The organism is Undibacterium sp. TJN19 (assembly GCF_049339485.1).
Lineage (GTDB): Bacteria > Pseudomonadota > Gammaproteobacteria > Burkholderiales > Burkholderiaceae_D > Undibacterium.
On record NZ_JBMPPL010000002.1, the window covers coordinates 573,341 to 631,011 of the forward strand.

50 protein-coding genes (2 of these 50 running past the window's edge) are annotated in these 57,671 nt (G+C 52.9%); 16 read left to right on the plus strand and 34 right to left on the minus strand.

What is annotated here, in order from left to right:
• A protein-coding gene (locus ACO0LH_RS10845) for an MBL fold metallo-hydrolase (protein ID WP_422941084.1) crosses the window boundary here: on the plus strand, positions 1-680 show its 3' portion. The gene continues 394 nt to the left of window position 1, outside the view; only the last 680 of its 1,074 coding nucleotides appear in the window; the start codon falls outside the window, past its left edge; the stop codon is at positions 678-680.
• Positions 681-774: 94 nt separating this feature from the next.
• On the opposite strand, the gene panB is transcribed toward ACO0LH_RS10845, so the two are convergent.
• The 7 genes from panB to ACO0LH_RS10880 form a co-directional block, all read right to left on the minus strand.
• Complete coding sequence (gene panB, locus ACO0LH_RS10850; protein WP_422941085.1) at positions 775-1,587, minus strand: 3-methyl-2-oxobutanoate hydroxymethyltransferase; 813 nt, start codon at positions 1,585-1,587, stop codon at positions 775-777.
• A gap of 243 nt (positions 1,588-1,830) precedes the next feature.
• Positions 1,831-2,178 carry a DMT family protein gene (locus ACO0LH_RS10855; RefSeq protein ID WP_422941086.1) on the minus strand — a complete coding sequence of 116 codons (348 nt, stop codon included), beginning with the start codon at positions 2,176-2,178 and terminating at the stop codon, positions 1,831-1,833.
• A 52-nt stretch (positions 2,179-2,230) separates the two neighbouring features.
• A complete protein-coding gene (folK, locus tag ACO0LH_RS10860) occupies positions 2,231-2,716 on the minus strand; it encodes a 2-amino-4-hydroxy-6-hydroxymethyldihydropteridine diphosphokinase (protein ID WP_422941087.1) in 486 nt (161 codons plus the stop codon).
• Complete coding sequence (gene pcnB, locus ACO0LH_RS10865) at positions 2,713-4,071, minus strand: polynucleotide adenylyltransferase PcnB (protein ID WP_422941088.1); 1,359 nt, start codon at positions 4,069-4,071, stop codon at positions 2,713-2,715. Before pcnB ends, folK begins: the two co-directional genes overlap by 4 nt.
• Complete coding sequence (locus tag ACO0LH_RS10870) at positions 4,068-4,745, minus strand: HAD family hydrolase (protein WP_422941175.1); 678 nt, start codon at positions 4,743-4,745, stop codon at positions 4,068-4,070. The genes pcnB and ACO0LH_RS10870 overlap by 4 nt, the downstream gene beginning before the upstream one ends.
• Positions 4,746-4,764: 19 nt before the next feature.
• Positions 4,765-5,439 (minus strand): DnaA regulatory inactivator Hda, encoded by a 675-nt coding sequence (hda, locus tag ACO0LH_RS10875; RefSeq protein WP_422941089.1) that lies wholly within the window; start codon positions 5,437-5,439, stop codon positions 4,765-4,767.
• Positions 5,436-6,521 carry an AI-2E family transporter gene (locus ACO0LH_RS10880; RefSeq protein WP_422941090.1) on the minus strand — a complete coding sequence of 362 codons (1,086 nt, stop codon included), beginning with the start codon at positions 6,519-6,521 and terminating at the stop codon, positions 5,436-5,438. The genes hda and ACO0LH_RS10880 overlap by 4 nt, the downstream gene beginning before the upstream one ends.
• A gap of 221 nt (positions 6,522-6,742) precedes the next feature.
• Between ACO0LH_RS10880 and purM the strand changes: the two genes are divergently transcribed.
• Entirely contained in the window at positions 6,743-7,786 is a 1,044-nt protein-coding gene (gene purM / locus ACO0LH_RS10885) for a phosphoribosylformylglycinamidine cyclo-ligase (protein WP_422941091.1), read from the plus strand.
• 631 nt (positions 7,787-8,417) lie between these two features.
• On the plus strand, positions 8,418-9,527 hold the full coding sequence (locus ACO0LH_RS10890) for an HAF repeat-containing protein (protein ID WP_422941092.1): 1,110 nt from the start codon (positions 8,418-8,420) through the stop codon (positions 9,525-9,527).
• 125 nt (positions 9,528-9,652) lie between these two features.
• Here ACO0LH_RS10890 and ACO0LH_RS10895 read toward each other — a convergent pair whose 3' ends face one another.
• Positions 9,653-11,845, minus strand: a complete 2,193-nt coding sequence (locus tag ACO0LH_RS10895; protein ID WP_422941093.1) for a DUF4214 domain-containing protein — start codon at positions 11,843-11,845, stop codon at positions 9,653-9,655.
• A 127-nt stretch (positions 11,846-11,972) separates the two neighbouring features.
• Between ACO0LH_RS10895 and ACO0LH_RS10900 the strand changes: the two genes are divergently transcribed.
• On the plus strand, positions 11,973-12,569 hold the full coding sequence (locus ACO0LH_RS10900) for a DNA-3-methyladenine glycosylase I (protein WP_422941094.1): 597 nt from the start codon (positions 11,973-11,975) through the stop codon (positions 12,567-12,569).
• Between the two features lie 107 nt (positions 12,570-12,676).
• Here the strand turns inward: ACO0LH_RS10900 and ACO0LH_RS10905 are convergent, their stop codons facing one another.
• The 10 genes from ACO0LH_RS10905 to ACO0LH_RS10950 all read right to left on the minus strand — a co-directional run bounded on the left by ACO0LH_RS10905 (position 12,677) and on the right by ACO0LH_RS10950 (position 26,462).
• Positions 12,677-14,464 (minus strand): DUF4214 domain-containing protein, encoded by a 1,788-nt coding sequence (locus ACO0LH_RS10905; RefSeq protein WP_422941095.1) that lies wholly within the window; start codon positions 14,462-14,464, stop codon positions 12,677-12,679.
• Between the two features lie 246 nt (positions 14,465-14,710).
• Positions 14,711-15,589 (minus strand): peptidase, encoded by an 879-nt coding sequence (locus ACO0LH_RS10910; protein ID WP_422941096.1) that lies wholly within the window; start codon positions 15,587-15,589, stop codon positions 14,711-14,713.
• Positions 15,590-15,648: 59 nt separating this feature from the next.
• Positions 15,649-16,455: a transglutaminase family protein gene (locus ACO0LH_RS10915; RefSeq protein WP_422941097.1), complete on the minus strand. Its 807-nt coding sequence runs from the start codon at positions 16,453-16,455 to the stop codon at positions 15,649-15,651.
• A 17-nt stretch (positions 16,456-16,472) separates the two neighbouring features.
• Positions 16,473-17,423 carry an alpha-E domain-containing protein gene (locus ACO0LH_RS10920; RefSeq protein ID WP_422941098.1) on the minus strand — a complete coding sequence of 317 codons (951 nt, stop codon included), beginning with the start codon at positions 17,421-17,423 and terminating at the stop codon, positions 16,473-16,475.
• Positions 17,424-17,541: 118 nt separating this feature from the next.
• Positions 17,542-18,975, minus strand: a complete 1,434-nt coding sequence (locus ACO0LH_RS10925) for a circularly permuted type 2 ATP-grasp protein (RefSeq protein WP_422941099.1) — start codon at positions 18,973-18,975, stop codon at positions 17,542-17,544.
• A 191-nt stretch (positions 18,976-19,166) separates the two neighbouring features.
• The gene (locus ACO0LH_RS10930) at positions 19,167-21,206 is read right to left on the minus strand and encodes a sodium:solute symporter family protein (RefSeq protein ID WP_422941100.1); all 2,040 of its coding nucleotides are present in this window, start codon (positions 21,204-21,206) and stop codon (positions 19,167-19,169) included.
• 4 nt (positions 21,207-21,210) lie between these two features.
• Positions 21,211-21,456 carry a DUF4212 domain-containing protein gene (locus ACO0LH_RS10935; RefSeq protein ID WP_422941101.1) on the minus strand — a complete coding sequence of 82 codons (246 nt, stop codon included), beginning with the start codon at positions 21,454-21,456 and terminating at the stop codon, positions 21,211-21,213.
• A gap of 37 nt (positions 21,457-21,493) precedes the next feature.
• A complete protein-coding gene (locus ACO0LH_RS10940; RefSeq protein WP_422941102.1) occupies positions 21,494-23,029 on the minus strand; it encodes a sensor histidine kinase N-terminal domain-containing protein in 1,536 nt (511 codons plus the stop codon).
• Positions 23,030-23,042: 13 nt separating this feature from the next.
• Complete coding sequence (locus tag ACO0LH_RS10945) at positions 23,043-23,789, minus strand: response regulator (protein WP_422941103.1); 747 nt, start codon at positions 23,787-23,789, stop codon at positions 23,043-23,045.
• Positions 23,790-24,098: 309 nt separating this feature from the next.
• Positions 24,099-26,462, minus strand: a complete 2,364-nt coding sequence (locus ACO0LH_RS10950) for a TonB-dependent receptor domain-containing protein (protein WP_422941104.1) — start codon at positions 26,460-26,462, stop codon at positions 24,099-24,101.
• Between the two features lie 452 nt (positions 26,463-26,914).
• Here ACO0LH_RS10950 and ACO0LH_RS10955 point away from each other — a divergent pair, with 452 nt between their 5' ends.
• The 5 genes from ACO0LH_RS10955 (at position 26,915) to ACO0LH_RS10975 (ending at position 33,333) form a co-directional block, all read left to right on the plus strand.
• Entirely contained in the window at positions 26,915-29,887 is a 2,973-nt protein-coding gene (locus ACO0LH_RS10955; protein WP_422941105.1) for a TonB-dependent receptor plug domain-containing protein, read from the plus strand.
• Between the two features lie 277 nt (positions 29,888-30,164).
• Entirely contained in the window at positions 30,165-30,791 is a 627-nt protein-coding gene (locus tag ACO0LH_RS10960; protein WP_422941106.1) for a 2-dehydro-3-deoxy-6-phosphogalactonate aldolase, read from the plus strand.
• A 132-nt stretch (positions 30,792-30,923) separates the two neighbouring features.
• Entirely contained in the window at positions 30,924-31,301 is a 378-nt protein-coding gene (locus tag ACO0LH_RS10965; RefSeq protein WP_422941107.1) for a BlaI/MecI/CopY family transcriptional regulator, read from the plus strand.
• Positions 31,291-32,565 carry a M56 family metallopeptidase gene (locus ACO0LH_RS10970; RefSeq protein ID WP_422941108.1) on the plus strand — a complete coding sequence of 425 codons (1,275 nt, stop codon included), beginning with the start codon at positions 31,291-31,293 and terminating at the stop codon, positions 32,563-32,565. The genes ACO0LH_RS10965 and ACO0LH_RS10970 overlap by 11 nt, the downstream gene beginning before the upstream one ends.
• A 78-nt stretch (positions 32,566-32,643) precedes the next feature.
• Complete coding sequence (locus ACO0LH_RS10975) at positions 32,644-33,333, plus strand: hypothetical protein (RefSeq protein WP_422941109.1); 690 nt, start codon at positions 32,644-32,646, stop codon at positions 33,331-33,333.
• 19 nt (positions 33,334-33,352) lie between these two features.
• On the opposite strand, the gene ACO0LH_RS10980 is transcribed toward ACO0LH_RS10975, so the two are convergent.
• The 12 genes from ACO0LH_RS10980 to ACO0LH_RS11035 all read right to left on the minus strand — a co-directional run bounded on the left by ACO0LH_RS10980 (position 33,353) and on the right by ACO0LH_RS11035 (position 45,175).
• Entirely contained in the window at positions 33,353-33,808 is a 456-nt protein-coding gene (locus ACO0LH_RS10980) for an NIF family HAD-type phosphatase (RefSeq protein WP_422941110.1), read from the minus strand.
• A gap of 234 nt (positions 33,809-34,042) precedes the next feature.
• Positions 34,043-34,399, minus strand: coding sequence for a hypothetical protein (locus ACO0LH_RS10985; RefSeq protein ID WP_422941111.1), 357 nt, complete (start codon positions 34,397-34,399; stop codon positions 34,043-34,045).
• Positions 34,400-34,657: 258 nt separating this feature from the next.
• Positions 34,658-36,124 carry an N-acyl-D-amino-acid deacylase family protein gene (locus ACO0LH_RS10990; RefSeq protein WP_422941112.1) on the minus strand — a complete coding sequence of 489 codons (1,467 nt, stop codon included), beginning with the start codon at positions 36,122-36,124 and terminating at the stop codon, positions 34,658-34,660.
• Between the two features lie 2 nt (positions 36,125-36,126).
• Positions 36,127-37,431, minus strand: a complete 1,305-nt coding sequence (locus ACO0LH_RS10995; RefSeq protein WP_422941113.1) for an amino acid deaminase — start codon at positions 37,429-37,431, stop codon at positions 36,127-36,129.
• Between the two features lie 11 nt (positions 37,432-37,442).
• Positions 37,443-38,528 (minus strand): ABC transporter ATP-binding protein, encoded by a 1,086-nt coding sequence (locus tag ACO0LH_RS11000; protein ID WP_422941114.1) that lies wholly within the window; start codon positions 38,526-38,528, stop codon positions 37,443-37,445.
• Positions 38,529-38,716: 188 nt separating this feature from the next.
• Positions 38,717-39,487, minus strand: coding sequence for an SDR family oxidoreductase (locus ACO0LH_RS11005; protein ID WP_422941115.1), 771 nt, complete (start codon positions 39,485-39,487; stop codon positions 38,717-38,719).
• Positions 39,484-40,701 (minus strand): hypothetical protein, encoded by a 1,218-nt coding sequence (locus ACO0LH_RS11010; protein WP_422941116.1) that lies wholly within the window; start codon positions 40,699-40,701, stop codon positions 39,484-39,486. Before ACO0LH_RS11010 ends, ACO0LH_RS11005 begins: the two co-directional genes overlap by 4 nt.
• Positions 40,702-40,718: 17 nt before the next feature.
• Complete coding sequence (locus ACO0LH_RS11015; protein WP_422941117.1) at positions 40,719-41,111, minus strand: RidA family protein; 393 nt, start codon at positions 41,109-41,111, stop codon at positions 40,719-40,721.
• 75 nt (positions 41,112-41,186) lie between these two features.
• Positions 41,187-42,041, minus strand: coding sequence for a carbohydrate ABC transporter permease (locus ACO0LH_RS11020; RefSeq protein WP_422941118.1), 855 nt, complete (start codon positions 42,039-42,041; stop codon positions 41,187-41,189).
• Positions 42,028-42,903 carry a carbohydrate ABC transporter permease gene (locus ACO0LH_RS11025; protein ID WP_422941119.1) on the minus strand — a complete coding sequence of 292 codons (876 nt, stop codon included), beginning with the start codon at positions 42,901-42,903 and terminating at the stop codon, positions 42,028-42,030. Before ACO0LH_RS11025 ends, ACO0LH_RS11020 begins: the two co-directional genes overlap by 14 nt.
• A 2-nt stretch (positions 42,904-42,905) precedes the next feature.
• Complete coding sequence (locus ACO0LH_RS11030; RefSeq protein ID WP_422941120.1) at positions 42,906-44,123, minus strand: ABC transporter substrate-binding protein; 1,218 nt, start codon at positions 44,121-44,123, stop codon at positions 42,906-42,908.
• 50 nt (positions 44,124-44,173) lie between these two features.
• On the minus strand, positions 44,174-45,175 hold the full coding sequence (locus ACO0LH_RS11035; protein WP_422941121.1) for a 2-dehydro-3-deoxygalactonokinase: 1,002 nt from the start codon (positions 45,173-45,175) through the stop codon (positions 44,174-44,176).
• Between the two features lie 538 nt (positions 45,176-45,713).
• Between ACO0LH_RS11035 and gcvA the strand changes: the two genes are divergently transcribed.
• From gcvA to ACO0LH_RS11050, 3 genes are all read left to right on the plus strand, one after another.
• Positions 45,714-46,598: a transcriptional regulator GcvA gene (gene gcvA / locus ACO0LH_RS11040; protein WP_422941122.1), complete on the plus strand. Its 885-nt coding sequence runs from the start codon at positions 45,714-45,716 to the stop codon at positions 46,596-46,598.
• Between the two features lie 80 nt (positions 46,599-46,678).
• Positions 46,679-47,107, plus strand: a complete 429-nt coding sequence (locus ACO0LH_RS11045; RefSeq protein WP_422941123.1) for a hypothetical protein — start codon at positions 46,679-46,681, stop codon at positions 47,105-47,107.
• 160 nt (positions 47,108-47,267) lie between these two features.
• A complete protein-coding gene (locus ACO0LH_RS11050) occupies positions 47,268-50,660 on the plus strand; it encodes a TIM-barrel domain-containing protein (RefSeq protein WP_422941124.1) in 3,393 nt (1,130 codons plus the stop codon).
• A 254-nt stretch (positions 50,661-50,914) separates the two neighbouring features.
• Here ACO0LH_RS11050 and ACO0LH_RS11055 read toward each other — a convergent pair whose 3' ends face one another.
• The 4 genes from ACO0LH_RS11055 to ACO0LH_RS11070 all read right to left on the minus strand — a co-directional run bounded on the left by ACO0LH_RS11055 (position 50,915) and on the right by ACO0LH_RS11070 (position 53,536).
• Positions 50,915-51,727, minus strand: a complete 813-nt coding sequence (locus ACO0LH_RS11055; RefSeq protein WP_422941125.1) for a hypothetical protein — start codon at positions 51,725-51,727, stop codon at positions 50,915-50,917.
• 197 nt (positions 51,728-51,924) lie between these two features.
• Positions 51,925-52,296 (minus strand): helix-turn-helix domain-containing protein, encoded by a 372-nt coding sequence (locus tag ACO0LH_RS11060; protein WP_422941126.1) that lies wholly within the window; start codon positions 52,294-52,296, stop codon positions 51,925-51,927.
• Positions 52,297-52,319: 23 nt separating this feature from the next.
• On the minus strand, positions 52,320-52,631 hold the full coding sequence (locus ACO0LH_RS11065; RefSeq protein ID WP_422941176.1) for a type II toxin-antitoxin system RelE/ParE family toxin: 312 nt from the start codon (positions 52,629-52,631) through the stop codon (positions 52,320-52,322).
• 113 nt (positions 52,632-52,744) lie between these two features.
• On the minus strand, positions 52,745-53,536 hold the full coding sequence (locus ACO0LH_RS11070) for an ion transporter (RefSeq protein ID WP_422941127.1): 792 nt from the start codon (positions 53,534-53,536) through the stop codon (positions 52,745-52,747).
• Positions 53,537-53,750: 214 nt separating this feature from the next.
• On the opposite strand from ACO0LH_RS11070, the gene ACO0LH_RS11075 reads away from it, so the two are divergent.
• From ACO0LH_RS11075 to ACO0LH_RS11090, 4 genes are all read left to right on the plus strand, one after another.
• Positions 53,751-54,584: a substrate-binding periplasmic protein gene (locus ACO0LH_RS11075; RefSeq protein ID WP_422941128.1), complete on the plus strand. Its 834-nt coding sequence runs from the start codon at positions 53,751-53,753 to the stop codon at positions 54,582-54,584.
• A gap of 228 nt (positions 54,585-54,812) precedes the next feature.
• Positions 54,813-55,295 carry a MarR family winged helix-turn-helix transcriptional regulator gene (locus ACO0LH_RS11080; RefSeq protein ID WP_422941129.1) on the plus strand — a complete coding sequence of 161 codons (483 nt, stop codon included), beginning with the start codon at positions 54,813-54,815 and terminating at the stop codon, positions 55,293-55,295.
• Between the two features lie 44 nt (positions 55,296-55,339).
• Positions 55,340-56,860 carry an efflux transporter outer membrane subunit gene (locus tag ACO0LH_RS11085; RefSeq protein WP_422941130.1) on the plus strand — a complete coding sequence of 507 codons (1,521 nt, stop codon included), beginning with the start codon at positions 55,340-55,342 and terminating at the stop codon, positions 56,858-56,860.
• Positions 56,860-57,671, plus strand: partial view of an HlyD family efflux transporter periplasmic adaptor subunit gene (locus tag ACO0LH_RS11090; protein WP_422941131.1) — the 5' portion only. It continues 508 nt past the right edge of the window; only the first 812 of its 1,320 coding nucleotides appear in the window; the start codon lies at positions 56,860-56,862; the stop codon falls past the right edge of the window. Before ACO0LH_RS11085 ends, ACO0LH_RS11090 begins: the two co-directional genes overlap by 1 nt.

Sequence of the window (57,671 nt, forward strand, 5' to 3'; positions counted from 1 at the left end):
TGATCTTGTCGCATGACCATTATGATCATCTCGACTATGCCGCGATCAAGCAGTTGGCTAAAAAAACCGAGCATTTCCTGACGCCACTGGGTGTGGGGGACAGGTTGATAGAATGGGGCATCGCCGCAGAAAAAGTGCAGCAACTGGCCTGGTGGCAAAGTACCTGGCTACATGGCATACAGTTCGTGGCAACGCCTGCCCAGCATTTTTCTGGCCGCGGCCTGCATGACCGCGACAAAACCTTGTGGGCATCATGGACCATGATTGCGCCTGACCTGAAAGTGTTCTTCAGTGGTGATACAGGTTACTTCAAGGGTTTTAAAGAGATCGGCGACAAATATGGCCCCTTTGATCTGACGCTGATAGAAACCGGTGCCTATAACAAGATGTGGCCTGATGTACACATGCAGCCAGAACAGTCTTTGCAGGCGCACCTGGATTTGCGTGGCAAATATATGCTGCCTATCCACAATGGTACGTTTGACCTGGCCATGCATGCCTGGTATGAACCGTTTGAACGCATCGTCGAACTGGCCGCAAAACATGGGGTAAAAATCAGCACGCCGCAAATGGGTGAAGAAGTGGATATCACTGAGCCGCAAAAGGGCAAGCGCTGGTGGTTGTTCCCGAATACGCAGGCAAGCAAGCCGGTGTCTTTGCAGTCTGCACTGGCAGAATAGTCACCGCAGTCATTGCAGTTATTTGGCAAACAGGCCGCATGCTGGTTCAGCATGCGGCCTGTTTGACTTTCAAAAGCGGAACAATTTCAGTAATCTAGAAACAATGCTCAGGTGCAGGGAAAGACTTGTCCTTCACAGCCGCCACATAGGCTGATACCGCTGCATCAATACTGGTTTGTCCATCCATGAAATTTTTCACGAAGCGGGCTTTGCGGCCAGGGAAAACACCCAGCAAATCATGCATGACCAGTACCTGGCCAGCACAGTCAGGCCCGGCACCTATGCCTATGGTGGGGATGTGCAATGACTCCGTCACTTCCTTGCCCAGCGTAGCCGGTATGGCTTCCAGCACCAGTAGGCTGGCACCAGCTTCCTGCACCGCCAGAGCCTCAGCTTTCAGCAGATCAGCGGCGGCGCTGGTTTTACCCTGCACCTTATATCCACCGAGCTGATGCACGGACTGCGGCGTCAACCCAAGATGCGCACATACCGGGATAGCACGTTCTGTCAGGAACTTGATGGTAGGCAGCAGCCAGGTACCACCTTCGAGCTTGACCATTTGCGCACCGGCCTGTATCAGTTGCACGGCATTGTGGAAGGCAGATTCTGGCGTGCCATAGGTACCAAATGGCATGTCGGTGACGACCAGTGCTTTCTCGTTGCCACGCGCCACAGCCGCCGTGTGATATGCCACATCATTCAGTGTCACCGGCAAGGTGGAGTCATGGCCCTGGCAGACCATGCCCAGGGAATCACCGATCAACAAAATTTCAACGCCGCATCTGTCCATGAGGGCAGCAAAGCTGGCGTCATAGCAGGTCAGCATGGTGATTTTCTCGCCTTTTTCACGCATGGCGATCAAGCCAGGAATGTTTACTGCTTTACGGTCTTGCAAATATTCAGCCATTCTTTTTCTCCAAAGGTGATGCCATCATCTGGTTTTTGTTTGACAGCGCTTATGTCTCCACCTACATCCTCAACTTTTATTCTTTGGTATTCTTAATCTGTGTTTTCTATGAATGCAAGGAAGCGTTGTTCAAGCGTAGCGAGCGGTGCAATTTGAGTTAAGAAGCGCAGCCGTAAACAGTTACAGGTACGGTGAGCATCGCAGGCTCAAAGTTGCGTCGCGCAGTAGCTTGCACAGTGCTTCCTAGTTCCTGAAAATAAAATAAACTGCACCCACGAGACACAATCCTGCCCACACATAATCAAGCTTGAACGGTTGCCCCATGTACAGCATGGCAAAAGGTACGAAGACGATGAGGGTCAAGGCCTCCTGCAAGATCTTTAATTGCGCCAGACTGTAGGTAGTGTAGCCTATCCGGTTGGCGGGCACTTGGAGCAGGTATTCGAACAGGGCAATGCCCCAACTGATGATGGCGGCAACCCACCAGGCTTTGTTGGACAGGCTTTTCAGATGACCGTACCAGGCAAAGGTCATGAAGACGTTCGAGAGTATCAGTAAGCCAGTGGTTTGCAGGATAATGGGTATTTGCATAAGACCTCGCTGGTAGCCATGTGCGTTGATTTCAAGGGATGCAATACGATCTTCAGTCCGTAGATAATTCCTGTATGCGCTGATCCGCCACGGCAGCAACAAAATCCTGTGCCTGCCCTTTGCCCGGGATGTGAATGTCTTTCGCCAGTTGCAATAAGGGCAGCAGCACAAAGGCGCGCTCTGTCATGCGTGGATGAGGCACTTGCAGGTCGTCGTTGACGATGACATGAGAACCGTACAGCAGCAGATCCAGGTCCAGGGTGCGTGGGGCATTGCGGTAAGGGCGCTCGCGGCCATGCGCCAGCTCCACAGCTTGCAGGTGTTGCAGCAAGGCCGTGGCACTCAATGTCGTTTCCAGTTCTGCGACGGCATTCACATAGTCATCGCCAGATGAATCTACCGGCGCGCTGCCAAACAGCGACGATTGTGCTACCAGATGGGTGTCAGGTAATTGTCCGAGAGCGGCGATGGCCTGTGCCACCGTCGCGCTGGCATCGCCCAGATTGGCACCGATACCGATAAAAACTTGCGTGCTCATTCAGCAGCGGCAGCTTTACGTGGGGCACGGCGGCGTGGGCGGCGTTTCTTGACGCTGGCTTCGGCAACGGTGGCCTTGGGTTTGGTATTGATCAGGCGGTCACGTTCTTCGCCATCGCCATTGATGAAGCCTGTCCACCATTCGCCGAGATCGGCATCGATTTCACCAGACGCGCAACGCAATAACAGGAAATCATAACCAGCGCGCAGGCGTGGATGTTCAAGCAATTTATACGGTGTCTTGCCTATGCGTTTTTCAAAGCGTGGCTGCATGGCCCAGATGTCACGCATGTCAGAACCGATCTTGCGCTGTATCGACAAGGCATCGGTCTGCGTATTCAAGACATCATCAGCAGCCAGGTGCAGGGCAGGGATGGGGAATTCACCGGCGGCTTTATAGGCTTCCCATTTTTCTACCACCTGGTGCCACAGCAGTGATGCAAACAAAAAGCCTGGTGAGACGGGCTTGCCTTGCTGTACGCGTTCATCGGTATTGGCCAAGGCCAGGGTGACGAATTTTTCGCCCAGCGGTTGTTCCAGCACCACGTCGAGTAAAGGCATCAGGCCGTGATGCAGGCCTTCTTTGCGCAACTGTTGCAGACAGGCCAGCGCATGGCCGCTGGTCAGCAGCTTGAGCATTTCATCGAATACCCTGGCAGCCGGTACATTATTGATCAGCGGTGCCATGACGGCGATCGGTGCACGGGTTGCGGCATCGATGGTAAATTGCAATTTGGCGGCAAAACGTACGACGCGCAGCATGCGTACCGGGTCTTCGCGGTAACGTGCTTCCGGCACACCGATGATGCGCAGGGTTTTTTTCTTGATGTCTTTCATGCCACCGTGATAATCAAGCACGGTTTGTGTGGCCGGGTCGTAATACATGGCGTTGACGGTAAAGTCACGACGGACAGCATCTTCATGTTGTTCACCAAAGGTGTTGTCGCGCAATACGCGGCCATGTTCATCCTTGGGCGCACCATCCGTGGCAGAACCGCGGAAAGTCGTGACTTCCAGCAAATCTTGCCCAAACATCACATGCACGATCTGGAAACGCTTGCCAATGATGAAGGCACGGCGGAACAGGCGCTTGACCTGTTCAGGCGTGGCATTGGTGGCAATGTCGAAATCTTTTGGCTTCACGCCTGTGAGCAGGTCACGCACGGCACCACCCACCAGAAAGGCTTTGAAGCCATTATCTTGCAGGGTCTGGGTGACGCGTATTGCATTTGCCGATACCAGCGCAGGATCTATGTTGTGGTCTTTTGGACCCAATACATCAGGCTTGCGGTTGGCTGTGCCAGATTCAGTAGCGTTTTTGACGCCCAGTATTTTGCGGATAAATTTCTTAATCATTGCTTGTCGAACAGGTAAAGTTGAGGCCATCCGCGCGCCAGCGCATGTGCACTGAGCTTGGCGTTGGGATTGGTAGCGACCGGGTGAGTAACGTGTTCCAGTAAAGGAATATCGTTTTGGGAATCGCTATAAAAATGACTGCTTCCGAAATGGCTTAGTTGCAGTTCTTGTTGGTCTAGCCAGTTTTGCAAATGGATGACCTTGCCCGCGCCCGAACTGGGCACGCCCAGCAGTTTGCCGGTGATATTGCCATGTTGATCCAGCTCAGGTTCTGCCGCCATCAGGTGTGGTACACCCAGCGCCTTCGCGATGGGGGCAGTCACAAAACGGTTGGTCGCGGTGATGATGGCGACCAGGTCGTCCTGGTCCTGATGCTTCTTGAGTAGCTCATGCGCTGCTGGCATCAGCACAGGCTGTATGACTTCGTGCATGAATTGCGCATGCATGTCATCCAGCTTTGCCCTGGGAAACTGCGCCAGCGTGCCGAGCGCAAATTCCAGGTATTCGACCGGGTCCAGCGTACCGGCCTGGTACTGGGCAAAAAAATCGGCATTGCGACGGGCAAATTCATCGGCATCGACTGCACCAATGCGACACAGAAACTGTCCCCATTCATAATCAGAATCAATGGGGATCAGGGTATGATCAAGATCAAATAAGGCGATATTACGCATGCGGGTCGTTGTCATATAGTCAGGCTTGCTGTTGCAGCATCAGTTCGCGCAGCAAGGGCAAGGTAATGGGCCGCTTGGTTTCCAGTGAATAATGGTCAAGCTGGTCTAGCATATCGGATAATGAACTCATGTCGCGGCGGCAATGGGTAATCAGATAGGGTAACACGCCCGCCGACAATTGAATCCCCCTGGCGTGCGCGGCCCTTTCCAGTGCATCAATTTTATCTTCATCTGTCAGGCCATGTACCTGATAAATCAGGCCCCAGCCAAAGCGGGTGCGTAAATCGTCTCGTACGTTCAGGATCATGGGTGGGTGGTTGCCTGCGGCCACCAGAAAGCCGCCATGCGCGCGTGCTTCATTGAATAAATTGAACGCAGCAATCTGGTTCAATGGCGGCAGGCGGTCACAATCATCAAGCAAGTACAGGCTGACGCCCTCATTAAAATCAAAGCTGCTTTCCGGCGCATCTGCGGGGATATAACGTGCCGAATCATTATCGGCCAACGCATGCAGCAGATGGGTTTTGCCCGCACCGGTTTCACCCCATAGATAGACAGAACGTTCGCCATACTGGCTGGTCACGCGCTGTGAAAACAGGGATAGCAATTGCGCCAGTTCGGCATTCTGGCCGACCACAAAGGTATCAAGGGACGGCAGTTTTTGCCCATCCAGATCCAGTAATAATTGCCTCATGACTGACGATAAAAAGGGCTGTTGAGATAAGACGCGCGCAAATGCTTGACCGCGACCGAAACGATGGCCGACGCCGGTAACGCGATCAGGATGCCAATAAAACCAAACAATTGCCCGAAAGCCATCAGGGCGAAAATGACAGTCAATGGGTGCAGGCCTATGCGTTCACCCACCAAGCGCGGTGTCAGGTAAAACGATTCCAGCAGCTGGCCTATGCCATAAATGATGGCAACTGACAGCAAGCCGCTGAAGCCATCAAATTGCAGTATCGCACCAATCAGCGCCAATACAAGGCCCAGGCCATAACCAAGATAAGGGATAAATACCAGAAAACCAGTGATGATGCCGACCGGCAGGGCAAGTTCGAAACGGGCAATGCTGAGCGCAACGGAGTAATACACCGCCAGCACGATCATCACCAGTATTTGCCCGCGCAGGTATTGCGCCAGGATGTCATCGACTTCTGCGACACCGCTGGCAGTACCGCGCACCCAGCGACGCGGGATGAAATTGCCCAGGCGATGGATCAGCGAATGCCAGTCTAGCAACAAATAAAACAGTACGATGGGAATCAGTAGTAAATTGGCAACCATGCCCAGCAAGGCAGTGCCACCTACACGTATCGAAGACAGGACAGCCTTGCCGATGACATCACCACTGCTGGCCATTTGTTCAGACAATAAGGTCTTGATGCCGGCACTGTCCAGTCTTACCTTGATGCCAAATTCTGACAGCATTGGTGCCAGTGTGGTATCCAGTTTGTCAAAAAAACGCGGGATCTGGTCTTGCAGTTGCGGGATTTCTTTTTGCAAAATCGGTGTCATGATCAGTATCATCGCCAATACCGCAGCGATTAAAACCACAATAACCAGCGTTGCCGCAACCGAGCGCGGGATATAAAACCTGCGCACACGCAAGGCACACAGTTTATCTACCCAGGGGTTGAGCACATAGGCCAGAATACTGGCAACGATGAAGGGCATCAGGACCGGCCCCAGCAGTGACAACAAGAGCAGCAGGGCAAATGCCAGGGCCAGCCACAACATGGATTGTTTTTGCTCCGACGTAAAAGAAAATGGCATTTTTATCGCTGATTAAAATTGAGTTAAAGTTAAGTTAACGTTCAGTTGGTGTTCAATTAATGTTCAATTAGTGGTCAAAGAGCTATCAAATTTTCAGCCTGACCCAAAAAACAGCGTTTTTGCGGTTAATTTGCGCGGTCAATTTGTTAAAATAGCGGTTTTGCCGGACTTTTCTGGCAATTTCCCTATTTTACCGCCTCCTGCCCCTATTGCCGAATATCATGAGCACTTCTACCCCTGTTTCACTCTCTTACGCCGACGCTGGTGTCGATATGGTCGCTGGCGATGCGCTGGTTGATGCCATCAAACCTTTTGCAAAAAGGACCATGCGCGAAGGCGTCATGGCAGGCATAGGCGGTTTTGGCGCCATGTTTGAAGTCAGCAAAAAGTACAAAGAACCTGTTCTGGTATCCGGTACTGACGGTGTTGGCACCAAGCTGAAATTGGCTTTCCACCTCAACAAGCATGACACGGTTGGCATTGATCTGGTCGCCATGAGCGTCAATGACATTTTGGTACAGGGGGCAGAGCCATTGTTCTTCCTCGACTATTTTGCCTGCGGCAAGCTCGATGTGGCAACGGCCACCGACGTCATCAAAGGCGTGGCCTTTGGTTGCGAACAGGCGGGTTGCGCCCTGATCGGTGGCGAAACGGCTGAAATGCCTTCCATGTACCCTGAAGGCGAATATGACCTGGCCGGCTTTGCCGTTGGCGCGGTAGAAAAATCCAAAATCATTGATGGCAGCAAGATCAAGCCGGGCGATGTCATTCTTGGCCTGGCGTCTTCGGGCATCCATTCCAACGGGTTTTCACTGGTGCGCAAGATTATCGAAGTGGCCCAGCCAGACCTGAGTGCTGATTTCCATGGCCGCAGCCTGGGCGACACACTAATGGCACCGACCCGTATCTACGTCAAACCCTTGCTGGCACTGATGGAATCGCTGGAAGTCAAAGGCATGGCCCACATCACCGGTGGTGGCCTGGTCGAAAACGTCCCACGTGTATTGGGCGACAAGCTGACTGCCATCCTGCATAAAGATGCCTGGACCATGCCACCGCTGTTCACGTGGCTGCAACAGCATGGTGGCGTGGCTGACGCAGAAATGCACCGCGTATTCAACTGCGGCATAGGCATGGTCGTTATTGTGGCTGCTGAGCTGGCGGATGCTGCCATTGCCCAACTGACTGCTGCTGGCGAAACCGTTTCCCGCATTGGCGAAATCCGTGCGCGTGAAGGTGATGAGCATCAGACGATTGTTGTGTGATCGTTGCATATTGCTGATATCAAAAACGGAACCGTCAAGGTTCCGTTTTTGTTTCAACCGTCGAACTGAGTACTTTCGTGTCGTTGCCATCAATCGAATTTGCCTGGATATCTGAAAGGGCGGATTGGGCGCCCTGAAAGCCCTTGTCCGGGCAATGCATCCCGCTGTATCAGCAAGTCAAATCTCCCTGCCTCAACATCAGCACGTCTGAAGCAGTCATAGTCGCATCACTTATATCCTTGCTAGTTAAAACAGCTTCGTGCGAGTAGTGACGACTGTTAGAATTTGCTGGCAGCCCAGACATGCTTTAGCGATGCGTTACCGGCAAATTAATGCGCTTTGCTGTCCGGGCTTGCACCTCCTTATTCCTTGGTCATTTGCTTATGCATTGCTTTAGCATGCGCCAGACGATGTGGGGTACAAGTAAGCCATTTTTTTAAATGCGTTTCTAGCTGCTGGCGTTCATGTCTATGGTGAGGTTTTTCCAGAGCTTGGTGATGCTGCCTGATGTCTCGTCCGACCATCAGGCAGTGGTGATAAAAACAATCATTTATCTTTATTGCCAAATAATAATCCTGTATATTCGTTAGCAAAATTCCCCGTACGACCTCCCTCCAGAAAGGATACCTGTATGCACCCTGCATTGCGTAGTTCTTTGTTTCTGCTGGCTTTGATCGGTGGCCATGCTGCTGCCACCACACATTCTCTGGGCATAGAACGCAAGCAATATGGCGAGTCGATTGCCTATGACATGAATGCAGCGGGGCAGGTTGCAGCGGTGATCAAGGAAAAAGATGGCACCCCCCATGCCGTCTTTTTTGAAAAAGGCAAACTGGTCAAGCTGGAAATGCCAGGCGAAACCGAGAGTGAAGCCAAGCGCATCAATGACAAGGGTGAGGTGGTCGGCTCTTCAAAGAAAGGTGATGCCTGGAGAGCCTTCATCCGTAATCGTGAGCATGGTGTGCAGGACCTGGGCACCCTCGGTGGCCCCAGCAGTTACGGTGCAGCGCTCAACAATGCCGGTCTGGCGGTAGGGTTTGCCGATACGCCCAACCGTGACTGGCATGCTTTCCTTTACACACCTGGCGAAGCACTGAAAGATCTGGGCACGCTCGGTGGTAAAGTCAGCTATGCCAGCGGCATCAATAATCTGGGGCAAGTGGTTGGCACCGCAACGACGGAAGACGGTTATCGTCATGCCTTTTTATACAATGACGCGACTGGCATGAGCGATCTGGGCACGCTCGGTGGTCGCTATAGTTCGGCAACCGCAATCAATGGCAAAGGGGCCGTCGTTGGTACATCGGAAATGAAAGATCGGCGCTGGCATGCTTTCGTTCATGATGGGGCGAAGATGATAGACCTGGGCGACAAAATCGGTTTTGGCGACAGCTTTGCTACCGGTATCAATAATGAAGGCCATGTGGTCGGTGTAGTGGATACGCTCGATATGCGCCTGTCCTTTGTCTGGCGCGATAACAAGATGGTACTGCACCCCAGTGGTAAAAGCCTGTACCTGACCAATGCCATCAACAACGCCGGGCAAGTGATTGGTGCCAGTTATGATCGTGGCTTGAATGCAGCCACCATGCCTTCCAACTCTCTCCCTTTTGTTGACCTTGGGGGCACCAAGATCCTGGGTTTCAATATACTTGTCGTCTTGCTGGCGTTGACACTTGCCATTTTCCGCAAGCGTCTCAAGGGCCTGTTTTTCGAGAGCAGATTACACTTCAGGCCATGAGCTTGCCGGGAAGCCAGTAAGCCTATTCATGAATGAGGCTGGCAAAATACAAAGCCAGCACGAAGAAAAAGCGAGCATCATGATGCTCGCTTTTTCTTTGCCTGTTACCTTAAACCGGGCTTAACTTACCTTGACTGTGCATTCACAGATCTCAGCAATTTGATGCTCTGCCACGGACGCATGTCCTTGTCGCGTATCGGGTTGCTGAGTGCAGGCGGTGGCGCCGGGCTGAATGAACTTGCCGGGCAGGCACCTGTGCGCGCATAGGTCAATGCTGCAGACAGGCGTGATTCAGCAGTGTTGCCCAGATCATGGTTAAGATCATCTGACACCGTACAGGCTGGTGTAAAGCCGTTCGTGTAGTCGCCTTTGCCTACGGCATTCACACCGGCAAACTGAATGGCAAAATATGCCGTATTGCAGTTATTGGTTTGTCTGAAACCATACGGTTTGCCGCAACTGGTGTTGCCGATCAGGATGACTTGCATGAACGGTGTCAGGCCGTTGATGATGGATTCGCTGGCTGAACAGGTGCCGCTACCGGTCAGCACGAATACGCGTGGCAGATTCAGTTTGGGCAAGGGCCGGTAATAATTATCCGTGTCTGAAAAAGTCGATGTGTTATCGGCTGTTTCATCTGCATGCTTGTCATTGAACTGCAATTGCTCAAAGACCTGGTTGGAGACCTTGCTGCCACCTATCATCGACGCCAGCTCATTGGCGATGTACAGATATCCACCGCCGTTGTAACGCAAATCCAGTACCAGTTCATCTATCCCCGCTTGCTGGAAACTGCGCATGCTGCTGACCAGCGGTGCTTCAGCCGTGCGGATATGGTCGGTGAACACCATGTAGCCGATTTTCTTGCCGTTGACGTTCAGCACCTGGTTTTGCAGCACGGGCGCGGTGGTGACGGTTTTCGCCGTCATGGTGACGACACGGCTGGCGATGGCACCGGTATCCTGCACTTCGAAGCTATGCGTTTCTGATTTTAACGGGTACAGCGCATAGTATTGCGGGTCTTCGATATACGATCCCAGACCGACACCATCGACGCTGATGATCGTGGTGCCTCGCTTGAGCTGTGCGATATCTGCGGGTGAACCCGGCTGCACATAACGTATGCGTATCTTGCTGCCTTCACGCACCAGGTTATAACCATAATTGACGTCTTCACCAGACTGGAAGTAATCGTCGATACTGCCTTGTTCTGACGTAAAGCTGAAACGATCCTTGGATTTGACGATCAGTGCCTGGAAATAATCCTGTGGCGTGCTGTACTGTGTCGGTGGCACATTGATAATGTCGTGGTACCACAAATAGACATCATCCAGATGGGCGCGTACCCAGCTTTTTTCGCCAGTTGGTGTACAAATGTTTGCCAGGCTGTCAGGTGAGCCATAGGACGAAATGATCTGGTTAAACGGATTGCCGCTGACCCCGATGAGGCTCAGTGCGGCTGCCGTTGAGGTGCTGGTGACTGCGCTGTCAATCGCCATCGTTTTGGTGATATTGTCGTTCAGCGTCAGGTAACTGAGGCCTTGCTGAACGGCGAAATAATTCGCCACATCCAGCTTGTTGTTGAGCAGTTTGGTGACCCAGCCCCAGGTCGGGTCATTGGCATAATCACGCGCAGCCACCAGGATGGCCCGGACGATGCTGCCTTTGGGGGCACCATTTCTTAACTGGCTGGACCAGTATTCAATTTCCGCCGCATTGGGGGCGGTGTCGCCGCTCCTGCCCAGGACGTTTTTATAAATGATGCGGATGAAGTCATCATTACCCATGCTGGCCGAATAACCAGTCAGTGTCGGGGATTGCAAGGCGACCAGGTAAAAACTGTCAGCAATCTGTGCTTCGGTCATACCCCCTTTGAGCTGGTCTATCCAGTAAGACAGGCCGTCGGCATCGGGCACACGGTTGAAAAACGCCACATACAGGTCCAGCAAATTGTTCAGACTGGTGGTAGAGAGGGAATTGGCTTTGTCGCCAATAGCCAGATTGACCCTGAAGTCGGAAAATTGCAGAACACTGACGCTTGCCGGTACGGTGACTGTGCCCGCGGTACTGACCGTATCCGTTACGGTGTAAGATGAGCTGAGGCGTGTGATCGTATAGTTCTGGCGCTTGCCAGTGAAACTCATGACACCTGCTGAGACCGGCGCTGCCTGCGGTGGTGCAGCTTGCACGGCACCAGTGGAATTCTCAGCCTGTTTATCATTCTGGTTACTGCCACCACAAGCTACCAGTACGAGAGGTAACAGGGCGCTTGCAGTGAGGGCAAACAGATTTTTATGGCCTTGCTTAAAACTCAACATGGTGATTCCACATTCCGTGTAGGAAAGACGATTCTAGAATAAATAAGTAGAATGTCAATTTGAATTGAAAAATTTTGTTAAAACAGATTTTCCTGAATCATATCTTACTCTGCTTCACTCTCACTATATGACAACACGCTGCAATTGGGCTAATAACTCTAATCTCTTATATCTGGCCTATCACGATCATGAATGGGGTGTGCCATGCCATGACGAACGACAATTGTTTGAAATGCTGAACCTGGAAGGTGCACAAGCTGGGCTGAGCTGGGAAACCATCCTCAACAAACGTGAAAATTACCGCCTTGCCTTTGACAACTGGGATGCCCAAAAAGTTGCCGGCTATGATGCAGAAAAAGTGGCCGAACTGCTGGCCAACCCCGGCATCGTCAGAAACCGGCTGAAAGTGGCGGCGGCGATCACCAATGCCAAGGCTTACTTGAAATTGTGTGAAGAAAAGGGCAGTCTGGATGCCTACCTGTGGGCATACGTTGATGGCAAGCCGATTATCAATCATGGCGAACGCATCATCACGACAGAATTGTCCGACCGTATTTCCAAAGACTTGCTCAAGCGCGGCTTCAAATTTGTCGGCTCCACCATTATCTATGCCTACATGCAGGCGATAGGCATGGTCAATGACCATGCTGCTACCTGTGAATGGCGCCATCAGGCAAAGAAGCCAACAGGCAAGTCCGCAAAAGCCGGGGCTAAAGGCAGCTAGCCCATTCCTGTTGAGGCGATGTGCTCTCGCCAGAAACGACAGAAATGACAGACTGACAGGCATTGCGCCTCTCAACGTGCATTAACAGGTCATGCACGTTGACAGCCTTACACCTGTAAATCGCCTGCCATGACCATGCCTGTGTTGCCAGTCAGTTTGACAATGATGTCGCCAGCGTTGACGGTCGAGCCAGTCATATGTTCGTACACATACGACCCGGCGGCGGCACCGGAAGCGACGTTGACCATGAATGCCTTGTAGTCATTGTTGGTGAGCGCACCAGCGCCATTGGCGATATTGGCCGCCAGGCTGTTGAAGTCGGATGTGCTGATGTTGATGGTTCCCATCGATGATGCATTGGCGCCAGTATGTAACGTCTCCCTGCCGCTGCTGGCCTTGAAATTGTCGATGGTGATCAGTTTGCTCGTGATATTGCCCAGGGTAGAGTTCGTTACCGAGATGTTTTCCCTGGCATTGCCCAGGGCAGGCAACTGAATGGTGACCAGCCCGGCACTACCGTTAATGTTGATGTTGCCTATGCCGGTCGTGCTGACAAGAACATTGCCTGAACCTGAAAGCGTGATCGTATTGGTTCCGTATCCCAACAGGGCAAGTTCTGTGGCATGGCTTGCGCTGGTATTGAGGGTGAGCGAACGAGAATTGTTCATGTAGATGACCACGTCGCCTGCCCCTGTGGTTTCACTGATGGTAGTGTCTGCATCGCCCACACTGATCATGATGGCAGTATCCGGGCTCAATGTCAGGTTTTCTGCTGCGGACAGCGATACCCAGGAAAAATTCTTCAACATTGCCGCGCCCAGGCTGACTGACCCTGCATCAGAAATATTGAGTTTATTGCCGAAGGGGCCGGTGGTCCTGTCAACCTTGGTGCTCACTCTGGCATGATCAAGATCAAAAGTGGCGCCTGCCAGGTTGGCATGGGTGGTATTGATATCCACATAATCGCTACTTTTCGATAACTGCCTGACCACCTGATTTGGTGCACCCAGGGTCACGCCCGCACCATTGGAATTGTAGAGATTGATCGTCTGTGCAATATTTCCCAGGCGGATGGAATCCGATGCCTTATAGTCGTTGATGGTGCTGAACTGATTCAGGAACGGGTCAGTAACGCTCAACTGAAGTTCTCCACTTAACAAATTCAGGGTGGAGATACCTGTCACGATAGCCGGGTGAACCGCATTGCTGAGATGCGAGGTGATGCTCAATACGTCCGTACCGCCATTGCCCTTGATGGAAGTGCCACTCGCCAGCAGGGTCTCGTTTGTCGCGATGAAATTGTCGTTACCACTTGTTCCCAAATTTGCCACACCGGGTTTGACTACAAAGGATAAAGACGCGGGGTCGGGCATGGCTGAGAAGGTGGCATCCATTTTTGCCAGGGCGGCTGCGCCCGAGGACGTATCGATAACGCTGGCCAGCCAGGTCTTCGTCAAATCAAACGCGTTGCCATTGCTTTGGCTATACGTTGCCTGCAAAGATGTGTTCGTTGCCATTTTGCCTGTAAAACCGTTGGCAGCGGCGAGCTTGGCTGCCACGATCAGGCCATCTTTGCCGACCGCGCCACCAAGGATAGCAATGGCGACCTGACCGATAGTGAAGGTGCCATTGTCGATTTGTCCTATCCAGTAAGCCAGCCCGTCCGGGTCCGCGTCGTGGTTGAACAGGTTTTTAAACAGGGTGTTGACAGTCTGTTTCGTCGAGAAACCTGAAAAAATGCTTGCGTACTCAACTTGTTTTGAAAACGACTGGGCAATTTGCACTGATGTCAGGTTCAGCTGGGCACCAGAGGTCCAGTAAGCCAGTCCGGCGACATCGGCAGGGCGGTTGAAATAGGCGATGTAAAGATTCTGGATATCGTTGACGCTTGCCATTGGGAATTCTTGATAAAAAATACAATTAAAGTAAGGGCAACACTGATTTGCTTCAGGGGTACACGGGATGAGTTATTGCATCACAACGAAATGCATCAGGCTGGCATGCTTCAGGCATGCACATTCGCCCGTGCAGGGCTTGTAAACTCAGGACATCATTGTTTTTACAGCAAGCATGTACAGCGCCGGATTATACTGCTTCGCAGATCGTTGTCCAGTTGTGTGCATGCAGGCCGACGGGTCTGCTCAGGCCTGCTTGTTATTGCTCGGCTGTTGGGCCAGTGATTGCAGGGGGGAGGGGGCGAGTCTGGCTTCGCGCAATTGCGCCGGTACTTCCACGCGCACAGGTTTGCTATGCATATTGGTGGCAGACAGGACATTGCCATTGATTTCAGGGCTGGCGTTCCATACCGGGGCATCAATGCTCTCGAATACGGTCTTGAGCAAGCTGCCCCAGGTATTGCGTATCATCTGGAAATACTGGTTTTTCTCATCAATCGTGACGAAATGGGTGACAGCCAGCTTGCCGTCTTCATAGACCAGCAAATCCAGCGGCAAACCAACAGACACGTTCGAACGCAAGGTCGAATCCATGGAGATCAATGCGCATTTGGCGGCTTCATCCAGCGGCGTCGTCGGTGTGACAACACGGTCTATGATGGGTTTGCCATATTTGGCTTCGCCGATCTGGAAATACGTATTTTCGTTGTGTGATTCGATGAAGTTACCGGCAGAATAAATCTGGAACAGGCGGCAACGCTCGCCCTTGATTTGTCCACCAAAGATCAGGCTGACATTGAAGTCGATACCAAATTCGGCCAGGGCTTTGGCATCCCGATTATGCACAGTCCGCACTGCTTCACCGACAATACGTGCAGCTTCATACATGCTGGGAACGGTCCAGATGGTGTTGCCATTCGCATCCATATACTCTGACACCAGTTGCCGTATCGATTGCGAAATGGACAAATTGCCAGCAGTCATCAGCACCATGGTGCGGTCACCGGGGTTTTCAAATACCGACATTTTGCGGAAGGTGCCGACCTGGTCAACACCTGCATTCGTGCGTGAGTCAGAAAGAAACACAAGCCCGGCGTCAAGCCGCATGCCAACACAGTAAGTCATAGAGCGAACAATTTTGTGAAACGAAGTGAGGATTTTACCTTATTCCTGTCACGCAATTGTCATCTTGGCGTAACTTGTACATCAACACTCAGGGTTTCTGTACCGCCACCGCGCCGTACGCCTCGTACCGGTGCGGCAGAATCATAATCCCGGCCTATAGCCAATCGACAATAAGCATCCGTCATCAGGCAGGCGTGGGTGACATCAATGCTGACCCAGCCCGTGTAATCGCTGTCTTCCACCCAGACATCGACCCAGGCATGGCTTTCGGCATGGCTGGTTGATTCGGGATCAATATAGCCAGAAACATATCTTGCCGGAATGCCACGTGCATGACAGCAAGCCAGGAAGAGATGGGCATGGTCCTGGCACACTCCGCGCCCCAGTTGCAGCGCGTCACTGGCGCTGGTCGTGACGATGGTTGCACCAGTTTGGTATTCAACCGCACCACGGATGTGCGCGGCCAGATTTAACAGTGCGCTTGTGCTGGTCTTGCCCACATCGGGCAAATGGGCGTGGGCAAAGTCGAGGATTGCCCGTGTTGGTTCAGTCAGCCTGGTGGGCACGGTGAACACCAGTGGTGAAAAAGTATCCTTGTCGGTGATGCGCCCCTGGTAAGGCATGCCTGATTCAACCAGGCCTTCTGCAATGATGGCGACTTCATCATGTGGCCCGGTAATGGTCAGCATGTGCGACTGGTTGCCATAAGCATCTGTATAGGGATGGCGGATACCGGCGACCTTGATTTGCCATGAAATGGCATGCTGCAAGATCTCGGCGCGTGGTGTCAGGCGCAACTGCTGTATCGTATAGGTCAGCGGTGCAGAGTAACGGTAAATCGTCTGATGGCGTATGAAAAGTTGCATAATAGTTTATGTTTGTTTTAAGCCGCCAAAGGAACCAGAAAATCGCGGCTGACACGATTACCCAGCTCGAATATGTTTTCCAGAAACCTGGTCAGTGTATCGTGCAGGCCATCGGCCAGTATTTCTTCAATATGGGCAAATTTGAGTTCTGCATGCAGTTTGCCAGCCAGTCGTTCTGTGTCGGCAGAGACATCGTTGCGCACTTCTTTCAGGTTGGCAACCACCTCATCCATACAGGCCAGCAAGGAACGCGGCATGTCACCACGTAGCATCAATAATTCGGCCACGCGTTCTGGCGTGATGACATCACGATACACTTTGCGATAGATCTCAAAGCCAGAGACAGAACGCAACAGCGCTGCCCAGTAATAAAATTCTCTTTGCACACTATCATTGCTGCCCTGGCTTTCCTTGGCACCGTGAAACTTCACGTCAAGAATACGGGCCGTATTGTCTGCACGCTCAATAAAGGTGCCCAGGCGGATAAAGTGAACGGCTTCATCCCGCAGCATGGTGCCCAGCGTCACGCCGCGTGACAGGTGCGAACGGTATTTGACCCATTCAAAGAACTGGCTGGGGTCGTTTTCCAGCAGGCTGTGGGACAGTTTTTCTTCCATATCCAGCCAGGTGGCATTCTGGGTTTCCCATACTTCGGTGGTCAGCGTGCCGCGTACGGCACGGGCATTTTCGCGTGCTTCTTTCAGGCAGGATGCGATCGAAGACGGGTTCATCGGGTCCCTGACCATGAAGTCGAGTACATCCTTTTTGGTCAGCAAACCATATTGATGGTCAAAGGCAGATTGCAATTCTGATATGCCCAGCATGGCGCGCCAGCCTTGCTCTGCATCTTCGGCAGACTGTGGCAGCATCGTGGTCTGGATATTGACGTCCAGCATGCGGGCTGTGTTTTCGGCGCGTTCGGTGTAACGCGCCATCCAGAACAAATGATCGGCAGTACGGCTTAACATGGTCTTTCTCCTTCAATCTTCAGTGCTTTTTGTAAAAACAAACCGGTCAGGCTGGCCTTGTACTGGCATGCGATGCACGGGTGACAAGACTTGAAGCCTCAGTTTTTTCAAAAAGCGATTAATTTTCCAGTATCCAGGTGTCTTTGGTACCACCACCCTGTGATGAATTCACCACCAGCGAGCCTTCTTGCAGCGCGACACGTGTCAGGCCGCCCGGCACCATGGAAATGGTTTTGCCAGACAAGACAAAGGGGCGCAGATCAATATGCCTTGGGGCGATACCACTTTCGACAAACGTCGGGCAGGCAGACAGTGCCAGGGTAGGCTGGGCAATATATCCGTCTGGTTTTGCCAGGAGGCGCTGGCGGAAATCTTCTATCTGCTGTTTGCTTGATGCTGGGCCAACCAGCATGCCATAGCCACCTGCGCCATGTACTTCCTTGACAACCAGTTCAGACAGGTTTGCCAATGTGTATGACAGGTCTTCAGCCTTGCGGCACTGGTAAGTCGGCACATTGTTCAGGATAGGTTCTTCCGTCAGGTAGAACTTGATCATGTCAGGCACGAAAGGGTAAATTGATTTATCGTCAGCCACACCCGTGCCTATGGCGTTGGCCAGCGTGACGCGACCAGCGCGGTACACCGACAGCAAGCCAGGCACACCGAGTGAAGAATCGGGGCGGAAAGCCAGCGGGTCCATGAAGTCATCATCAATACGGCGGTAAATCACATCAACACGTTTGGGGCCGCGCGTGGTGCGCATGAATACCGCATTGTCATTGACGAATAAATCCTGCCCTTCCACCAGTTCCACACCCATTTGCTGTGCCAGGAAAGCATGTTCGAAATAGGCCGAGTTGTACATGCCCGGCGTCATCACGACGACAGTCGGGTCATCCACACCCATGGGTGCGACGGAGCGCAGGTTATCGAGCAGCATGTCGGGGTAATGGTCAACCGGGGCGATCTTGTTACGTGCAAACAGCTCGGGGAACAGCCGCATCATCATCTTGCGGTCTTCCAGCATGTAAGACACGCCGGACGGCACGCGCAAATTGTCTTCCAGTACATAAAACTCACCCTGGCCGGCGCGCACGATATCGACCCCGGCAATGTGGGCGTAGATGTCAGATGCCACCGAAATACCCTGCATTTCTGGCCGGTACTGGGCGTTTTTGTAGATTTGTTCTGCCGGGATGATGCCGGCCTTGATGATGTTCTGGTCATGATAGATATCATGGATGAACATATTCAGTGCCTGCACACGCTGTACCAGTCCTTTTTGCAGATGTGACCATTCGCTGGCTGGGATAATGCGCGGGATGATATCGAAAGGGATCAGGCGTTCTGTACCGGCATCGTCGCCATAAACAGCGAAGGTGATACCGACACGCCGGAAGCTGAGGTCAGCTTCAGCGCGTTTGCGCTGTAGTGTTTCTGCTGACTGCTGCCCCAGCCAGTTGCAAAATTCACGATAATGCTCTCGTGTATCAACAGTGTTGCCGGGCGTACCGGCATATTCGGCCGCCATTTCATTGAAAAATTTTGCCATGTTCAAGTCTCGCGGTTACGGTTCAACTTAAGCATATCAAGAAACGTGCCAGTTCAGCTTCAATGCCAACTGGCGTGTCGGCAAACAGCGACAGTCTGAAAAAAACGCTGACAGGCAGCTTATACTATTGCGCAGCAAGGCAAGAGTGCCGTTGACGTTCAGTAACGACCACCGATCGCATTTTATCGTTTTTACTCAGGTGCGCGGATGAAATCGACCAACTCCATGGTTTTTTGATCCGGCTTGGGCGTCAGATAACTGACTACCAGCATGCTGATAAACCCTGCCGGCACCCCAAATACACCCGCTGAAATAGGCGCAATATTAAACCACTGATTCCCGGCACTGCCGCCAAACAGCGGATGGGCGTACAGCATGTAAAACACGCACACCACAAAGCCCGTGATGATGCCGCAAATTGCTCCCTGGCGATTTGCCCGTTTCCAGAAAATACCCAATACCAGCGCAGGAAACAGGGTAGAGGCCGCAACAGAAAATGCCGCCCCCACCAGCGACAAGATATCAGCAGGCTTTAGTGACGCCACATAGGCCGCCACCAGTGCGACAACCAGCAAAAATAATTTCGAAATCGTCACGCGCTTCTGGGTTGACGCCTGCGGGTCGATGATCTTGTAATAGATGTCATGCGACAGGGAATTCGATATCGTCAGCAACAGGCCATCAGCCGTCGACAGTGCCGCCGCCAGGCCACCCGCAGCCACCAGGGCTGAAACCACATACGGCAAACCGGCAATTTCAGGCGTGGCCAGTACGACGATGTCGCCATCGAGCACAATTTCTGCCAGTTGCACGATGCCATCGTGATTGATATCGGTGATCGTCACCAGTGGATTGACACGGTCTATGCTGGCCCAGTAAGTGACCCAGGAAGGCAGTTTGGAAAATTCTGTGCCCACCAGTGAATTATAGATATCGTATTTCACCAGTATCGCCAGCGCCGGTATGGTCAGGTATAACAGTGTGATAAAAAACAGCGACCAGAATACCGAGTCGCGGCTTTCCTTGACCGAAGGCGTGGTGTTGTAACGCACCAGCACATGCGGCAGGGCGGCAGTACCCATCATCAGGCACAAGACCAGCGCCATGAAGTTATTGCGTTTGTTATCGGATTCTTTCTGGTCTTTGGCCGCATAGGGCGTGTATTGCGAAAAACCGGGTTGGGCCTTGGCGAGATAATTGTTTCTGGCATCGTTCCAGCGGCTTTGTGCCTCCTGTGGCGACTTGGGATAATTCGCCAGGACCCGTCCGGCTGCTTTTATTTCCAGCAAAGACGCATTGCCGGATTTGAGGTCATCAAGCTTGTTTTGCAATTCAAAGCGGCCTTCTTCCCATGATTGCGGCAACTGCTGTATTTTCTTTTGTAACTCATCTGCGCGCTGGCGGTAAATGGCCCTGACCTGCTGCTCTTTCGGGTCATTGGCAAACTGTTTTTCCTTGTCGACCAGGGCCGGCAAAACAGCGCCATAAGAAAACTGTGCTACCGGGCTATGCGTATGCTTGATCGACAACCAGGCCACCGGTATCAGAAACGCGATAATGATGATGATGTATTGCGCCACCTGCGTCCAGGTAACAGCACGCATGCCGCCCAAAAAAGAACAGACCAGGATACTGGCCAGGCCCAGGAAGATGCCGACCGAAAAATCCACCCCCGTGAAGCGCGAAGTGATCAGGCCCACGCCATAGATTTGCGCGACCACATAGATGAAAGAGATGAATACCGTGGCAAACACAGCCAATATTCTGACCACATTGTTTTCGGGGTGGCCGGCAAACCGCTCGCCCAGAAAATCCGGTATGGTGTATTGCCCGAATTTGCGTATGTAGGGCGCGATCAGCATCGCCACCAGGCAAAAGCCGCCCGTCCAGCCGATGATGTAGGCGAGGCCGTCGAAGCCCTGCAAATACAGGCCACCCGCCAGGCTTAAAAAGCTGGCCGCCGACATCCAGTCAGCGGCGGTGGCCATGCCGTTGAAAACAGCGGGTACACGACGCCCTGCAACATAATATTCAGAGATATCTGATGTGCGGCTGACGACCCCTATGCCTGCATACAGGACAATGGTTGCGAACATGAACAGATAGCCTATCCATGCGCGTGGCACACCTTCTTTTTCCAGTATCGCCAGGCTGATCAGGAACACAAAAAACAATAGCGTGTACCACAGGTAATAAATCGTCAGTCTTTTGGTAAAACTCGCTTGTGCCATAGGTTTAATGGTCCCTTTGCTGGCGGCTGATGAGATGCATGCCTATGGAATAAATGGCCAGGATAAGGACAAAACTCAGCGTCAGGCCCTGCGCCGCCATATAGAAAGAAAAAGACCAGCCAAAAAAATTGACTCCATAGAGTTCCCGGGCAAAAAACAGCACGCAAAAGCACAGTGCCGCCCAGACAAAGAGCAGGGCGGTAGTCAGTCTTCTAGTGTAACGCCAATACTGATTTTTACCTGGGGTCATTTTGTTTGCCGGTTCATGGTCCATATTTTAATGTTCCCTATTCTGCAAGCTCCGCCGGTAGTTCATCAGGGTGATTCATCGTGAACGAAATACTGAACAGGCAGCCAGGGAAAGCAGGGTCTTGCGGATGCGGGTTATCGGAGATGCTGATTTCCGCCTCATGCTGGCTGGCGATTTCCCTGACAATGGCCAGACCCAGTCCGCTACCCTGTACATTGCTGCCCAGGATGCGGTAGAAACGTTCGAATACGTGTTCTCTCTCTGCCACCGCAATGCCGGGGCCATTGTCTTCCACTTCCAGTACCGCCAGCACCATCATTGGCTGCTGCTGGTTCAGGCTGACGCGCACGGTCACGCTATGTCCCTGCGGGGTGTAGCGCAAGGCATTGTCGATCAGGTTGCTCAGCATTTCTCTGAGCATCAGCGGGTTGCCAAATATCTGCACTGGCACATCATGCTGTTCAAAACCCAGGTCAATTTTCTTTGCGAATGAAGTCTGTATCCAGTCATGGACGACATCGCGGGCGAGATTGTTCAGGTTGATCTGTTCCAGCGCCTGGGTGGCAGGCGTCTGGTTTTCTGCACGGGCCAGGGTGAGCAATTGATTTACCAGCCGCGTTGCCGCTTCAGAACTGGTGGCCAGTTGCAATAGCGAACGGTGTATCTCATCCCGGTCAGTCTGCCGAAGCGCCAGTTCAGACTGCATGCGCATGCCGGCCAGCGGTGTCTTCATCTGGTGGGCGGCATCGGCAATGAAGCGCTTCTGGATGGCGATGGTTTGTGCGAGGCGCTCCAGCATTTCATTAAGCGATTTCACCAGCGGCGTGATTTCTTCCGGCACATGGCGCGAGTCGATGGGGCTCAGGTCATCCGGGCGGCGCGCACGTATGCGTTGCTGCAATTCTGCCAGTGGTGACAGCCCACGGCTCAGCGCAAACCAGACCAGTGCCAGCGCAATCGGCAGGATGATGAATTGCGGCAGTATCACCCCCTTGATGATCTCATTGGCCAGCAAGGCCCGTTTTTCCAGGGTTTCTGCTACCTGCACCAGTGCCAGATGGGGTTCTGCCCCTTTGCGGCGACCCTGCTTGTTCAGGTCAATATAGCTGTAGGCAATGCGGATATCGATACCGCGCAGATTGGCGTTCCTGAGTTGCACCGTACCGGTCAGCGGCCTGTCGTCTTCAGCGGGGGCCGGCAGGTCGCGGTCACCATCGACAATCTCCCCTTTGGCATTCTTGATCTGGAAATAGATATTGTCGAGATCATCGGCCCGTAGGATGTCGCGCGCCGGATTGCTTAACTGCGTCAGTGTCTGGCCATCGACTTCCTTGACCTGTTGCGACAAGACCAGCACATTGTCTTCCAGCGCACGGTCAAAGGGCTGGTTGGCAATTGACTTTGCCACCAGATAGGTGATGGCGATGCTCATTGGCCATAGCAACAAGAGGGGGGCCAGCATCCAGTCGAGGATTTCTCCAAACAGTGAACGCTGTATCTTTTCTTCCAGTTGTTTGCCAGGCTTGCGTGGCACGTCCTCAGGCACATCTGCCAGCTTTGCCTTGGCTACCATGCCTGCTGTCCTGTCATTTTTGTTCAGATTCTACCGGTGGCAATGGTGTCACCAGGTTTGCCGGAGTTGCTGGAGGGGTCGGAATTGCCGGGATGAAGAATTTTTCCAGACAATAGCCCAGCCCCCGCACCGTGGCGATGCGAACACCATCAATTTCTATCTTTTTGCGCAGGCGATGTACATACACTTCTATGGCATTATTGCTGACTTCTTCGCCCCATTCGCATAAATGGTCAACGAGCTGTTCTTTCGACACCAGACGGCCTGTGCGCTGCAACAGCACTTCCAGCAAGCCCAGTTCACGCGCCGACAAATCCAGCATCTGGTCGTGGATATAGGCGATGCGGCCAACCTGGTCATAAGTTAGCGGCCCGTGTTTGATGACTGTCGGGCCACCACCGGCACCACGGCGCGTCAGGGCGCGCACACGGGCTTCCAGCTCTGACAGGGCAAAGGGCTTGGCCATATAGTCGTCTGCACCCAGATCCAGTCCCTTGACCCTTTGTTCGACCGAATCAGCAGCGGTCAGGATTAATACCGGCAGGCGCGAATTTCGCGCACGCAGGCGACGCAACACTTCCAACCCGCTCAACCTGGGCAGGCCAAGGTCGAGTATCAATAAATCAAAGTCCTGTGTGGACAGTGCCGAATCGGCTTCTTCCCCGTTGTTGACGCAATCGGTGGCATAACCGGATTGCCGCAGCGAACGGGTAAGACCGTCGGCCAGTACGCTGTCGTCTTCCGCTAATAAAATACGCATGATGGTTCGATGTCTGGGTTGTCTCGTTGTGATTGTATTGCCTTAGTAGCATTAAATGCGGATGGCATGGTACTTGAACCATCCGCTTTAACATGCCGCATGCGGGCAAACATTTATTTGATCTGCGTCAAATTCTTGCTGCGCTGTCATCCTGCAAATGCATCTGACATGGCCAGCGCAGCGTTTTACAGCCAGCGCAGCGTTTTCATCACTTTAACCCAAAACATGGTTCAGCTTTGCTTTGCGCGTGATATATCTGCAAATCAAAAAGCGTTTTTTGATTTGTCAGTTTCCCGCGACAGGCCAGCGTCAGGGCCTGCCCGGCGGTGGCGTCTGGCCAGGTGGGCGTGTGCCGCCAGATGTCGGGGAGCCACCAAAACGATATGACAGGCCGATATAGATCAGGCGGCCATCATAACGCCTGATACTTCTCTCTTTGAGTATATCCGTATCGATCTGGTTTTCGATCTTGTTGGAATTGAAAACATCGGTCACGTTCATGACGACATTCAGGTTTTTTGTGATGTTGTGGCGATAGCTGAAATTGGCGGTTGAGTTGGGCTGGCGATACCCTTCGCCGGAGGCGGTGCGCCCTTGCGTATTGAGGCTAAGTTGCAGGTTATCGTCATCCGTGAACTGGTAATTAAATCTGCCGCGCAAACTCAGGGATGTCGATGGATGATGTACTTCCTGCCCGGCGGTATTGACATAGATTTGTTCACCAAACAGGAGGTTGCCGCTGGTGTTGATCGAGAATTTAGGCGTGACCTTGCCGCTCAGGGTAAATTCCAGGCCGCTGATATGGCTGCCGCCACCATTGTCCAGTGTCGTCAGCAACACACCATCTGGTAACAGCGTGCGGCGATACAGGATGGCATCGCTTTCATTGCGGTAATAGCCGCGTATGTTCATGTCCAGCTTGCCAACCCTGGTTTCATACGCGAGTTCAAATGAATCGGTCTGGGCGGGTTTCAGTTTTGGATTGCCGCTGGAAACATTCAGTTCGTCACGGTATACCTGATAGGGATTAAGTTCACTGGCCCCGGCGCGTCGTATGCGGTGCGCATAACTCAAGCGCAGTGTCGTATCGTCGGTCATCTGGTAACTGGCAAAGAAACTCGGGATGTAATTGATGTAATGATTGGTCGCTTCGATATTGCTCGTCAGTTGTTGAAGATCGATATGCGTATATTCTGTCCTCAAACCTGCGAGCACGCCCCATTTTTCATTGAGCCGCAACTGGTAGGAGCCATAGACGGCCAGGTTGCCTTCATCGAGGCTGAAACGGTTGGTGCGGGAAGCATTGACAGTCTGTATGCTGCTTACCGGGTCGATATCAAAATAACTGGTATCAAATTCGCTTTTATGGTCGGCGATTTTATAGCCGAGCTTGATCAGGCCATCACCATCAGGACGCTCATAATCACCGGTGAAGTCAACGATCTTCACTCCCGTTTTATTGTCTTGCAGGCTGTGTCTGTCAGTGACAGAACCGGGGTTGACGGCATACACGTTGGCATAATTATTTTCACTGGCATTGTCAGATGAAGAAACCCGCAAATCCAGCTTCAGAGTTTCACCATTGATGTCACCTTTGTGATCATAGCGGCCACCCCAGCTGTAATTATTGCTGTCCCCCTTGCGCAGGCTGGTACGCACGTAGTCGCTGATCAGCGCATTGTCCGGGTTATAGGTCTGATAATGATCTTCGGATTTTTGATTATTGCTGCGCAGTGAATAGGAGAAATTCGCACCCAAAGTATCTTTGGTGCCCAGGTTATAAGTCAGCGTTGCATTGATGCCGGAAAAATCATTGAGGCCCTTTGCGGCGGATGTCTGTGTATTGTGGGTGCTGGTGCCAGTCACCGGGTCCAGGCTGTCACGGGTGGCGTCACCGACAGAATTCCGGCCATCGTGGCGGAAGTTGAAACCACCCTGTATGCCAAACGCACCTTCATGATAGCTGCCAGAAACGGCGCTGTTGTAACGACCCGCCGTACCGGCATTGGCATTGACCACGCCAAAACCGCCAGGCTGGCGCGTGCGTTTCATGACCAGGTTGATGATGGGTCCACCACCGCCTTCATTGCCGAACTGCGCCCCCGGGTTGTTGATGACCTCGACCGAGTCGATATCATGCGATGGCATGGCCAGCAGGGACGCACCGCGGTTATCGCCCTGCATCATCGCCGACGGCTTGCCATCAATCAGAATCTGCACCTTGGTGCTACCACGCAGGCTGACCGTGCCATCAGGGTCGACCGACACCGAAGGCACATTGTTCAATGCATCTGCTGCCGTACCGTTGGTGCTGTTGACATCAGATTTCACATCATAAACCTGGCGGTCAATACGGTTGACTGGCCGTTCAGCCGTTACCGTGACGGGTGGTGCTTCCACTACCGGTGGCGTGGCTGGTTTTATTTCTGTCTTGGCTTCAGGCTTGGTTTCGGCCTTGGCAGGGGCTGCGGGTTTGCCACCTGCATCAGGTGTTGCCGCTGCGCCAGGTGTTGCGACTACGGGTGGTTTTGCCGGCTCGGTACTGGTCTGTGCCAACACCTTGTGCGAACACAATATCTCAGCGAAAAACAGACTCAGCAAGAGGGCAGGGTTTTTTTGACTGGCGGCAGGTTTGATCTGCGTCGCAGGGATATTTTTTTTGTAAAGTTTCATAAATTTGCCGGAGGGAAGCCGCGCCCGGCCGCAAGACCATCAGAGTGCAGGATTTTACAGCAGTTCAAAATACATCCTTGACGCGATGAGCACGTTTGCGCATTCCGTTACAAATTACTCCGTTTCCAAAGCTATCTCCAGCGCCATCAAATTTAGCTAAACGAGGAGTTAAATATATGTCGATGGCGTGACATGCGCAGACGACTTAGACTTTTTCATGTCAGATCAATAGATGTTTTATGGAAGCGCTTCACAAGAGCCAGCCAGACACCTGAGTGATTTTGACTAGCAAAGCATATTCAGAATTCCCGTACCAGACCAGGCCAGACGAGCCGAGTTTGCCAACTTCATCATGAAGCTGTCAGGCCCCGTTACGCCTGCTGGCCGGGTGTGTCAGCCACCAAGAGATCAAAACCATGCAAAACAGAAAAATCAAAATCCGAGAGACAGTGATGACGCGTACCCTGTGGCTTGCCTTCGGCAGCATGATGTTGCCGCTGGCAGTGCAGGCGCAAGATGCCAGGCCAGACGCAAAACCCGACAACGTGAAAGAAGCAGACAAGGGCAGCCAGCGTGTAGAAATTACCGGCAGCAGCATCAAGCGCATCGACCAGGAACAGTCTTCGCCTATACAGATCGTGCGCCGTGAACAGATAGAGCAGATGGGTGCCAATACCCTGCAACAGGTGCTGGCCAACATCAGCGCCAACGTGCCTGACCTCAAAGATTCGCAAAGCCTGTTTACTGGCATGGATGGCGCTTCATCAGCCAATTTGCGCGGCCTGGGTACACAGGCCACCCTGGTTCTGCTGAATGGCCGCCGCCTGTCGAGCTATGGGGCGACTTACGGTTTCCAGTACCAGTTTGTGAATATCGATTCCATTCCCGTTGATGCGATAGAACGGGTGGAAATCCTGGCCGATGGTGCGTCCGCCATTTATGGCTCTGATGCGATTGCCGGTGTCATCAACGTCATTACCAAGACCAATTATCGTGGCCTGGATGTCCGCATGAACGGGCAGAAGTCCATGAAAACGCATAGCAACGGCGAATATGGCGCTGCCGTGACCTATGGCTTTGGCGACCTGGCGACCGACAAGTTCAATGTCTTTGGCTCGCTCAGCTATTACCAGCGTGATGCCGTGTACCTGCCTGACATCTTGTCTTCGATACCGGACAGTTACTATCAATACCATCCCAGCTTCCTGACCAATATGCGCATTGCCGAAGGCAGTGGCCCTGGCGTGCTTAACCCTGGTACTTTGTTTGCCTTCAGCAATGTCGGCACCAACCGTGCACCGGCACAAGGCTGCCCCACGCCCTTGTCCCTGAAAGCCGATGGCAGTAACACCACTTGCGCCCTCAATACCCTGAACCTGGGTAAATTCTGGGTACCCTCATCCAAGCGCACCAATGGTTTCTTGAGTGCCCACTATGACGTGAATGAGAATGTGCAGGCATTTGCCGAACTGGCACTGACCCATATCGACCTCAGCACCTCGGTGGGCCCACCTAACTTCAGCAGTGGTGATTATCCTTCCTGGTATGCGCGCAATACCGGCGTTAACCTCAACACTCTGACTTTCCCGTATTTATCAGCCAACAATCCCTACAATACCCTGCCTGCCAGATTGCAGGGCAATATGGGCGGCGTGGCCGGTTTGTCGTATCGCTTCCTTGATGCCGCAGGTCTGGCGAAACAAAGTACTGTGGATGATGAGTTCCGCCTGGTTACCGGCCTGAAAGGCACTACCGGCCGATGGGATTGGGAAACCGCCCTGACACTGGCCGGTACGCACAGCGTCATGAACCAGCGTGGCAGCAACCCCAGTGTCAGCGGTTTGCTGGCTGCATTCGGGCCTTACACCAAAGACCCTAAGACCGGTTACACCCTCATGAGTGATAACCCGGCCTATAAATTCGGCGTGGATAATGCCAGCAACCGTGCCCTGCTGGAAAAAATGTACCCGAATGTGCAATATCCGTCGTGGGACAAGGTTGCCAACCTGGATGGAAAAGTCTCTGGCAAGATCGCTACCTTGCCAGCCGGTGATGTGATGATGGCTGCTGGCTTCAACCTGAATTATGAAAACTATTCCAGCCCCGGTGATACCGCCGCAGCCAATGGCGATATCTGGTGGCAGGGCGGCTCATGGTTCAAGGGACAGCGCACCAGCGAAGCCCTGTTTGCAGAATTTCTCGTACCTGTCACCAAAAGCATAGAAGCAGACTTTGCCATACGCGACGACAAATACCCGGGTTTTGACAATAACATCGTACCCAAGGTCGGCCTGAAAATACAGGCACTGAACAGCCTGCTGTTGCGTGGTACCTATTCAGAAGGTTTCCGCGCGCCCAGCCTGGCAGAATCAGGCACGGGCGGTATCTATGCTGTCAGTTCGGTACAAGACCCGGTACGCTGCACACAGACCAATGCCATCGCGGCGGTGTTGATGAAATCAGCGAACCCGAATGATGTGACCACCGGCAGGAATTTATTGAATTCCGAATGCAGTGCCTACAACATCGGTGGTGTCACCAGCCCCAATGCAAACCTGATGCCGGAAAAAGCAAAAATCTCCACCATCGGTTTTGTGTTCCAGCCGACCAAGGATTTTGATATTTCTGCCGACTATTATTTTATCAACCGCAAGAACGAAATCAATGCGGAAAATTATAATCAGCTGCTCGAGCGCGCCATCACAAAATATGGCCCCGATGTGGGTGATGTACCCGGCGTTCTGTTGCGCACACCCATCTCGCCACAAGACAAGGCCAACCAGGGGCAGGCCGCCACAGTATGTGCAGCCAACCCTGGCCTGTGCAGCAAGCTGCCGGTATATACCGTGGGCCTGATGGGCGGCATGATAGGCAGCTATATCAACCAGTCGCAAACCCTGGTTGATGGTTTTGATGTCAATGCCAATGCCCGCTTTGCTCTGGCAGACTATGGCCGCCTGACGCTGGGCCTGCAAACCACGATTGCCCGCCGCTTTATCGTCAAAGGTGCAGATGGTGAATGGCAGGAGAATTCCATCGGCTCCTACAATACGCCCCGTATCACCGGTCGCTTTTCAAGTAGCTGGAATTATGGCAACTGGGACGTCAGCCTGGCCGCCAATTACACCGGCCCGCAAAGGCTGCAAGGCGTAGGCGGCTGGTATGACCCCTCCTTTGACCCTGACTCTTGTGAAACCCGTCTCGATACGCCAAAGTCTTTATGCAGCAAGGGCATCGCATCCATTACCACGTGGACGAGCAATGTGTCCTGGAAGCCGCGCAAGGACATCAAGATCGACCTCAATATCCAGAACCTGTTCAACAAGCAACCCGAGTATGATCCGCGCGGCACGTATGGAGTGAATAATTATGATAATTTCCTGGGGCGGTTGGTGAAGCTTTCGTTTAATTATCAGTTTAAGTGATTGGCTGGTCGTAAGGTTTTTTCATCATGTTGGCATGGATTGCTCCCTTCAAAGAGCAATCCTGATCCCGTCATTCCAGGCCAAACGCATGCCTGGAAATAAAATCAAACCACCGCCGTAATCAGTGGTGTAGGTTGGGCTACGTTTCATCAGCCCAACACTGGACGTTGAAAACACGTACTCACTTTTTCATAAACTGCAAAGCAAGCCAGAAAACCAAATAGCAATCCTCCAGACAGTAGTAAGATAAACACATCACGCAACCCCTCATCACACCATGCCCACACCAAACACACTTGCCACTTATCTGAGCAAACTCCCGTTGATCGCCATCCTGCGCGGCATACAGCTCCATGAATGTGAAGAGATTGCCCTGGGTCTTTATCAGCAAGGTTTTCGCTGTGTGGAAATTCCCTTGAATTCCCCAGACGCATTGCGCAGCATTGGTCTGTTGTCGCAGGCATTGCCAGCCGACTGCCTGCTGGGCGCAGGTACGGTATTGACCAGCGAGCAGGTATCGCAGGTGCAGCAGGCAGGTGGCCGCTTGATAGTCATGCCGCATACTGACGTGGCCTTGATCAGTTTTGCCAGGCAGCAGGGCATGGTATGCCTGCCGGGTGCTGCCACCATCAGCGAAGCTTTTGCCGCCTTGCATGCGGGAGCAGATGGCCTGAAGCTTTTTCCATCAGAAAGTGTACCCCCATCGGTATTAAAGGCATGGCGCACCGTGCTGCCAGCAGACAGCCTGTGCCTGCCTGTTGGCGGCGTCAAACCCGCAGGCATGCATGCGTATTTGCAGGCAGGGGCGAATGGCTTTGGCCTGGGGGCAAGCCTGTATCAACCGGGCTGGTCTGTGCAGCAGGTCATGCATGCCGCCAGCGAATTTGTTGTTGCGCTGGCCTGAACATATCAGCAATTTCCAGGTAAGTAGTCCTACCACATTCGTTGGTAATATTTTTTCTTGACTTAAGCGATTACAAGTGTAATCATTGTTTATCGATTACATCTGTAAATGATTATTGCATCAGGAGGCTCAATGAAAAATATCGCCATCAGCGAGGCAGAATCGCTAGTCATGGAAACCCTTTGGAAGCAGCATCCCCTTGCTGCGGAAGAAGTCTGCGCCATTCTGGTTCAGCAGCAGGACTGGCAAGAGGCCACGGTCAAAACCTTGTTGAACCGTCTGCTGAAAAAGGGCGCGATCACGGCAGAAAAAGAGGGCAGGCGTTTTTTGTATTCACCGGTTTTAAAACGCGAGCACTGGCTGATGTCAGAAAGCACGGGTTTTCTGGACCGCATGTTCAATGGCCGCATCGCACCTCTGGTTGCGCACTTCAGCGAGCAAAAGAAATTATCCAGCGAAGATATCGCAGAATTGAAACGCCTCATCAGGGAGCTGGGTGATGATCAATAATTTATTGCAGACAGGCATACTCGCCAGCCTGGTCATCAGCGGCCTCATTGCGCTTATCCTGCTTGCCAGGCTGCCGCTGCGCAAACTGGCAGGTGCAGGTATCGCTTACCAACTTTGGGCCACACTGCCACTTGCCTTGCTGGCCATAACAGTGCCGCGCCATGACTATCTGGAAATGGCAACAAGTCTGAATGTGCCTGTGAACAAATTGCTGGCGACAGCGACCACATTGGACGCGCAGGCCATCAGTGCCTGGCCTGCCATTTTTATACTGGTCTGGCTGGTTGGCAGCCTTGCCATGCTGGTGTTATTCGGCGTTGCGCATCGGCGGTTTTTGCGCAAACTGGGCAGGCTGACTGAAGATGAAGGTGTTTATCTGGCGAGCGGGCTTGATATCGGCCCCGCGCTGGCGGGCTGTTTTAAACCCAAGATCATCTTGCCCGGCGATTTTTTTGAACGTTACAGCGCAGAAGAACAAACCCTCATCATCCGGCATGAGCAAGTGCATCTGCGCCGCGGCGATGTGTATGCTAATTGCCTGTCTGTATTGCTGCAATGCCTGTTCTGGTTCAACCCGCTGGTGCATTTTGCTGCCAGATGTTTTCGCCTGGACCAGGAACTGGCCTGTGATGCCAGTGTCATCGCCCGTTACCCGCAAGCCCGGCGCACTTACGCCGAAGCCATGCTCAAGACACAGTTTAGTTTTACCCCCAGCGCCCTGGCTTGCCACTGGCCTTCCCACCACCCTTTAAAGGAAAGAATCATGCAACTGCAACAGTCCACACCCAGCCTGCTTAAACGTGCCACTGCCTATGCCTTTATCTGTGGCCTTGGTTGTGCCAGTGCCTACAGCGCCTGGGCTGCCATGCCCGCCAGCACGGTCGTCAACGAAACAAAGCAAGCGAAGGCAGTGGCCAAGCCCGGTGTCATCAGCTATCTTGTCAACACTGATATCAGTATCGGCGGAGAGAAAATATCACCCCGCGTCATGGTAGAGCAGGGTAAGCTGGCTACCATCAGCGTGACATCAAAAGAGCAGCAAGCCAAATGGGATATCAGCTTCAGCCTGGTGCCTGCACCTACGGACAAATATAAAAATTCCGTGACGATCTCAATGATAGTCAAGAAAAATGGCGCATTGGTGGCAGAACCGAAACTCATCACCGGCCTGAACCAGACCGCCACATTGCAAAAGGAAACACCTGACAAGCAAGAAGACTTTGACATCAAGATGACGGCCAACGTGGTGAAAAATCCCGGCTGATTTGCCAAAAGCTGGCAGCCTGCTCTGTTAGAATCGACACGCATTTTGTTGAATCCAACTTATCCTGAGCGGGCTGCCATGACATTCATATTGAACAAATTCTTCTGCGCCATCCTGCTTGCAACGGCCGGTGTCACACCTGCTGCCATGGCCGCTCCCGCCAGGATATGCTCAGGTGACGTGGCTTTGCAAAAACTCGAAGGTTATTGGAGCACCACACATTTTCTTGATCTGCTCGATAAGCAAGGTGTGTGGACAACGGCGCTGGAAGCGACAGACAGCCAGCAAATCGCCCTGAACATCAAGGCAGGCCGGATCAGTCAAAACCTGGCCTGGCACGAAGGCGATGAAAGCAGCTATTGCCTGCGTCAGGAAGGCGACAAAATCTGGCTGCTCGCCAATGATACAAAAAAACCGGAACAAGGCCCTTATCAGCGCCTGGGCAAACTTGATCAGTCTGAAGCCAATCTCTACCTGGCCCGCCTGATACAAGGCTGTTTTGTCAGCGAAGAGAAAGAGCAGTGGTGCTTTACCCGTGGTGCGCTAAGCATCAATGGCAAACCCGCAAAGGCAACACTGGAACTCGATATGTCTGAACTTGACCTGTACGGCACACCCCTGCGCGTACAGGGCCGCAAGCTGCCATTCTGGTATCTGGTCAAACGTACTGATGGCTGGGCAGTGTTTGAAGATGATTATGCGAGCAATGAAAAACGTGTGCCGGTTGACCTTCAAAAAACAAAACCCTGGCGTATTTTAAGAAAATGATATTTGGCTGAGTAAAGTGTCATTCACGCTGATTTCCTTCTACAGCCAATTTCTCAAGTTTCTGTAACACCTTGAGCAAGCCTTTATCTTCATCAGAATACGGATAATCAAAATATTCTATCTGCATCCATTGTGCGGTTTGTCCCGGGTGCACATAGATTTCAAAATCATCAACCAGAATGACATTGTTCACTGCCGCATCAGGAATAAATTCGAGGTTCTTGGTCTCGCCCTGCCAGTGAACATATTCGATATCAGAAAACCATGCGGGAGCCATACCTTCTTCCACCAGCAATCTGGCGATTTGACGGAATTTTTCTTCTTTGACCGTCGTAAACATGACCATCCTGGGGAACAATGTGGCACAGCGTGTCAGGAACTGATGTAAACCTGGGCGGGGTATTTGGCTCATGGCATTTGAGATTAAGGTACCCTCCAAATCCAGTGCCAGGACAGTGATCTTCATTTTTATCATTGAGGAGTTGATGAATACCTTAACAGTGTCACATTAAAGCTAGTTCGAACACAATAAAAATTCTTTGCTCCATCTGATGACATGCATTGACTTGTATTCAAATATTTGAAATTGATAAACTGCATCTATATAAAAAAAATTCCCCTCCCCAAAAAAAACGACGCAGCATTCAATATGAATGTGCGTCGGTTTCTTTAAGCAGCAGCCCGGTTATGGGCTGCCTTTCCTAGCAGATTATTTGGATGCCGCTGGCGTAGATGCAGCCTTGGTATCTTCCGCTTTCATGTCTTTTTTCGCTTTCGCATGTTTTTCATGCTTGACGTGTTTTTCAGTTTTTTCTACCGGTGTGGCAGCTTTTGTTTCTGCTGCTGGCGCTGTTGTTGCCGGTGTTGCTGACGCTGCTGGTGTCGAAGCAGAAGCGGATGCAGAGGCTGCTGTCACTTTTGCAGCGGGGGCCGATTTGGCGACGCTGGCAGCGGCGGCTGATGCAGCAGGTGCTGTTTTTACCGGTGCGCTAGCTGGTGTCTGTGCAAAGGCGCTGCTACCCATAACAACAGTGGCGGCGATGAAAGCGGTGATGATTTTGTTCATGATATTTTCCTATTCCTGTTTGGGTTTGTTTGCTTGCTTTTGTTTATCGTAGTCAGCCTACGTAAGCCAAAAACGCCCCCGGTGACATCTGCGTTGACGCAAAAAACAACAGTGATCGCTGCTTAGTGTTGCAGTTCTAAACGCAGGGCTGGCTGTCAACCAAAACCAGCTGCCATGCGTTACGCGCGTGTGAGGGCAGGAAAATCCATCATTCTCAAGGTAAGACTGGTGTCGTAGGGTGCGTCGCCGTAGGGTGCCTTAGTCATTCTGTGCATAGCGTTCATCCTGCCTGCGCAAAACCTTGCCAGCGCGTTTGCCAGTCAGCTTGCCGGCTGCCATGGCGATGACGCCATTCACCAGTACCCACAGCATACCTTTGGCGGCTTGTTTGGGCTGCGCAAAAGTGGCAGCATCACTGATCGTGGCTGGATCAAAAATCACCAGGTCGGCCCAGCAGCCGCAAGCGATGCGGCCACGTTGTTTGAGACCGAAGTGATCGGCAGACAAAGTTGTCATGCGGCGTATCGCTTCTGCCAGGCTAAACAGTTTTTCTTCGCGCACATAATGGCCAAGCACCCGGGGGAAAGCACCCCACAGGCGCGGATGTGGATGGGCATCATGGGGCAGGCCATCAGAACCTATCATGGTATGCGGATAGCTGAGCACGCGCTGCACATCATCTTCCCGCATCTGGAAATACACGGCACCGGCAGGGTGCAGGCGGCGCGCGGCTTCTTTTTGATCGACTTGCCATTCAGCGGCGATATCGGCCAGGTCACGCCCCGACATGGCCGGGTAAGGCTCAGAAAACGTCACCATGATCCGGATGACACCATCAACATAATCAGGGTCAAGCACGGTGGAGCCAGCGGCGTAGGGGTAGGCATCCAGCCCCACGGCCTGGTTGCGACGACGTTTGCTGATATAGGCCAGTGTCTCGGTCGTGCGCCCCCAGTTGGCCGGGCCTGCGCATTTGTGATGCGAGAGTATGACCGGCAATTTTGCCGCTTGCCCGGCATCGCAGGCTTCTGCCAGGGCATCCATGACGCCATTGTATTCATCACGTATATGCGAAGTGTAGACGCCGCCAGCCTGGGCGGCGATTGTGGCCAGGGCGATCACTTCGGCATTGTCTGCGGCCTTGCTGGTCTGGTAAAACAGGCCGGAGCTGAAACCCAGTGCCCCAGCCTGCATGCCTTCTGCCAGCAGGTTTTGCATGCTGCTGATTTCGGTAGTGCTGGCTGGGCCTGTCCAGTCAGCCATGGCATTTACGCGCAGGGTGGAGTGGCCTATCAGCATGCCGACATTGACGGCGGGTTCGGCAACCGCGACGGCTGCGGCATAGTCGGCCACGCTGGCAAACTGGTAGTCTTTTTGCGTGCCTATCAGCGACAAGGGGGCAGGCACGGCAGCACTGGCTTTCAAGGGGGCAAGGCTGATGCCGCAATTGCCGGTGATGACCGTCGTCACGCCTTGCGTGAGTTTGGGCTGCATGGCTGGCTGTTGCAAGGCTACCCTGTCATCATGGGTATGCACATCAATAAAGCCAGGTGCCACGGCCATGCCCTTGGCGTCTATGATGTGCTGCCCTTTCAGGCTGGCAGGGGCGGCGATGGCAGCGATCTTTTGCCCGCGTATGCCTATGTCGGCAGGGTAGGGCGCACAGCCGCTGCCGTCATAGACCTGGGCATTGCATATCACCACATCATATGTAGTGTCTGGCATGATCAGAATATCGTATTGATGGCAGACTGCACGCGATAAGCATCATCGACCACCAGCATCAGCGGCCATTTGTCAAAGGTCGTGCAAGGGTGGGAAATACCGCAGGCAATCAGGTCACCCACCGCCAGGGTCTGGCACAGGCCACTGTCTTTGGGCAGGCGCAGGTAGGCATGCTGGTCATTCATTTTTTCTATCTTGCAGCCGGCAGGGAGGGGAAACGGTGCGCTGGTGTGGCCGGGCTTGTGTGTGGCAAAAGGCAAAGGCATATCGATGTCGTATGATGCATCGCGCTTGCCCATGGTCAGGATGGCCAGGTCGTTTTCAGGACGCGACTGCACCATGCTCCAGACTTCCAGTGCGGGTCGCAAACCACCGGCTGGCAAGTCTGCAACACGGCCATGCATTTCTTCCACCAGCCCATGATAAAAGCCGTGATCATGCGTGACATAGCAACCGCTGCGCAAGATGGGGAGCAAGGGGCGCGAAAATTTCAGCCCGGCGGCAAATTCAGCACCGACAAGGTCAAAATAAGCACTACCGCCAGCAGAGATCACTATCTCTGGCAGGTCAAATAATTGTTCACGGTCTGCCTGCTGGCACAGGGCCAGCATATCCTGCAAAAAGTTTTTCACTTGCAGCAGGTCTTGCTCGCGTTGCTTGCTGACCAATAAGCCTTCATAGCCTTCTATGCCTGCCAGTTGCAGGTAAGGGCTGCGGTGGATATGGCGTGCCAGTTCCAGCGCTTCCTGCCTGCTGCGGCAACCGGTACGGCCACCGGCAAAGCCCAGCTCCACCATCAGGGGCAGTGGCCTTTGCAAGCCTGCTTCACGCACGGCGTCTGCCAGCATGTTCACGCCTGCGATGGAATCGCAGAGCGCATAAAAAGTGAATTCCGCATCGTCAGCCAACAAGGCCAGGGCAGAATGAATATCGCTCTTGCTGATGAGCTGGTTGGCGATGATGACGCGTTTGACGCCAAAACGCTGCGCCACACGCATCTGGTTGACATTGGCCAGCGTCATGCCCCAGGCGCCGTTGCGCAACTGCATGTCAAACAGTTGGGGGCTCATGGTGGTCTTGCCATGCGGCGCCAGCACGATATTGCGGCTGGCGCAAAAAGCCTTCATCCATTGCAGGTTATGTTGCAGGGCACTGTCTTTCAGCACAGCCACAGGGAAGCTGGTATCGGCATTCAATACGTTCCAGCCTTGCGCGCCCAGGTCTTTTTGCAGCAGCGGGGCAGTCAGTGCCAAACCCTTGGTGCCGGGTAACAGGGCTTGTTCAGTCAGTGATGTCAGGTTTAGCATGGGAAATTCTCTTAATTCAAACGTAAGCCGCTTTGGCTATCAAACAGGTGACAAAGTTCAATCGGGAAGTGTAAAGGCAAACGCTCGCCAGTTGCTATCTGCATGCGCTCACGCGTGGCCAGGCAACAGGGATGTCCGTCGAGTTTGCCATACAGATACGTCTCGGCACCGGTTGGTTCTATACTGGCTATGCTCATCGCCAGGGGAATGATGCCGGATGGCTTTGCCTGTACATGCTCAGGCCGTATACCCAGCGTGACAGCCTGACCTTGCTGCGCGCCAGATGCAGGCACAGGCGAAGGTACAGGTATGCGCAGATTGCTGGCCGTGCGCAGGCAAGGCTGGCCTTCTTCCATGCTAAGGATGCCTGCGATCAAATTCATGCCGGGTGAACCGATGAAACTGGCGACAAACAGGTTGGCTGGCCTGTCATACAAATCCAGCGGCTTGCCGACCTGCTCTATGCGCCCGGCATTCATGACGACGATGCGGTCACCCATGGTCATGGCTTCGATCTGGTCATGGGTGACATACATGACGGTATTCTTCAGGCGCTGGTGCAGGGACTTGATCTCGGCACGCATCTGCACGCGCAGCTTGGCATCAAGATTCGAGAGCGGCTCATCAAACAGAAACAGGGCAGGCTCGCGCACCACCGCACGCCCCATGGCGACACGCTGGCGCTGTCCGCCAGACAGGGCCTTGGGCAGGCGTTCAAGGTAGGGCACGAGATTGAGCATCTTCGCTGCTGCTTCTATGCGTGGCCTGTAACTGGCCTCTGGCTCCCTGCGCAGCTTGGGGCCAAAGGCGATATTTTCATACACGGTCAGATGCGGGTAGAGCGCATAACTCTGGAACACCATGGCTATATTGCGTTGCTGCGCGGGCAAATCATTGGCCCGCTGACCGGCTATATAGAAATCACCGCCAGTAATCTCTTCCAGCCCCGCCACCATGCGCATGAGCGTACTCTTGCCACAACCCGAAGGCCCGACCAGCACCACGAATTCACCATCGGCAATGTCCAGATCTATGCCATGCACAACCGGGGTTTGCTCATAGTGTTTGACGATGTTTTTTAACTGTACGGCTGCCATGCTTGTTTCCTGGTAATTTTGGGGAAAGACCTCTCAACATAGAGACACAGAGGGGGCACAGAGGTCACAGAGAACTGCAAAATCGATTTAAGGTTTTCTTGGGGTTTTGCATTTCTTGTTTTTTTGTTTTTCTCTGTGCCCTCTGTGCAAACTCTGTGTCTCTGTGTTGAAAGGTCTTCAACAACAATTTAAATTTCCTCTTGCGTCAATTCCATGGCCATCACGCGGTTGCCTGCCATCAGGCCGCCGTCTACTGGCAGGGCGACGCCGGTGATCATGCGTGCTGCATCAGAGGCGAGGAACAGCACAGCATCGGCAATATCATCCGGTGTGGCAAAGTCTTGCAGCGGATACCATTTCTTCAAATCTTCAAACACCTGCGGGTTTTTCTCGGCACGGGCTTGCCAGGCCTGGGTTTTTACCGTGCCGGGGCAGACGATGTTGGCGCGTATGCCATGCTTGCCCAGCTCCATTGCCAGTGCCTTGGTATAGCTGATCAGGCCAGCCTTGGCGACGCTGTAGGCGGGGTGGCCTAGCGAAGTCATGCCATTGACTGAACCGATGAGGACGATATTGCCCTTGTGTTTTACCTGCATGCCGCTGCGCACGGCTTCCACACTGTAGAAAGTACCGTTCAGGTTCAGGTCCATGTCCTGCTTCCAGCTGTTTTCTGTGGTGCTGGCCAGGTTCAGGCTTTGTGCGGCACCAGCGTTGGCGACCAGTACATCGATGCTATTGCCTTGCAGGGCTGCTGCCAGTGCGGTTTGCAAGGCGGCCGCGTCAGTCAGGTCAGCAGCGACGGCGACACAGCTTTGTTGTCCCAGTTTTGCCACCTGCGCGTCAAGTGCGGCACCCGGCAGATCCTGGGCATATACCTGGTCGCCATTGGCGATAAAGCGCTGGCACAGCACGCTGCCTATGCCGCCACACGCACCGGTGATGAGTACATGACGTTTCATGCTGTGTCCTTTCCAAACTGGCTGTTGAGTGTCGTCGCCAGATGAGCCAGTTGTTTTTGCGGCAGCAAGCCATAGTTGTAGAACGCAAAATCGCTGATGCCCAGTTCACGCAAGCCGGTGATGGCGGCATCCAGTTCTGCACCAGTGTTGAGATCAGGGTAACCTGGCCGCAAGATCGCGCGTATCTTTTCTGGACGATTGCCTGTGGCATGCAGGGTATGGCGCGCATCATTGATGACGCGGGTAGCGCTGGGTTCATAAAACGGCACTTCCAGGTAATCTGCCGCATTGGCCAGTGCAGCCAGGTCGCTGCCTTCCTGCCAGCAATCAGCCGTTGGTCTTTGTACCGTGGGGATGACAGCCAGTTGTGTTGCCTTGGGCAATTCTGCGGCGATCTGGCTTACCAGTTGGGTGACGCGACGCTGGCGCAAGGCGATGAAGGCACGCAGCTCTTCATCCCTGAGCAAGTCAGCCTGTATCCAGTCTTGTGCCTGATGCGTAGTGACGGGTACGGGGTTGGCGAGGTAATCATTGATATTGCCGGCAATGCGCTGTTGCACAGCCTTGATCTGTATATCCTGTTCAGTCGCGGCACGTTGACAGGCATCGCAAAAGCACATACCCAGCATGACATCCAGCCAGGCATTCGAAGGCATCTGGGCAAATTCATGATGATAGCCATGCGCATAGGGTTGCCAGCCCGGGCTTTCGAGTATCAGGCTGCTGAGTTCATATTGCTGCGCCAGGTCAAGACAAACAGCGCGCGCATATTCCAGCACCGCTGGCTGCATCGGGCACAGGCTATACACATAGCGGTCACCAAACACATTTTGCGTCGTCAGATGTGGGTAAGCGGCACCCAGGCGGCTGTTATGCAGCAAGACTGTCCAGGCATGGACACGCAGACGGCCATCGGCCAATAAACCTGCCAGCACATTACGGGTAGCAGCATCGCTATGTGCTTGCGGTTTAATTTCGCCATAAAGCGCCTGCTGCGGTTCAAAATACAGCACGCCATCTTCAGGGAAAATCACCTTCGGCCCCTTGCGTGCATGTGGCCGCAAGAATTTACCCGCATGGTAGCTGCAAGCCAGGCTGACATCGGTGATGCCCATGGCCAGCGCCGCATCGACAAAGGCTGTCACGCCCATATCCACAACATCCCAGGCATAAACATAAATTGATCGGTAAGCAGTATCGATTTGCATGTGCATGGTGATATCAAACAAATTTAAAGAGGTTTGTAGGCCGTGACTTCTATCTCTATCTTGCAGTCAACCATCATCTCAGAGCGCACGCAAGAACGTGCCGGCGGATGCTCGCCAAAGTAGTCGAGATAAATGCGGTTGAAAGTCCAGAAGTCGCGTGTGTCATCCAGCCACACTGTCACCTTGACGACATCGGCCAGTGTGCAATCAGCTAGTGCCAGCACCTTTTTGACATTCTCCATGGTACGCCGCGTTTGCGCTTCTATGCCACCATCTTCGATTTCGCCATTGTCCTTCATGGCGACCTGCCCAGAACAAAACACAAAATCCCCAGCCCGCACCGCAGGCGAAAACGGCAACTTCTGTCCACCAGCGCCTGCAGGGATATTACCGTAACGTGTAATTTCTTTAGTCATAATTTCTTTCAATGTTGATTGAGTAAAGACCTCTCACCACAGTGTTTCTGTTGTGAGCTTTTAGGTCTGAAACATTCACTTAACCGCCCCAAGCGATAATCCTTTTACCAAATATTTCTGCAACCATGAAAACAGTACCGCCACCGGCAGTGTCGCCAGCAAGGCGGCTGCCATGACGTGGTGCCAGTTGACGGTGTATCTGCCTGCCACCAGGTCGACGATCTGCACGGTCACAGTCTTGTTTTCTGCCGAGCGTATCAATGTGTAGATCACTGCAAATTCATTCCAGGCGTTGATGAAGGTGAAGATGCCGGTGACTACCATCGCAGGCATGGCCAGTGGCAAAAACACTTTGAGCACGGCGCGCGGTTTGCTGCAACCTTCCAGCCAGGCGGCTTCTTCCATGTCACGCGGGATGGTGGCAAAATAAGATTGCAGCATCCACACGGCAAAGGCCGTATTCAGCGCGGTATAAGTAGCGACGACGCCTATGTGGGTATCGACGAGATTGCCGTCTCCATAAGGTATCGCCGCAGCCAGGCGGAACAGGCCCAGCACCAGCAGGATAGGCGACAGCATTTGCGTGACCAGCAGGAAGCGTCTATAACCTGCCTGCCCGGCAAAGCGGAAACGTGCCATCGCATACGCCGCAGGTATGCTGATGCCCACCGCCAGCACGGTCGATAATGTGCTGATGATGATACTGTTTTTGAGCGCCGTACCAAACTGGGTTTCTTCCCACATCACGACAAAATTTTCCCAGGCGATCTGCGTCGGCAGCCAGCGCGGCGGGTAAGACAAGACTTCATCTGCCGGTTTGATGGCAGTCAGCAGCATGACGGCAAATGGCAGCAATATCACGATGACCAGGGGTGACAGGGCCAGCCAGCAAAGCAGGCTGCGCTTAAACTTGCCCTTATTGTTCTGCATGCTCGCCCCCTTGCATGCGCATATAGATGCCGGTAAATGCCAGCAACATCAATAACATCACCAGCGATACCGCCGCCGCTTCGCCCGGCCTGCCGAGGCGGAAAGCCAGTTCATACAGATAAGTGACGAGGATATGCGTGCCATTGTCCGGCCCGCCCTGGGTCATGACCCAGATGATGGGGAAGGAGTTGAATACATAAATCACATTCATGACGATGGCGATATTGATGAAAGGCCGCAGCAAGGGCAATGTCAGCCTGCGAAACTGTTGCCAGGCATTCGCCCCTTCCATACGCGCTGCTTCATAGATATCAGTCGGCACTGACGACAAACCACCGAGAAAAATCGTAACCGTGAAAGGCACAGACACCAGGATACCTATCATGATCTCGACCGGAAAAGCCAACGCCGGATCAGCCAGCCAGTGCAGTGGTTCATTGATGATGCCCATTTGCTGCAAGCCCAGGTTGATGAGACCAAATTCATCATTGAAAGCCCAGCGCCAGATGATGGCGGTCATGGTCAGCGAGATGGACCAGGGCAGCATGGTAATCGTGCGTGCCAGGCCACGGCCATAAAAATCCTGCACCAGTATCAGCGAAGCGGGCACCGCCACCAGCACCGTGCCAACGACGACACAGGCTGTCCACGCCAGCGTGCGCCACAGCGTTGCCATGAACACCGGGTCGGCAAAGATAGTGGCAAAGTTGGCCAGGCCAGAAAAATCACGCACCTGGCCAAAGCGCGACACCTCGTGCACGGACTGCCATACGATATTAAAAAACGGATAGCTGACGATGAACAGCGCCAGCGCAAAGCTGGGCAAGATCAGCAGCCACGGTGCCAGGGGGCGCTTGCTCATGTTTACTTCTTCAGCATCTTGTTGGCTTGCAGTGCTGCGGCTTTCAAGGCATCTTCCGGCTTGCTCTTGCCCAGATACACGGCTTGCATGGCATTGGCGACGATTTTTGAAAGATCTTCCCAGCCTGCAATGACAGGAGCAAACTTTGCCGTTGGCAGGTAGCTGATAAAGCTTTGCGTTACTGCGTCGTTGAAAGCCGGGTCTGCCGCTTCTTCTTTCGTCGTCGGCAAGAAACCTTCACCGCTGGTGAAAGCGACCCGCGCCGCCTTGCTGAATAAAAATTCAGAGAATTGCCAGGCCGCAGTCTTGACCTTGGAGTTTTTGAACAGTATCAATGAATCAGTCGTGGCAAAGGTCGCTGCATTGCTACCCTGGGGGATGGCTGTCACGCCATATTGCAGGCCGGGTTTCTCTTTTTGTATTTGCTTGGCGAGAAAAGGCGCAGTAATCACCATACCCAGGCGGCCCTGCTTGAACAGGTTTTGCACATCTTCACGGCTGTTGCTGGTGACGCCTGGCTGTGTCAGGCCCTGGTCGATCAGGCTCTTGTAGATATTCGCCGCCTTGATGCCTGCGGCACTGTCAAAGACAGCCTTGCCATTGGCATCGACAACTTCACCACCGTTGGTCCATAGCGAGTAAAACCAGTAAATCTCGGTTTCAATTTCCTTGCCCTGTATGCCAAAACCATAGGCACCCGTGGCTTTGATTTTCTTGGACGCTGCGACGACTTCATCCCAGGTTTTGGGGCCGTTGGGGTAGCCCGCTTTTTCCAGCATGGCCTTGTTATAGTAGAGGCCACGGGCAGAGGCTGAAATGGGCAAACCATAGGTCTTGCTGGCCACCTTGCCAGAGTTGATGAAGGCACCGATGAACTTGTCCTTGAAGGCAGGCGTCATGCGCGCATCCAGCGGTTCGACGACATCGTCCCTGACCAGATCAAGTAGCCAGCGTGTGGCGACAATGGAAAGGTCAGGGTTGGTGCCACCGACTATATCGGTTTGCAGTTTTTGTTGCAGGCTGTCCCAGTTGACTTCTTCTACCTTGATGCTGATGCCGGGGTTGGCCTTGCTGAACTCCTTTGCCATTTTTTCAAAATAGGGCAGGGTCTGGTCACTGTAATGGGCCACGGCGATGCGTACAGTTTCTGCGTTTGCGGTGCTCATACCCAGCAGGGCTGTGGCCACGCTGGCAAAAATTCTTATGTTAATGCGGGTCATGCATGTCTCCAGATTTTTTCAGGCGGGCGCTTATTTTTATTTTTATTTTTTTATTTTATTAATCCGCGGGCTGTGGCAACTTTGATGGCACCCAGCCCGGCCAGATGCGCCTGGACTTCGTCGCTGACGACGGTCACCTTGCCTGAGAAATAATCATCATTTTGTATCAGCAGGGCCAGGGCTTCTTTCATGATGGGCTTGCCGCAGATGATGACGGGTGTGCCTGGCAGCATCTTGATGGCGGTGCTGTTTTTGAGCGTCAGCAAGTCAGCACCGAGGATGGCACCCAGCAGGAAATTGGCCCTGTCATTGCGCTCATAGATCGTGAACTGGTCGAGGATGCGCACATTGAAGCAGGTGCGTCCCAGGCCTATGGTTTGTGCGGATTTGGCACCAGCCAGTAACATCTCCGGGCTGATGGTGCTGGCAAAAGAAGATTCCAGCGATTGCGCCAGGATAGTGTTGTGGGTGATGACATACATCAGTTCACCCGCCAGTGTGGTCACGCAGCCGGTGATGCGGTTCTTGTCATCAATGCAGACAAACTTGGAGTGCGAACCTGGCATCACCATCATGGCCGGGCCGGTGATGCCCAGCTGGTCGATGACGCCGATGACTTCCACTTCTTCACCGCGCATCATGTCCATGGCTTCGCAATTGTGCAGGCCTATGTTGTCCACCACATTGCGCACGCCCGGCACAAACCACAAGGGCTTGGAAAATACCTCAGGAATCGTCACCGACACCATGCCACGTGCCAGTTGCTGCAAACCTGCCGGGGCCAGCACATGGGGCAGTTCAAACAGGCCGACGTTGGAGCTGATCATGCCTGAACCCAGCACCAGGCTGATATCGTCTTCAGTCAGTCCGGCCTGTTCCAGGGTTTTGAGCAAAGTGGCGCGCACGCCTTTTTGCAGTTTTTCGCGGTTGCCTGTCATTGCCGTATCACGCACACCCACTTCATGCGCCTGATGCGCAATCACGACGCCATCGCGCCAAAGGGTCACCCTGGTATTGGTGGTGCCGGTATCTATCGTCAGTATGTGGGTCATTGCAATAAGAATCTGTATGAAGTGCTGGAAAGTGACAGAAGCTTAACCATGCATGCCCTGTCTTGCCAGCGATTAATTTTTGAGACTGCGTTTAGATTAATTCAATGTTGGGGTAATGCTTGATTTGTTTGCGAATTGTAGGTTGGGCTACGCTTCATCAGCCCAACACTGGGCTTTGAAACGACGTATACGTTGATTGAGGCCGAGTGTTGGGCTGGTAAACCGTAGCCCAACCTACGGAGCTGGGCCTTCAAAAGACGTATACGTTAATTAACCGCCGAGTGTTGGGCTGGTGAGGCGTAGCCCAACGGGGCCCGGCCCAACCTACGAAGCAATGAAGCTTGAGGTCTTTTAAGGGGGTCTCTTGCATTTCTCTGTGCCTCCGTGTCTCTGTGGTGAGAGGTTTTGTTCTTATTCTTCCAACCCTCCCACGCATACTGCCAGAAAACCAAAATCCCATCGCCTCAGAAAATTTCAATCTTTCATTAAGTTAAATTTAATGAACATCTGCTACCGTATCGTTTTTTGATGGATGCCCATGTCTAAACGTCTTCCGCCCTTGAATTCGCTGCGTGTTTTTGAAGTTGCCGCCCGGCGGCTGAGTTTTACGCGGGCGGCGGAAGAGTTGCATGTGACCAATGCGGCGGTCAGCCACCAGATCAAGTTACTGGAAGATCATCTTGGCATAGACTTGTTCCAAAGAAGCAATAATGTCCTGAAACTGACAGAAGCAGGGGAGTTGTACCTGCCGCGCATACGCGAAGGTTTCAAGATTTTCCAGCAGGCGACCGATGCTTTGCTTAATGATAACAATGCCCTGCTGCGCGTGGGCGTGCCGCCTTCTTTTGGCTCTAAATGGCTGGTACCGCGTCTTTACCGTTTTTTGAACCGCCATCCGCATATACGAGTGGAAATCGTTTCTGAAGTGGACCGTACTTATCGCGATTGCGATATTTCGATTGATTTTCGCCGTACCCAGTTTGCTGACTTTCGCATCGAGCCTTTTATTGCGACTGAAGTCTTCCCCGTCTGTAGCCCGGCCATCGCCGAGCAATTGCAGACACCCACGGACCTGGCCAGGCAAACCCTGCTGCATGAAGTCAGCGCCATGAATGACCCGGATTACCCTAGCTGGCAATCCTGGTTTGCCACCCTGGGTTTGCCCAATCAAGAGTCGCGTCAGGGGCCATTGTTCACCCTGGCGCTGATGGCCTTGCAGGCCGCCATAGACGGGCAGGGCATCGCCCTGGGCCAGGCTTTGCTGGTGGAATATGATATTGCCGCTGGCCGCCTGGTGCGGCCATTGAATGTAGAAACCCCGCTGCGACTGGATTATTACCTCATCTATGCAGCAGACATGAAAGATAACCCTGCCTTCCAGGCCTTCCATCAATGGCTGGTGGCCGAGGCAAAAACACGTTGAATTAAAGCGCTGCATCACGCCAGTCGCCGGGCATTGATACAATGCTTGTTTTATATCATTTACCTCGCTGCACAGTCTTAATGCGACCGCCTGCCGATATCCCCGATATTTTGATACTCAGCCCTGCCAGAACGGCAGAAATATTCACTGGTTTTCAACATATGTCTGCCCGCAAGATTGACATCATCAGCGATGGACTCGACAGGCAAAGCAGCATCCAGATCACACCCCGGCAACTGAGCCTGCATTACCACCATGGCGACATCCCTTGCCAGTTGATGATTCTGGCGATCGCTGAAGTCCTGCACGACCAGCACCATCACCCCGTTAAGCAAGTCTTGCCGGGCGTGCGCGAGCTGGTGCTGATAGGGGAAGGCAAATTCATGCTGGAACAAGCCCTGCGTCTGTCTGGTCATGGTCGCAAGATCACGTTGATAAGGCACCGGGCCAATGATGCCTGTCGCCGCGTGGTACAGCATTATTTATCACGCCTGCGTCATACTTTTTGATAGTCTTTCAGCGTCGTTCAAATTTTCTTGATGAAGGCAAAAAATAAATCTCGCTGTTGCAAAAGACAGGGTGCAGTTACATTGCTGCATGTACTTTATTGTCGGCAGCTCTGCCCTAGGGTTTAACACCCCAAATTCAAAGATAGGATGAAATACCAACATGCAAACTTTGCACGCCATCATACGCAAGACTGTCATTGCCAGCCTGATCTTCCATGCGTTTAACAGCACCAGCCTGGCAGCGCCGCTGGGCAATATGCAAAAAATAGCAGCCGATGCCAATCAGATAGAACTGGTGACAGCAGAAGGCAGCATCGTACGCATCAGCCTGCTCAAGCCTGACCTGTTCCGCGTCTGGGCAGGCACGAAAGGGCAATTGACCGATGCTGGCGACAAGGCGGCCCCCATCGTGCTGAAGCAGGATTATGACAAAGTACCTTACCAATTGACTGCGCAAGCTGATTCAAAAGCTGATTACCAGCTGGTGCAAACCTCCGCCATGGCCTTGCGCATTTACCGCGCACCACTGCGTCTGGCCCTGTACAAGCCTGACAATAAAACCCTGGTCTGGCAAGAAACCCAGCCGCTGGAACTGGGCGACAAAACCAGCTTCCAGACCTTGTCCAGCAGCGCAGATGAAGTCTTCTTTGGTGGTGGTCAGCAAAACGGTGCCTATGCCTTCAAGGGCAAGCAGATGGAAGTGTCTTATTCAGGCGGCTGGGAAGAAGGCGACAGACCCAGCCCCGCGCCTTTCTACATGAGCAGCAAAGGCTATGGCGTCTTGCGCAATACCTGGAGCAATGGCAGCTATGATTTCCGCTCGAATGAATACCTGAGCACCAGCCACCAGGAAAAACGTTTCGATGCCTACTACTTCGTCGGCAATTCCATCAAGGACGTGCTGGCGTCTTATACCGAACTCACAGGTCGCGCCAGACTCTTGCCACGCTGGGCCTATGAATATGGTGATGCCGATTGCTATAATGATGGCGACAATATCAAAAAGCCCGGCACCGTGCCCGGCAACTGGACAGATGGCCCGACTGGCAAAACACCAGACGTGGTTAATTCCGTCGCCGCCAAATACCGCGAACACGATATGCCAGGCGGCTGGATATTGCCCAATGATGGCTATGGCTGCGGCTACACCAATTTGCCCGATGTGGTTGCCGGGCTGAAGAAACATGGCTTCCGCACTGGCCTGTGGACAGAAAACGGTGTCGATAAAATCGCATGGGAAGTCGGCACCGCAGGCACACGTGCGCAAAAGCTGGACGTGGCCTGGACAGGCAAGGGCTATCAGTTTTCACTCGATGCCAACATGGCCGCAGCCAAGGGCATACTCGATAATTCCGACGCACGCCCCTTTGTCTGGACCGTCATGGGCTGGGCCGGCACACAGCGCTATGCCGTTACCTGGACGGGTGACCAGTCCGGCAGCTGGGACTACATACGCTGGCATATCCCCACCCTGATAGGCTCAGGCTTGTCTGGGCAGGCTTATGCAACTGGCGACGTCGATGGCATCTTTGGCGGCAGCCCGGAAACCTTCACACGTGATCTGCAATGGAAGACTTTCACGCCCGTGCTGATGGGCATGTCAGGCTGGTCAAAATCCGAGCGCAAGCACCCCTGGTGGTTTGACGAACCCTACCGCAGCATCAACCGCGACTACCTCAAACTCAAGATGCGCCTGATGCCGTATATGTACACCTATGCGCATGAAACCGAGCTGACCGGCGCACCGATAGTACGCGGCCTGATGTGGGACTATCCACAAGACCCCAACGCCAATAACGAAAACTACAAATACCAGTTCATGCTGGGCAAAGACTTCCTCGTCGCCCCAGTCTACCGCAGCCAGGCGGCCAGCAAGGGCTGGCGCAAAGGCATCTATTTGCCACAAGGCCAGTGGATAGATTACTGGGATGGCCGCGTCGTGCAAGCCAATGCCAAAGGCAAAGTCATCGACCAGCAAGTCACGCTGGAAAAGCTGCCTGTCATGGTACGCGCCGGCGCCATCCTGCCCATGTACCCGGTCGCCCTGTATGATGGCCAGGTACCCAAGGACGTGCTGACCCTCGATATTTACCCGCATGGCAAATCCAGCTTCACCCTGTATGAAGACGATGGCGAAAGCCGCCAGTACCAGACCGGTAAATCCAGTCTGCAAGTCTTCACAGTCGATGCGCCTGAAAACAAGGCAGGCGATATCCGCGTCGATGTTGGTGCAGTCAATGGCAGCTATGCAGGCATGGAAGCACAGCGCGTCCTGCAACTGCAAGTGCACAGCCGCGTAGAGCCAGATACCATCACTTTTGGCGAGCAGACCTTGCCCGTTTTCAAGACCCGCGAAGAATTCCAGAAAAGCAGCACAGGCTGGTTTTACGACGCCACAGAAAAATACGGCACCGTGCATGTGAAGACAGTGAAACTGCCAGTCGATAAAGCCTACAGCTTCCGTCTGGCGATTACCGCCAGCAAGCAACTGGCAACGACCGCTGATTACCCGGCTGCACCCGACCTGGGCAACACCATCGCCGCAGACAGCCTCATCGTCCTGAATCGCCCGGCAGAAGAACCTGGGCATCCTCTGGAAAACGCCTTCGATGGCAAGCCCGGCACCTGGTTCCGTACCCTGCGTGACCAGTCGCAAAAAACCGGTGCGCATGAATTCAGCCTGGCACTGGGTGAGCGCCGCATGATCAGCGGTTTTGAAATCGCCCCGCGCAATGACAAAAACTGGCAATATGGCCAGGTCAAGGACTTTGAAATCTACCTTGCTGATACCAATGGCGAATGGGGCAAGCCTGTCTACACTGGCCGCCTGAAACAACAGCAAGAGAAACAGAAAGTGGAATTTGCTGCCAAGGCAGGCCGGCTCTTCCGCTTCCGCGTACTCAGCACCCATGACCAGAATGATGACGGCGAAGCACAAGACCCAATGGTGCTGACCAGCACAGGCACCGCCAATGCTGCAAACGCTGCCAAGGCATACAACGCCTTCAACCCCGTGGTCGTCACCCCCATCACCATTTCAGAGTTCAGCATCCTCGAACACCCCGTGCCCGACAAGCCCAAGGCGCAGGTGTATTTGTCGGATGCTGTCGCCAGTAATAAGCATGGCAACAAGGCTGGTAACACCGCCAGCTATGCCAAAGACAGCGCATACAAAGTCCAGCCAGCCAAAGCGGATGCAGGCATGCAAATGAACGGCCTGCGCTTCCGCAAGGGCCTGGGTGTGGCAGGCAATAGCGAAGTCGAATACCAGCTCGCAGGCGACTGGCAAACCTTCCGCGCCGACGTCGGCATCGACGACGCCTGCCGCAACAACGGCGGCCTGCAATTCCAGGTGTGGGGCGATGATAAATTATTGTTCGACAGCGGCCTGATCGCCGCACCGGCGGTAGTCAAGCCAGAACTGGACATACGCGGCATCAGCAAACTTGCGCTAAAGACGACGGGTGTCAAAGCGAATGGCAAGGCAGCCGTGTGCGCGAACTGGGCGAATGCGTCAGTGATCGGGTTTGCGGGGGATAGGGTGGGGAAGTGAGTTTGTAGCTTACTTTGATTGTGCAAAGTGGTTCTGCTCAGATGTCGCTACTTTCGTGACCAGCTAGCTCGTGGCTATGCTGGTCATTATTAAACAGACTCCCGTAGGTACGATTAGCAGAGCGTAATCGTACGCATGGCCTTTTAAAAGACGAATACGGCAAAAATTTTTAGTGAGGTATGGGTGATTGTCGTTATTTAGCTAATTGCATGCGTACGATTACGTTGCACTAATCGTACCTACGCTTGCTGACCCTATGACTTAAAGTCCAAGTTTTGGAATGTCACGTAAAGAGCTTGAGGATTGTCGGGCTCCCGTTTTTCATAGGGAATATGTGCAATCGCGAGGTTATTGTCTCTACGGAATTTATAAAAGAGATTGGTCAGAACGCATTCTCCGAGACATATTAATGACTCAATGATGTTATCAAAGCTGGATAGCAGTGGTGTAATCGTGCCCCCAGTTAGCGACCAACTAGGATCGACAAGAACGGGTTTACTTTCAACTTCGTGTAGACGAAAATTTGTGTAAATAAGTGGTGCGCCAGGTTCAGTGTCAGGGTGGTCAACTGCGTTCCGCATATTTACGATGTGGGCAACAAATGATTGCGTTCCTTGAATCGAAATTGTGAACTGATCATTTGGACCAAATTGATCTAATGCCCATTTAGCGAATTTTTGAAAAACATGATTGAATTTTTTTCCATAAAATGGCGAGGGTAAATTTCCTGCCGCAGCTATGGCAAGTTTTGCGGCTTGCAAGAAATTCTCAGCTTTAGATTGTAAATCACCTACTCCCGGCAGTCGGATGGTCTGGGGGAAATTATCAGATTGATTTGAATAGCTATCATACTCAGAGCGACCTAATTCTATTTCTAAAGCTACATTGTCGCGTGTTTCAACACATTTCAATATATGACGTTGAAGATCGAAAAGAATTTTAAGTGTTTCAGATTTTTGTTCTTCAGTAGAATTAAAAAAATCCAGTATTTGCTTACCTTGCAGCACAGTTCGAGCGACCGCTGGTGTACCGCTGCCATAGTTAGAAAGTTTTTGAAAGTGAAACAAGATGAGTCCTTTCATTTGTACTATAACCAATTAACCCAAATAGATGTGATTGGCTCCACGTAATTCTATACGTCTCTGCAAATGCATCAACAAAAAGAACGTGTTCATAATATTAAATCGAACTTGTCATTCTTTATAAACTGCAATCGATTTTCCAATCTTTTTCATGTCTGCAAAGGCTAAATGAAAAAGAACAATCAAGGATGATGCAATGCCTTCAAAACCAGCTCTGGTGCAGCGGCAAATACTCTCAATAGCGAATCTGCCGCACCAGTCGGTTCGCGTCTGTGTTGTTCCCAGTTTTGCAGGGTCTTGATACTGACGTTCATGACAATCGCAAAATCACTTTGCGACAACCCCGTCTTCTCGCGTACTTGTCTGGCATCGATTTTTGTATTTGGAGTTGCTAGTGTCGTAGTGGCTGATTTGTTTCCTGGTTTTGTCTGGACTTTGTTCGTCTTGCCAGATTTATTTAATGTCGTAGTACGAGCAGGCTTGGCCTCGCCTTTGGCGATTTTGCCAGCTTCGGTAAGACTGGCAACGAGGTTTGCGAATAATTCTTTGTCCATTTTTGACTCCTTGCATTTACTGCTTACAATGATTTTGCCAAATCTCTGAGTATGGCTTTTTCCGCGGCGGATAAGTTGTCTTTCATTGATTTGGGGTAGATCACCAGCATGTAGATTTGATCATCTGCTGATTTGAAATAGTAAATTGCCCTTGCCCCACCGCTTTTACCTTTACTGCCATAACTGACACGTATCTTTCGAATTCCACCGCCGCCACTGATCAGGCTGCCAGATTCAGGGTTTTCTACCAGTTCGTTTTGTAATTGCCTGTATTCCTCATCAGTCAATAAGCCTTTCAATTGACTAGTGAAGATCGTAGTTTCTACGAAAACCATCGGCAGCCTTTCAATACGTCGATATGTGATCTGCATAATATACGCCATTGGCGTATATTTCAAGTTGCCGGAAAGTGCGAAGTGCCTCTTTTGCAAGGAAACTCGCCTCACTCCTAATCCTGCCCCAACTCCATCCCACAATGCGGACAATCCTTCTTCTGACGGTCTGCCCCGGCCTCCAGTATCGCTGCGGTCATGATGGCGGTGGGCAGGGCGAAAATGCCTATGCCTATCAGGACGATGCCACCTGAGAGGAACTTGCCCATTGGCGTAACGGGTGTGATGTCGCCATAGCCTATGGTGGTCAGGGTGACGATGGCCCACCACAGTGTTTCGGGGATGCTGCTGAATTTGTCAGGTTGCGCCTGATGTTCCACCACGTAGAGCAGGGCGGCGAAGCAGTAGGCGGTGATCACCATCATCAGGATGGAGACGATGAGCAGGTGTTTTCTTCTTGCCAGTGCATGGCTGATGGATTTGAACGAGTGGTCGAGTTCTTCCAGGTTCAGCACCCGCAATAATCTGGTCAGGCGGAAAATTCTCAGAAAACGAAAATCCCACGGTGCCCAAAAAGTCAGGATGACCAGCAGATCAAGCAAGGGCAGCGGTTGCAAGGCATAGCGGATGCGGCCCGTGATGGGGTTTGCGAATCTTTCCTGTTCAACGCACACCCACACGCGCAGCAAATATTCGACGATGAACAGGCTGGTCGAAAAAACTTCGAGAAAATGAAAAAACAGCTTGTTGGGTTCTTCAATCGTGGGCACGGTTTCCAGCGCCACCGCTGCGCAATTGATCAGGATGGCGGCTGCCAGAAAATAATTGATATAGCGGGTCGCTGCGTTTGACCGTGAAGGTTTATGCAGTATATGGAACAGGCGTGCACGGTAGTTATGGTGATCCATCGTTTTACGTGGTCAGGGTGGGGACAAAGGATTATAGGGCTTTGACTTGTTTTTATTGCAAAATTTTAATTGGGTGCCCGTGCCTGAATCTATCCGGGGCTTGTGAAGATGGCGGTATGCAAGTGCCTGTGCAGAAGAAAATCTTTTACCTGTTTATTTGCCCGCAAATCGATCCTGTTATCATGTTGATCTTCTCTATTTCGTTATAGAAAACATGCAATTCATAACAAAAAAGCGCGCAAAAAAGCACGGCGGCAAGCTTTTATCTGTAAAAGTCTTGTCGCTGGTCTTGCTTGGCAGCTTGTTGTTGCCCTGCCCGACTGAGGTGTTGGCTGCAACGCGCGAGGTGGTGGTATTGATACCTGACCCTATCAATGCCAAAGGCGAACATGCACCGATACCGGCTGACCGCCAGCGCATGCTCGACTATATCGCGCGTGAAGCAGATGTGCATTTTGATGTGCAGCGTTATCCGTGGAAGCGCATCTTCATGCTGGCTGAAGGTGGCGAGGGCATGATATTCGGCTTGTCGAAGACCGCTGCCAGGCAGCGCATCTACCATTTTTCACGGCCCATCTATGCCAATTATGTGTGGCTGGTGACACGCGCAGATGCGCGGTTTGCTTTCAAGACACTGGCCGACCTGAAGGGCAAATCCATAGGCATCGTCGCTGGCACCAGTTATGGCGACCGTTTTGATGAACAAAAAGATAAATTGTTCAGGGTGGAGACCGACACCAATTCCATGGTGGCCCGTTTCAATAAACTAATCAACCGGCGTATGGATGCCATGGTGATCCATGACCCCGGCAGCGATGCGCGTTCGCTCGAAGACCGCATCAACCGCTATGTGGGCAGGCAACTGGCGGCAGAAGACAAGCCCCCCGTCAGCTTCAGCGTGTTGCCTTATCCGCTGCTGGTTGATGATATTCATTTTGCGATACGCGCTGACAAGGATGACGGCCTGATGAACAGGATAGATGCCGCCATCGCCAAAGGGCGCAAGCTGGGGCTGGTGAATCTGGATATGCCCAAACCCTCGCGTTGAATCATGCGGTTTTGAAAGAAGCTCGACGTGAATGTGAGAGGCTAGGCACATATCTGCCGCGTGTCCATTTCTATTTTTACCTCTGTGTGTCCCTGTTTCAGCCCTTGTTCAGTCTGTATTGCTTCTTTAAACAAGGGTTTTCAAGGTTTTTCTTATTGCGCTGCAAAAATTTAAAAGCTGGTATATACTGTTGACTAGTCAATGATTATTTGAGTCAAGAGTTAAACCATGAGCACTGAAAACCAAGCCCCTGTATTCGATAGCCAAATGGTGGAAGAGAGTGTCGGTTACCTGTTGGCGAGGTCGAAAACCATGCTTTCACGCAGCATAGATGAGGCTTTGCGCCGTCTCGATATTACCCATGCGCAGGGTAGTGTTTTTATGTTGCTGGCAACAGGCAAGAGCAGTACCGCCGCAGAACTGGCGCGTGACCTGTTTATTGATTCAGCAGCAATGAAACGTACGCTAGACAAGCTTGAAGCCAAGGGTTTCATCGAGCGTGTGTTGTCTGATCATGACAAGCGTTTGTTCAAGCTTGAACTCACGCCGGAAGGCAAGGCCATGGCAGCGCGCCTGCCAGCGATTTACACCGAGGTACTTGATATAGGCTTTACCGGTTTCAGCCCAGAAGAAATCGGTTTTTTGAAATCTTTGTTACGTAAGCTATTGGCCAATCGTCCTTTGCTTGAATCCATGGAAAATGATTGCTAAGGCAATGAAAAATACTGATCTTATCTAAGTCGGAACCGCGTATTATGAAAAAACATCATTTCAACATCCAGTCTGCCAAGTCAGCCACCCGCCTGGTGCTGGCGGCAAGCGCGCTGGCAGTCTTGTCGGCCTGTGTCAGTTTCCAGGGCATACAAAGCCAGGCACAACTGAAAACCATGAGTGACTATGGCGGCGGCTTCCCGTCCCAGAGCGCGACCGGCACCTGGCCAGACAGCCAGTGGGCTGGCACGGTAGGCGGGGCTGAACTGCAAAAGCTGATCGACCAGGCGCTGGAAAACAGCCCGGGTTTGCAAGCAGCTGCGGCGCGCCTGACGGCTGCCCAGGCAGTCACTGCCGTTGTCGCTGCCAATGAATTGCCTTCAGTGAATGCCAGTTTTGACAGCACTTACCAGCGCTTTACTGAAAAGGGCCTGATCCCGCCACCGTTGGCAGGCACTTACAATACCAATAACCAGCTTGCTTTCAATGCCTCGTATGAATTTGATTTCTGGGGCAAGCACAGCGCTGAAATGCGTAGCGCCATGTCGCAGGAAAAAGTCGCCGAAGCCGAAAGGCAAAGCGCCCGCCTGACGCTGAGCAATGCCATTGCCCGCAGCTGGCTGCAACTGGCGCGCCAGTATGCGCAACTTGAATTAAGCCAGCAGCAACTGGCCGTGCGTGAAAAGCTCGACAAGTTGACGCAGCAACGCGTCAGCGCCGGCCTGGAAACCAATACCGAAATCCAGCAAAGCCTGATCCAGGTATCGGGCCTGAAAACCGAGATCGCCCAATGGCAGGAATCCATCGCCCTGACACGTAACCAGATCGCTGCCTTGCAGGGTTTTGGGCCAGAGCAGGGCAAGCTGATCCCCAAACCCAGTTTCAAGCCTGGTATTGATAATGCATTGCCTGCCAGCCTGCCGCTGGAATTGTTGGGCCGCCGTCCAGACATCGTGGCTGCCCGCTGGCGTGTAGAGGCCAGTCAGGGCGATATTGATGTCGCCAAGACGCAGTTTTATCCCAACATCAACCTCGTTGGTTTTGCTGGCTTGTCCAGCCTGGGTTTAAGCAATTTGCTGAAAACCGGCAGTACCATCGTTGGCATTGGCCCGGCCATACGCCTGCCGATTTTTGAAGGTGGCCGTTTGCGCGCCCAGCTCAAAGGCAAGGTCGCCGCCTATGATGTCGCCGTTGCCACTTATAACCAGAGCCTCAGCGATGCCTTGCATGAAGTGGCTGACCAGGTACAGATCATGCAGGCCAGTCAGGCCCAGGCCAATCAGCAAAAGACCACAGAGCAAGCCGCCCGCGCCAGCCTGCAACTGGCACAGCAAAGACAAAAAGTCGGCACGGTCAATATGCTGCCCGTGCTGGCCGCAGAAAGCGCCTTGCTGGCCCAGCAAAAATTGTCGCTGGACATGGCAGTACGCCATACCGAAAGCCAGATCAACCTGATCAAGGCACTCGGTGGCGGTTATGAAAGCAAGATCAATTTCGCCGCACCTGCCAGCAACATCAACAACAATACAAACGCTCACGTCACATCTACTTCGGAGGCAGCGTAATGAACGCCCCTACACAAAATCAATCTACACCTGCTGCAAATCCTGCTTCGACTCCCGCTGCAACAACAGCAACGACGGCAACGACTGCACCAGCAACGGCTGCACCAACTTCGTCATCAGTGCCACCAGCCCCGCCAGAAAACGGCAAGCGCCGCGGCCTGCTGCTGATCGTGACCTTCATCATCCTGGTGGCGGGCATCGCCTATGGCGCATGGTGGTATCTGGTGGGCAGCAAATTTGAACATACCGAAGATGCCTATGCTGCCGGCAATGTTGTACAAGTGACTTCGCAAGTCGCTGGCACCGTGCTGGCGATTCATGCTGACGACACCGACATGGTGCAGACTGGCAAACCCCTGGTTGAGCTGGACAAGACCGATGCCAAGGTCGCCGTTGAACAGGCAGAAGCGCAACTGGCACAAACCGTACGTGAAGTGCGTGTGCTGTTTGCCAATAACGGCAGCCTGCAGGCCAATGTCAGCCTGCGCAGTGCTGACCTGGAAAAAGCCAGGTCTGACCTGGCACGCCGCCAGCAATTGCTGAGCACCGGTGCTGTTTCTGCTGAAGAACTTGAACATGCACGCAATGCCGTCAAGAGTGCCGAATCAGCCCTGCTGGTCACGAATGAACAACTGGCATCAAACCGCACACTGACTGAAAACACCACCGTTGCACAACACCCCAATGTCTTGCGCGCCGCTTCACGTGTGCGTGAAACCCTGCTGGCCTACAGCCGCACCACCTTGCCAGCACCAATGACAGGTTTTGTTGCCAGACGTGCCGTGCAGGTTGGCCAGCGCATTGCCCCTGG

Coding starts and splice junctions, on each gene's coding strand:
- panB (WP_422941085.1), bottom strand. CDS start 1,587: ATGGCTGAATATTTGCAAGACCGTAAAGCAGTAAACATTCCTGGCTTG.
- ACO0LH_RS10855 (WP_422941086.1), bottom strand. CDS start 2,178: ATGCAAATACCCATTATCCTGCAAACCACTGGCTTACTGATACTCTCG.
- folK (WP_422941087.1), bottom strand. CDS start 2,716: ATGAGCACGCAAGTTTTTATCGGTATCGGTGCCAATCTGGGCGATGCC.
- pcnB (WP_422941088.1), bottom strand. CDS start 4,071: ATGATTAAGAAATTTATCCGCAAAATACTGGGCGTCAAAAACGCTACT.
- ACO0LH_RS10870 (WP_422941175.1), bottom strand. CDS start 4,745: ATGCGTAATATCGCCTTATTTGATCTTGATCATACCCTGATCCCCATT.
- hda (WP_422941089.1), bottom strand. CDS start 5,439: ATGAGGCAATTATTACTGGATCTGGATGGGCAAAAACTGCCGTCCCTT.
- ACO0LH_RS10880 (WP_422941090.1), bottom strand. CDS start 6,521: ATGCCATTTTCTTTTACGTCGGAGCAAAAACAATCCATGTTGTGGCTG.
- purM (WP_422941091.1), top strand. CDS start 6,743: ATGAGCACTTCTACCCCTGTTTCACTCTCTTACGCCGACGCTGGTGTC.
- ACO0LH_RS10890 (WP_422941092.1), top strand. CDS start 8,418: ATGCACCCTGCATTGCGTAGTTCTTTGTTTCTGCTGGCTTTGATCGGT.
- ACO0LH_RS10895 (WP_422941093.1), bottom strand. CDS start 11,845: ATGTTGAGTTTTAAGCAAGGCCATAAAAATCTGTTTGCCCTCACTGCA.
- ACO0LH_RS10900 (WP_422941094.1), top strand. CDS start 11,973: ATGACAACACGCTGCAATTGGGCTAATAACTCTAATCTCTTATATCTG.
- ACO0LH_RS10905 (WP_422941095.1), bottom strand. CDS start 14,464: ATGGCAAGCGTCAACGATATCCAGAATCTTTACATCGCCTATTTCAAC.
- ACO0LH_RS10910 (WP_422941096.1), bottom strand. CDS start 15,589: ATGACTTACTGTGTTGGCATGCGGCTTGACGCCGGGCTTGTGTTTCTT.
- ACO0LH_RS10915 (WP_422941097.1), bottom strand. CDS start 16,455: ATGCAACTTTTCATACGCCATCAGACGATTTACCGTTACTCTGCACCG.
- ACO0LH_RS10920 (WP_422941098.1), bottom strand. CDS start 17,423: ATGTTAAGCCGTACTGCCGATCATTTGTTCTGGATGGCGCGTTACACC.
- ACO0LH_RS10925 (WP_422941099.1), bottom strand. CDS start 18,975: ATGGCAAAATTTTTCAATGAAATGGCGGCCGAATATGCCGGTACGCCC.
- ACO0LH_RS10930 (WP_422941100.1), bottom strand. CDS start 21,206: ATGGCACAAGCGAGTTTTACCAAAAGACTGACGATTTATTACCTGTGG.
- ACO0LH_RS10935 (WP_422941101.1), bottom strand. CDS start 21,456: ATGACCCCAGGTAAAAATCAGTATTGGCGTTACACTAGAAGACTGACT.
- ACO0LH_RS10940 (WP_422941102.1), bottom strand. CDS start 23,029: ATGGTAGCCAAGGCAAAGCTGGCAGATGTGCCTGAGGACGTGCCACGC.
- ACO0LH_RS10945 (WP_422941103.1), bottom strand. CDS start 23,789: ATGCGTATTTTATTAGCGGAAGACGACAGCGTACTGGCCGACGGTCTT.
- ACO0LH_RS10950 (WP_422941104.1), bottom strand. CDS start 26,462: ATGAAACTTTACAAAAAAAATATCCCTGCGACGCAGATCAAACCTGCC.
- ACO0LH_RS10955 (WP_422941105.1), top strand. CDS start 26,915: ATGACGCGTACCCTGTGGCTTGCCTTCGGCAGCATGATGTTGCCGCTG.
- ACO0LH_RS10960 (WP_422941106.1), top strand. CDS start 30,165: ATGCCCACACCAAACACACTTGCCACTTATCTGAGCAAACTCCCGTTG.
- ACO0LH_RS10965 (WP_422941107.1), top strand. CDS start 30,924: ATGAAAAATATCGCCATCAGCGAGGCAGAATCGCTAGTCATGGAAACC.
- ACO0LH_RS10970 (WP_422941108.1), top strand. CDS start 31,291: ATGATCAATAATTTATTGCAGACAGGCATACTCGCCAGCCTGGTCATC.
- ACO0LH_RS10975 (WP_422941109.1), top strand. CDS start 32,644: ATGACATTCATATTGAACAAATTCTTCTGCGCCATCCTGCTTGCAACG.
- ACO0LH_RS10980 (WP_422941110.1), bottom strand. CDS start 33,808: ATGATAAAAATGAAGATCACTGTCCTGGCACTGGATTTGGAGGGTACC.
- ACO0LH_RS10985 (WP_422941111.1), bottom strand. CDS start 34,399: ATGAACAAAATCATCACCGCTTTCATCGCCGCCACTGTTGTTATGGGT.
- ACO0LH_RS10990 (WP_422941112.1), bottom strand. CDS start 36,124: ATGCCAGACACTACATATGATGTGGTGATATGCAATGCCCAGGTCTAT.
- ACO0LH_RS10995 (WP_422941113.1), bottom strand. CDS start 37,431: ATGCTAAACCTGACATCACTGACTGAACAAGCCCTGTTACCCGGCACC.
- ACO0LH_RS11000 (WP_422941114.1), bottom strand. CDS start 38,528: ATGGCAGCCGTACAGTTAAAAAACATCGTCAAACACTATGAGCAAACC.
- ACO0LH_RS11005 (WP_422941115.1), bottom strand. CDS start 39,487: ATGAAACGTCATGTACTCATCACCGGTGCGTGTGGCGGCATAGGCAGC.
- ACO0LH_RS11010 (WP_422941116.1), bottom strand. CDS start 40,701: ATGCACATGCAAATCGATACTGCTTACCGATCAATTTATGTTTATGCC.
- ACO0LH_RS11015 (WP_422941117.1), bottom strand. CDS start 41,111: ATGACTAAAGAAATTACACGTTACGGTAATATCCCTGCAGGCGCTGGT.
- ACO0LH_RS11020 (WP_422941118.1), bottom strand. CDS start 42,041: ATGCAGAACAATAAGGGCAAGTTTAAGCGCAGCCTGCTTTGCTGGCTG.
- ACO0LH_RS11025 (WP_422941119.1), bottom strand. CDS start 42,903: ATGAGCAAGCGCCCCCTGGCACCGTGGCTGCTGATCTTGCCCAGCTTT.
- ACO0LH_RS11030 (WP_422941120.1), bottom strand. CDS start 44,123: ATGACCCGCATTAACATAAGAATTTTTGCCAGCGTGGCCACAGCCCTG.
- ACO0LH_RS11035 (WP_422941121.1), bottom strand. CDS start 45,175: ATGACCCACATACTGACGATAGATACCGGCACCACCAATACCAGGGTG.
- gcvA (WP_422941122.1), top strand. CDS start 45,714: ATGTCTAAACGTCTTCCGCCCTTGAATTCGCTGCGTGTTTTTGAAGTT.
- ACO0LH_RS11045 (WP_422941123.1), top strand. CDS start 46,679: ATGCGACCGCCTGCCGATATCCCCGATATTTTGATACTCAGCCCTGCC.
- ACO0LH_RS11050 (WP_422941124.1), top strand. CDS start 47,268: ATGCAAACTTTGCACGCCATCATACGCAAGACTGTCATTGCCAGCCTG.
- ACO0LH_RS11060 (WP_422941126.1), bottom strand. CDS start 52,296: ATGGACAAAGAATTATTCGCAAACCTCGTTGCCAGTCTTACCGAAGCT.
- ACO0LH_RS11065 (WP_422941176.1), bottom strand. CDS start 52,631: ATGGTTTTCGTAGAAACTACGATCTTCACTAGTCAATTGAAAGGCTTA.
- ACO0LH_RS11070 (WP_422941127.1), bottom strand. CDS start 53,536: ATGGATCACCATAACTACCGTGCACGCCTGTTCCATATACTGCATAAA.
- ACO0LH_RS11075 (WP_422941128.1), top strand. CDS start 53,751: ATGCAATTCATAACAAAAAAGCGCGCAAAAAAGCACGGCGGCAAGCTT.
- ACO0LH_RS11080 (WP_422941129.1), top strand. CDS start 54,813: ATGAGCACTGAAAACCAAGCCCCTGTATTCGATAGCCAAATGGTGGAA.
- ACO0LH_RS11085 (WP_422941130.1), top strand. CDS start 55,340: ATGAAAAAACATCATTTCAACATCCAGTCTGCCAAGTCAGCCACCCGC.